Raw genomic sequence first — 55,300 nt, forward strand, 5'->3', positions numbered from 1 at the left:
GCCCTGCGCTTCTGGCTGGACCTGGGGCTGGACGGCTTCCGGGTGGATGCCGTGCCCTACCTGATCGAGCGCGAGGGCACCAACTGCGAGAACCTGCCCGAGACGCACGCCATCCTCCAGAATCTCCGCCGCGTCGTGGACGAGGAATATCCGGGCCGCCTGCTGCTTGCGGAGGCGAACCAGTGGCCGGAGGAGGTCGTGGAATACTTCGGCACCGAGGCGAACCCCGAGTTCCACATGTGCTTCAACTTCCCGGTGATGCCCCGGCTGTATATGAGCCTGAAGCGCGAGGACACCACCTCCATTCGCGAGATCATGGGCCGCCTGCCGCAGATTCCCCGATTCGGCCAGTGGGCGACCTTCCTGCGCAACCACGATGAACTCACGCTGGAGATGGTGACCGACGACGAGCGGGCCTTCATGTACGCGGCCTACGCGCCCGACCCGCGCATGAAGATCAACGTGGGCATCCGCCGCCGCCTCGCGCCGCTGCTCGACAACGACCGCCGCCGCATCGAGCTGCTGACCACCGTGCTGCTGGCCCTGCCCGGCAGCCCCATCCTGTACTACGGCGACGAGATCGGCATGGGCGACAACCTCTCGCTCTCCGACCGCAACGGCGTGCGGACCCCGATGCAGTGGAACGCGGGCATCAGCGGTGGATTCTCGACCGCCCTGCCCGAGCAGTGTTTCTTTCCGCCCAACCAGGACCCGGTGTACGGCTACCAGCGCGTGAACGTGAACGCCCAGGAACAGGACCCCGGCAGCCTGCTGCACTGGGTGTCCCGCCAGCTCGAGGTGCGCCGCCACCTCCCCGCCTTCGCGTACGGCGACCTCACCTTTATCGAGACAGGCAACCCCGCCGTCCTGGCCTTCACCCGCCACCACGACGGCGACACCCTGCTGATTGTCAGCAACTTTGCCGGGAACGCCCAGGCCGCGCAGCTCGACCTCTCTGCGCACGTGGGCCAGCGTCCTGTCACGCTCGCCGGGGGCAGCCACTTCCCGGTGGTGGAGGAGGGCGGCGTGTACCCGATGACGCTGGGCAAGTACGACTATTACTGGTTGAAGCTGGGGGGGGTGAGATAGCGGGGAGCGGCCAGCTTCCAGCGACCAGCGGCCAGCCCAAACAAAAAGGCCCCAGCGTTTGCCGGGGCTTTTCTTTCTGCTGGAAGCTGGCGGCTGGCTGCTTCCCTCAATCCCTGCTGCTCCCCGCGAACCCGAACAGCCGCAGGATAAACAGGAACATATTGATGAAATCGAGGTACAGGGCCAGCGCGCCGTTGATAGCGGCCCGCTCGGCCATCTCGCCGCTGACCCCGCTCAGGGCGAGGTTGCGCAGCATCTGCGTGTCGTAGGCGGTCAGGCCCGCGAACAGCAGCACGCCGACGATGCTGATGCCCAGGGTCAGGGCGCTGCTCACCACGAACAGGTTCACCAGCATGGCGACGAACAGGCCCAGCACGGCGAACAGGAAGAAGCGGCCCATCGCGCTGAGGTCTTTCTTGATGACGAAGCCCGCCACGCTCATGGCCGCGAAGGTGCCTGCCGTGGTCAGAAAGGCCGCGATGACGGCACTGGGGCTGTAGGCGAACAGCAGGGCGCTGAAGGTGAGGCCGGTCAGCGCGGCGTAGGCGATGAACAGCAGGCCCGCCACGGCGCTGCTGAGGCGCTGCGCGGCCAGGCTCAGCACGAACACCAGCGCGAGCTGCGCCAGCACCAGCGGCAGCCGGAACTGCATCACCTGATACGCCAGCGCCTCGTTCTGCGCCGTCAGGTACGCGACCCCGGCCGTCAGCGCCAGCCCCGCCGCCATCCACGAGTACGTCCGCGCCATGAAGGTCCGGACCAGATTTTCCGTTCTTGTGGCAGTCAGTTGCATACGGGACAGGATACGGGGGATGGGGGGGAAAGGTTCCCGGAGGAGCGGCCAGCTTCCTGCCGCCAGCTTCCAGCAGCAGGAAGCTTGAGCAAAAGCCGCAGTCTCTACTGGTTGCTGGCTGCTGGAAGCTGGCGGCTTCCCTACCTCCTCACCAGCAGTGCCAGCGGGAACCCCTCCAGTACCCGCGCCAGCGGGATTTTCTCGCCCCTGGCCTGGAAGCGCTGGCCGGTCAGCACGTTCTCGTAGGTGCCGGGGCGGGGGAGGGTCAGTTGGCGGTTGCCCCACACCTCGCCCAGTGCCCAGGGGGTGCGCTCGCGGGTGAGGGTGTACGTCAGGCGCGGGGCGACGGTCACGGCCACCTCGTCCCCGTGTTCGCGGGCAAAGGCCAGCAGGTACTTCCCGGCCTCGATGGGGCGGTAACGGCCCTGCCGGAACAGGTCGGGGTGGGCGGCGCGGGCCTGGAGGGCGGCCCACGTGACCAGCAGCTTCACGCCGCCGTCCTCGTAGCGCGCGAGGAGGTCCCCGGCGAGCCGCAGGCCGTCGCCCGCGTGGCGTTTCTCGATGCGGGCAAGCAGACGGGTGCGCCAGGCGTAGTCCACCGGGCGGCGGTTGTCGGGGTCCACCAGGCTCTGGTTCCAGCCCTCCGACCCCTGGTAGGTGTCGGGGACGCCGGGGGCGGTCAGGCGGACCAGGGCCGCCGAGAGGCCGTTCTGCGCGCCGTAGGGGCTGACACGGGTATGCAGTTCGCGCAGGCTTTCCGCGAACCGCTCCTCGGACAGCAGCCCGCGCACCAGGCCGTCCAGCGCCTCCTCGTACTCGCCGTCGGGGGAGGCCCAACCCGTGCGGAGTTTGGCCTCGCGTGCGGCCTTGAGAGCATAGGCGCTCAGGCGGTCCGCGAAGTCGTCCAGCCGCCCGTCCAGCGGGTAGGCTCCCAGCGCGGACTGGAGGAAGGTGTAGACGTCGAGCGCGGTGGGGGCGGGTCCCAGGTCCAGGGAACGTTCCAGCGGCCGAATCAGGGGCGACCAGGCGCTCAGGTACGCCGCCCAGGTCTGCGGCAGTTCCGACAGCACGCTGATGCGGGCGCGGGTGTCCTCGCCGCGTTTGGTGTCGTGGGTGCTGCCCGCGAGCATGGAGCCGGGCCAGTGTTCCGCCCGCTGCGCCGCGTCCCGGTGAAACGCCTGCCGGGGCGTGCCGAACAGCGCCGGGTCGCCGCCCACCTCGTTCAGTGAGAGCAGCCGCGCGTAGCGGTAAAAGGCTGTATCCTCCGCCCCCTTCGCCGTCACCGGGCCGGTGAGCTGCTGGAACTTGAGCGCGAAGCCCGCGTAGCGCTCGCGGGTGGCCTCGTCGGGCGCGTCGAGCTTGAGGACCGCCTCCAGAAAGTCGAAGAGGCTGGGGTCGAGGTCGCGCTGGCCCTGGCGGCTGTGGCCCCGCGCGTCGCGGACGGCCTGCTCAATCTTGGCGTTGTCGCCCGGCTCGCGCGAGCCGTCGGGGCGCACGTAGGTGCGGTACACCGGGAAGGCGGCGATGACCTCGCGGATGGCGTCCCGCAGCGCCACCAGCGTGAAGTCGCGCGAGCGCAGGTCAGCTTCCGCGATGCGTTCCAAATGCTCGGCCAGCACGTTCACCTCGCCGGGCAGCGAGACGCGCTGGATCAGCAGCTTGCCGCGGTAGAGGTGTTCGCCGTAGCTCTCGCGGTCCCCGGTGAAGCGGCGGTAGATGGCCGTCAGCTCCTCCTCGCTCTGGCGATCCACGAAGACGCCGTTCAGTTGCGCGAGGAAGTCGTAGCCGGTGGTGCCGTGAACCGCCCAGTCCTCGGGCAGCCGCTCGCCGGGTTCCAGAATCTTTTCCGCGACCACGTAGAGGGGCAGTGCCTCACCCTCCCGCCACTCGCGCCCCAGCGCCTCCGCCGCGCCGCGTTGCAGCGCCCGGAAGTACCCCGCGGGGTCGAAGAGGCCGTCGGTGTGGTCGAGCCGCACGCCCTGCACCACGCCGTCTTGGACGAGTTCGAGCAGCCTCGCGTGCGCCCAGGCGAACACGCGCGGGTCTTCCATCCGCAGCGCCGCGAGGTCGTTGATGTCGAAAAAGCGCCGGTAGTTGATTTCCTCGGCCGCCACCCGCCAGGAGGCCAGGCGGTAGTTCTGTTCCTGAATCAGCGCGTCGAGGCGGGCGGGGTCGGCATTCACGGCCTCCACCACGCGGCCCAGGGCCGTGCGAACTGCGGGGGACGCTTCCGCCAGCGCCCCCAGACGGCGGGTGATGACTTCGCCCTCCTGCGCCCGCGCCAGGCGGTCCTCGTCGGTCAGGTCGGCGCTCGCGCTGCGGGGGAGGTTGCCCGCCGCCCGCGCGACGGAGGCGAGTTCGGCCTGCTCGGGCGTCCCGGCGTCGAGTTGCCCCGCCACCTCCTCCAGCAGCGGCGCGAGGGTGCGCGGCGAGAGGGGCAGGCGGCGTTCCCAGTAGGTGAGGAAGAAGCGTCCGCCCTCCCGCCCCAGGTGCAGTTCGCCGCGCTCCAGCACGCGCCCGTACTGGTCGCCCAGCACCGGCAGCAGCACCTTGTTCTCCAGCGCCCGCTTGAGCGGCTGCCAGGAGATGTCGAAGAAGTGCGCGTAGCGGCTGGCCTGCCCGTGGGTCAGCACGTCTTCCCAGTACGGATTGTGCCCGCCCTGGATGCCCATGTGGTTGGGCACGAAGTCCACGATGAGGCCCAGGCCCAGTTCCCGCGCCCGCGCCGCCAGCCGCCGCAGCCCCCCCTCGCCGCCCAGTTCGGGGTCCACCCGCGCGTGGTCGGTCACGTCATAGCCGTGGGTGGACCCCGGCGCGCTCGTCCAGACCGGGGAGAGGTACAGGTCCGTGATGCCCAGCCGCTTCAGGTACGGCAGCACCCGGCGGGCCGCCGCGAAGTCGAAGTCACGGTGCAGTTGGAGGCGATAGGTGGCGGAGGGGAGGTGGGTTGTGGGTTGTGGGGCGTGGGGCGTGGGGGCGGTCATGTGTCAGTCCCCAGCAGCACGGCTTCCCCGCGTTCCAGGCGCGGTTCCTCCCGGCCTTCCGAGTGGCGCAGCACGCCCGCAGGGAGGGGGAAGGGGAGACTCAGGGTCTGGGCGTCCACCACTTCCCGGCCGACGTTCCACAGGAGCACCCGCTCGCCCGCGTCGGTGATGTGGCGCACCCACAGCACGTCCCCGACGCTTCCGGCACTGAGATTCCGGCGTTCGCGGTCCTTCAGCACGGGGTCGTCGCGGCGCAGGTGCAGGAGGTCGCGGTAGAGGGCCAGCGTGCGGGCGTGTTCGCCCCTCTCGCGCTCGGTCCAGTCCAGCTTCGCCATCTGGAAGGTGGCCTCCGCCTGCGGGTCCAGCACGTTCTCGCCGCTGAAGCCCTCGAAGTGGCCGAATTCCTTCTTGCGGCCCTCGCTCACCAGTTGCCCCAGTTCGCCGTGATGGTCGCTGAAGAAGGGGAAGGGCGCGGAGGTGGCCCACTCCTGGCCCTGGAACAGCAGCGGCGTGGTGGGCAGGCTCAGCAGCAGCATGGATGCGCCCCGGAACATGGCGGGCGTGACCCGTTCGAGGTGGTGAATCCGGTCGCCCACCGCGCGGTTGCCAATCTGGTCGTGGTTCTGGATGAAGTAAACGAAGGAGGGCGAGTTCAGCGCGTCGGCGGGCTTGCCGCGCGGGACATCCTCCAGCGGCCAGGTCTGCCCCTCGAACACCCAGCCCCGGTTGATGACGTTCGCCAACGCCGCCGCGCCGCCCTGGTACGGGCCGTAGTAGCCGTCGCGGTCGTCCGTCAGCGTGACGCGCACCTCGTGGTGGAAGTCGTCCACCCACATGCCGTCGAGGTGGTACTCGGTGACGATGTCCGGCAGGTTGCGGTAGTCCTCGGCCAGCAGGAGGTGGGTGCCGCCCAGCCGGTGAACCTCGTCCGCCAGTTCGCGCAGGATGTGGACGGGGGAATCGTCGGACATGCTCTGCGTGGCGTCCAGCCGCAGGCCGTCGAAGCGGTAGTCACGCAGCCACATGCGGGCATTCCCGGTGATCAGGCGGCGCATGTGCGGTTCGGCGTAATCCAGCCCCGCCCCCCACGGGCTGGAAAAGCGGTCGGTGAAGTAGCGCGGGCTGTAGGCGCTCAGGTAGCTGCCGTCCGGCCCGAAGTGGTTGTACACGGCGTCCAGAAACACGCCCAGGCCCAGGCCGTGCGCCGCGTCCACCAGGACCATCAGGTCTTCCGGGCGGCCGTAAGGCGCATAGGGGGCGTAGAGGGCCACGCCGTCGTAGCCCCAGCCGCGCTGGCCGGGAAAGGCCGCCAGCGGCATCAGCTCGATGGCGGTAACGCCCAGGGCCTTCAGTTCCGGCAGCCTCTCCATCGCTGCCCGGTACGTTCCTTCGGGTGTGAAGGTGCCCACATGCAGCTCGTAGAACGCGCACTCGCCCAGCGGGAGGCCGCGCCACTCCGTGTTCTGCCAGGTGTAGGCGTGCAGGTCCACCACCTCGGCCTCGCCATGTACGCCGTCCGGCAGGAAACGGGCGTAGGGGTCTGGGATGGGCACGCCGTCCAGCAGGAACAGGTAACGCGCGCCGGCCCCCACGGGCAGGATCAGTTCGAAGATGCCGTCCCCCTGCGCCGGCATGGGGTGGTCCGCGCCGTCCACGCGCACGCCCACCTCCCTTGCGGTGGTGGTCCAGACGCGGAAGCGTGTGCCTCCCCCGTCCGGCAGGAGGTGAGCGCCCAGCCGGGTGGCGGGGTTGTCGGCGTCGGGGGGATTCTGGGGAAGGTGGGAGGAAGTCGTCATAGCAAAACTCCTGGCCGCCCCCCGGGAATGGACGGCGGCGAACGGGTCAGGGTAGGGGGGTGAGGTCAGCCGGGGATGAGGGACCGTTCAAGGTCCAGCTCAGGCCTGGAGAAATCAGGCCGGGTGGTCCTCGCCTGCCTGGTTCTCCTTGGGGGTCGTCTGGCTGCAACGGTAGAGCTTGACGCTGCGGGCACGCAGGGACGTTTCCTGCCCGGCGTCCACCTGTTCCTGCGCCGCGTCGTCGGTGGTATCCAGCAGCAGTTCCCACTTCTGGCAGCCGCCCAGCTCGGGCAGGCGGAAGGGCAGGTCCACGTAGGAGCTGCTCAGCAGCAGCAGCAGGTGGTCGTCGCGCAGGGGCTGGCCCGCCGGGTCCACGTCGTCCAGGCCGTCCCCGGCGAGGAACATGCCCAGGCTCTGCGTCTCGGGGTTGTTCCAGTCCTCGTCGGTCATCTCGGCCCCGTCGAAGCGCAGCCACACGATGTCGCGCACGTCCTCGCCGCGGATGGTGCGGCCGCTGAAGAACTTGCGGCGGTGCAGCGCCGGGTGCGACTTGCGCAGGGCAATCAGCTTGCGGGTCAAGGCCAGCAGCGCCTCGTCCACGTTCTGCCAGTCGTACCAGCTGATTTCGTTGTCCTGACAGTAGGCGTTGTTGTTGCCCTTCTGCGTCCGCCCGATCTCGTCGCCGCCCAGCAGCATTGGCGTGCCCTGGCCCAGCAGCAGGGTCGCCAGGAAGTTGCGCTGCTGCTGCCGGCGCAGGCGGCCAACCTCGGGGTCGTCCGTCTCGCCCTCCACGCCGCAGTTCCAGGTGATGTTGTGGTTGTGGCCGTCCTGGTTGCCCTCGCCGTTGGCCTCGTTGTGCTTCTGCTCGTAGGTGACGGAATCGCGCAGGGTAAAGCCGTCGTGCGCGGTCACGAAGTTGATCGAGGCGTAGGGCTTGCGGCCGTCGTTCTGGTACAGGTCGCTGGAGCCGGTCAGGCGGTAGCCGATTTCGGAGGCCAGCCCGCCCTCGCCCTTCCAGAAGGCGCGCATGTCGTCGCGGTAGATGCCGTTCCACTCGGCCCAGTTCACCGGGAAGTTGCCGACCTGATAGCCGCCCTCGCCCACATCCCACGGTTCGGCAATCAGCTTGACGCGGCTGATGACCGGGTCCTGATGGATGATGGTGAAAAAGCCCGAGAGCTGGTCGACTTCGTGCAGCCCACGCGCGAGCGTGCTGGCGAGGTCGAAACGGAAGCCGTCCACGTGCATCTCCGTGACCCAGTAACGCAGCGAGTCCATGATGAGCTGGAGGGTCTGCGGGTGCCGGACATTCAGGCTGTTGCCGGTGCCGGTGTAGTCGAAGTAGAAGCGCGGGTTGTCGGCGACCAGGCGGTAGTAGGTGGGGTTGTCGATGCCCTTGAAGGACATGGTCGGCCCCATGTGGTTCCCTTCCGCGGTGTGGTTGTACACCACGTCCAGAATCACCTCGATGCCCGCGTCGTGGAGCGCCCGCACCATGTTCTTGAACTCGGGCACCGCGCCCGCCGGGTCGCCGCGCCGCGCCGCCGCCGAGTAGCGCACGTCCGGCGCAAAGAAAGCCAGCGTGGAGTAGCCCCAGTAGTTCGTCAGGCCCTTGTCCAGCAGGAAGGGGTCGTCCACATGCTGATGCACCGGCAGGAACTCTATGGCGGTGATGCCCAGCTCCCTCAGGTACGTCAGGATCGGCTCGGTCGCCACGCCCGCGTAGGTGCCGCGCAGCGCCTCGGGCACGTCGGGGTGGGTCATGGTGAGGCCCTTGACGTGTGCCTCGTAGATCACCGATTGGTGAAAGGGAATGTTCGGCTTGACATCGCCCACCCAGTTGAACCCCGGGTCGATCACCACGCCCAGGGGTGCGCCGCGCTGCTCCTCGGTCTGCATCACCGTGTCCTCGCCGCCCGGCACGTAGCCGAAGACGCCCGCGTCGAAGCGTTCGGTGCCGTCCAATGCCTTGGCGTAGGGGTCGAGCAGGACCACGTTCGGGTTGAAGCGCAGGCCTTGCGCGGGCGCGTACTCGCCGTGGACACGGTAGCCGTAGCGCTGCCCCGGCCCGATGTCCGGCAGGTAGCCGTGCCACACGAAGGCGGTACGCTCGCCCAGGGGATAGCGCGTCTCGGTGCCGTCCTCATCGAACAGGCAGAGGTCCACCCCCGCCGCGTTCTCGGAATACAGCGCGAAGTTGGTGCCCTGGCCGTCCCAGGTCGCCCCCAGGGGGTAGGGATGGCCGGGAAGCAGGCGGGGCTGGGCAGCCTCTGCGGTTTGGGGAAGGGGTTCGGTGGTCGTCATGCTGGCCTCCACGGGCGCGCGGCCCGACTCGTTTAGAAAGGTAGACATCAAAAAGCGGCGGCTCCCGGTCAACCCGTGAAGTCGCCGCTCATGGCTGGAAACGTTACCAGAACCTTCTCATCGGGCAGGCGAAATGGCTCACACACTCCCGATGTCTCAAGGATGACGCAAGGCCACCCGCCTCTTCAGAACGGCTGCCTCAGACCAGCAGCTTTAGAACCCCAGCCGCCCGCGCGGTCCCTGAAGCTGGGCCAGTTTCTCCGGCGTCCACAGTTCGTAGGTGTACATCGGGTACTGCCGCTTGAACCGCCCCACCCGGTCCCACACCTCGCGCGACTCGGAGGGCACCACCAGCAGCAGGCGAATCACGCTGTCCTCGGCGTCGTAGATGTAGAAATCGAAATAAAAGGACTGCTCGTTGCCCTTTTCGGTGAACAGCGGAAAGGAAAAGGCCCGGTAGCGCCACGCCTTGTTCTTCTGGGTCAGGATGTGGGCCGCCACCCGTTTGAGGCTGCTGTCGGGAAAGGTCAGCCGCTCGCCGTCGCGGTCGCGGAACACGGTGTCGGCGGGGGGAGCGTCCAGTTGCACCCGCTTGAGTTCGGGCAGCGGCTTTTTCTTAGCCAGTTTCGGGGGGGCCTGCCGCGCCGGGCCGGGTTTGAACGTCCGCTCGCCCGTCCCCCCGCGTTCTCCCTCGCCTGGGCCGCGGCGGGCGGGGTTGGTGGTGCGGCCCGGCCGGGCCGTGCTGCTGCGGGCCTCCTCCCGTTTCTGCGGAGCCGAGTCCGGCTGGCCCGAGCGTCCCTCCTCCCGGCGCGGCGTGCGCTCCCGCACGGGCCGGGTGCTGTCACGGGTGATGCCCCCGCGTCCCTGCGCGGTGTTGCGCTTGGGTGTGCGGCCTCTGGAGCCTTTTTTGGGTCCGGTCATGGGGGTAGTGTAGCGGCCAGCCGCCAGCGTTCAGCGGCCAGCACAACAGAAGCCCCAGCCTGAGCTGGGGCCTGCGTCTTTGCTGGTTGCTGGCGGCTGGCCGCTGCGAGCTTCCTACTTCGCCAGCCCCCGCACCACGCTTAGGTTCACGAAGCGGTCCAGATCCGGCACGTCGCGCGCGAAGCCCGCCTCCTTGTTGAGCTGGGCGTATTCGGCGAGGGTCTTCAGGTTGATGTCCCAGGTGACGCGGGTGCGGGCCAGCGCTTTGAACAGCTCATTGGTATTGGGCCGCTTGCCCGTGAACGTCTGAATCTGGTCAGCAATCGCCTTCTGCGCGCCCGCGTTGCTCTTTCCGATGAAGTTGATGGCGGCGAGGTGCCCGCGCAGCAGGTCTTTCACGGCCTCGGGGTTCTGCGCGGCGTATTTCGTGTTCACGACCAGCACGGTGGTGGTGTAGTTGCCGCCCGCCCAGATGGCTTTTTCATTGGCAATGAGTTTCGCGCCCTGCGTCTCCATCACCGCGCCCCAGGGTTCCTGCACCAGCGCGGCGTCCACCTGCTTGCCTGCAAAGGCGGCGGGCATGTTGGCCGGGTCGATGGGCACGATGGTGACGGTGCCGCCCTCGTCAGTGGCCTTCAGGCCGTTCTCGTGCAGCAGGTGGCGCAGGCTGATGTCCTGGGTGGAGCCGCGTGTGGGCACGGCGACCTTCTTGCCCGCGAGGCCCTTCACGTTGCGAATCCCGCTGTCTCCCCGCCCGACCAGCACCGCGCCCGCGTTGGCCGCGCCCGCATACACCTGAATGGGGACGCCGCGCATGAAGGCGTTCATGGCCGGGCCGGGGCCGACATAGGCCGCGTCAATCGCCCCCGCCGCAAAGGCCTCGTTGACCTGCGAGCCGTTGGCGAACTCCTTGACCACCAGCTTGACGTTCCCCAGTTCCTTCTGGAAGAGGCCGCGCTGGACGCCGACCAGCCCGGCGGCGTGCGTGACGTTGGGAAAGACGCCCAGGCGGAGTTCCTTGGCCTGCTGCGCCTGCGCGCCCCCCGCGAGGAGGGCCAGTGTGGTGAGCGAGAGAATGGTGCGCTTCATAAAACAAAGCCTAGCAGATAAGTTGACTTCTTTTGTAGACTAATACCGCCAGGCGTGGGGCTGCCTCCTTCTTGAGGCCCGGGTGTGCAAAGTCAGGAGGGCTGGCCGGGGCCGGGTCCTGTACCGTTGGACCATGCAGACCCGACTCCTGCTCCTGACGGCTGGCGCTGCTCTCCTGGGGAGTGCCGCTGCGGCAAACGTCAGCACCACGCCGACCTCCATCAGCTACCGCACCTTTCACTACACCTGCGACGGCGGCAAGAAAATCAGCGTCTCGTACGTGAACTTCGGCAAGAACGGTCCCCTGTTCGCTGTCTTGAACTGGAACGGGCAGCAGTACGGCCTCTCCCAGGCGGTCTCGGCCAGTGGTGCCCGTTACGCCAGCCTGTACGGCCCGACCGTGAGCGGCGGCGGCCTGGAGTGGTGGGAGCATCAGGGACAGGCCAATCTGAACACCTTTGTGGGGAGCGACACGCGGAACACCCGCGCGCTGCTGACGGGCTGCAAGACCCGGCGCTAAGCCCCCCCGCCCAGCAGCCGTTTGAGCAGCATCAGTTGGCCCACGTGGTAGGCATTGTGGTCAGCCACCAGCAGGAACTCGCGTAGCCAGGTTTGGTCCTCTCCGTTTGGGACGGTGGCGAGAAGGTCGGTCTGCGGGTCGTCCAGCAGCCCCAGCAATGCCGCCAGGTCATCACGGAACGCCTGTGCTTCAGCCTGCCACTCTTCCAGGGTGGCGGCTTTTTCTTTCCCCGGCCAGTAGTCGGCGGGCCAGTCCGGTTCCGAATACTCCGCGTCCCGCACGAAGTTCAGGATGTCGCGCTGGGTGAAGCGCAGGTGCGAGAGGACTTCCCAGGCGGAATAGGGGAGGGTCTCCACCCGTTCGTTGATGCGCTCCAGCGGAAAGCCTTCCAGCATATCGTCCAGTGTGACGTGCGCCTGGCGGGCGGTGAGGAGTACCCGGACATGGGCACGCAGCGCAGCGTCGGCAGTCTCGTTCATCCCGGTGGTCATGCCCGACTGTACCGCCCCGCATCGTTGCTTCCCTCGCCCTCCCGTTTGCGCGGCCCGCGTACAATCTTCCGGTGACGGTCGCCGCCCCCAACCTCTCCAGACTCCTGCCGACCGCCCCGGTCGGAAACGTGCTGCTGCTGCCGCAGGTGGCCCGCGCCGCGCTGTTTGCCGCCCACCCCGGCCCCGCCGTGCTACTCACCACGCCTGACCGCGTGGCGACCTACGCCTCGGCGGGGGCGCTGGGGGCACCCGTCAGCGTGAATCCCGGCCTGCGCGACTGGGACGCCCGCCACGAGCATGTCGTGCTGGACGTGAACACGGCCCTGGACCTCTTTCCCGCTCACCCGGAGGACCACGCCCTGACCCTGCGCGTCGGGGGGAGCTACCCGCGCGAGGAGCTTCTGAACCGCCTGGAACGCCTGGGCTATGAGCGCGACGAGGAACCAGGTTATTTTCTGCGCGGCGACACGCTGGAGCTGCGGCTGGAACCGGGCGCAGGCGTGCCGGACGGGGAAGACCCGCTGTGGCTTCGCGCCGAGTTCTTCGGGGACGAGCTGGACACGCTGCGCCACCTCGCGCCGGGCGAGATGACCGGCGAGCGCATTCAGACCTTCACGCTGGAACCCACCGCCGACTACCTGACGGAAGTCAAATGGGACGCCACCCGCCTGGACCTGCTGCCCGGCCGCGTCTTTCTGGATTCGCCCGAGTTCTACGCCTCGGCCCTCGGCCCGTTGGCGGACACCCTCTGGCCCCGGCTGCGCGAGCGGGAAGTGACCTCGTTTGGTCGCGCCCCGCTGGACCTGACCGACTTCGACCTGGGCCTCAAGACGCTGCCCTTCTACCGCGCCCGCCTCTCCGACCTGGAGCGCGACGTGGACGAGTGGCGCGGGGCGGGCTACCGCGTGATGATTCTGGTCCGCCATGACCGCACCGCCGCTTATCTGGCCGACAAGCTCCTGAACACCCATGAGATTCCCTGGCTGAGCGTGCCCCGCGTGGAGGAAGGTGGCCTGGGCTTCCTGCGCGCGAACGGCGAGGGCGGCTTTGCCATTCCCGAACACCGCACGGTCGTCCTTACCGAGGACCTGGTTTACGGCTTCCAGGGCGGCTCGGCCCTGCGCGGCAGGAAGCTGGCCGGCAAGCCCGTCACCGACGCGCTGGGCCTGCACGTGGGCGACTACCTGATTCATCCCGAACATGGCATCGGCCAGTTTCAGGGCCTGGAAACGCGCACGGTGCTGGGCGTTACCCGCGATTACCTCAACCTGGAATACCGGAACGGCGCGCGCCTCGCGGTGCCCATCGAGCAACTGCCGGTGCTGCGCCGCCACCCCGGTACCACCGACGACCCGCCGGTGCTGTCCTCCTTCGACAAGAAGGACTGGGCCAGGGCGAAGGAAAAGGCCCGCAAGAACGCCGAGGAAGTGGCCGCCAGGCTCCTCGTGCAGTACGCCGCGCGGCAGGTCACGCCCGGCAACGCCTTCCCGCCGCAGCCCGAATGGGACGCGCAGGTGGAGAAGAACTTCAAGTTCGACCTGACCGCCGACCAGAAGACGGCGCTGAAGGAAACGCTGAAGGACCTGGAAGCCCCCCACCCCGCCGACCGCCTGATTTCCGGTGACGTGGGCTTCGGCAAGACCGAGGTGGCCCTGCGTGCCGCCCACCGCGTCATCGGGCAGGGCAAGCAGGTGGCGATGCTGGTGCCCACGACCCTGCTGGCCGAGCAGCACACCTCCACCTTCGTCGAGCGCTTCAAGGACCTGCCCGTGCGGGTGGAGGGCCTCTCCCGCTTCACGGGGGACAAGCAGGGGCGGCAGATTCTGGCGGACCTCGCCCAGGGCAAGGTGGACATCATCATCGGCACGCACCGCCTCCTTTCCAGCGATGTGCAGTTCAAGGACCTGGGCCTCATCATCGTGGACGAGGAACACCGCTTCGGCGTGGGGCAGAAGGAGAAGCTGCGTGCCCTGCGCGGCCTCCCCGACGTGCCCAAGGACGGCAAGCTGGACATTCCCGAGGGCGTGAAGGCGGTGGACACGTTGGCGCTGTCGGCCACCCCCATCCCGCGCACCCTCTACATGAGTATGGTCGGCCTGCGTGACATGAGCAGCATCCAGACGCCGCCCAAGGGCCGCAAGCCTATTCAGACGGTGCTGGCCCCCTTCGACCCCGTGACCGTCCGCGACGCCATCCTCAACGAGATCGAGCGCGGCGGTAAGGTCTTCTACATCCACGACCGCATCGCCTCCATCGGTGCGCGCAGTCTCTACCTCCGCAACCTCGTGCCCGAGGCGCGCATCGGCGTGGCGCACGGGCGGATGAACGAGGAGGAGCTGGAGGAAATCATGCTGGGCTTCGAGCAGGGCGCGTTCGACGTGCTGCTCTCGACCACCATTGTCGAGACGGGGCTGGACATTCCCGAGGCGAACACCATCCTGATCGAGCGGGCCGACCGGCTGGGTCTGGCGCAGCTCTACCAGCTTCGCGGGCGGGTGGGGCGGCGGCAGCAGACCGCCTACGCCTACCTCTTCTACCCGCCGCGCATGACCGAGAACGCGCAGCGCCGCCTGTGGGCGATTGCCGACCTGCAAGACCTCGGCTCCGGGCACCTGCTGGCCGAAAAGGATATGGAGATTCGCGGTGTGGGCAACATCCTGGGCGAGGAGCAACACGGGCACGTGCAGGCCGTCTCCATCGACGTGTACACCGAGATGCTGGCGCAGGCCGTCGCCCGCCTGAAGGGGGAGACGGTGGAGACGCCCGCCACCGTCAGCATCGACCTCCCCATCAACGCCCGCCTCACGCCCGAGTACTTCGACGGCGACGAGGAAGCGCGCATCGCCACCTACGGGCGGCTGTCGGAGGCGCGCACGCTTCAGGCCATCAGCCGCGTGGAGCGTGACCTCCGCAAGAAGTACGGCCCGCCCACGCCCGAGGTCCAGAACTTCATCGACCTCGCCAAGCTGCGCCTGACCGCCGTCGCCAAGCGGGCGCTGAGCATCGGGGAGACGATGACGCACCTGCAAATTACCTTCGCGTACAAGGGCCTCGACTACGACGCGCCGGGCCTGAAACGCTTCCCGCACAAGACGGAGGTGACAACCTTCCCGCCGAGCGTGAAGCTGGAGAAGAAGGGGCTGAAGCCGGACGACTACGCACGGACGTTGATTGATTTGCTGGGGTATTTCGGGTGAGGGACCCCTCAGTCGGCTGCGCCGACAGCTCCCCTGAAAAGGGAGCCAGAAAGCAAAAAGCCTCCCTTGTAAGGGGAGGTGGCCCGAAGGGCCGGAGGGGTCTATCCGCCTAAGCTAAAGCTATGCGCGACGCATACACCCGCCACCTGGCCCCCCGTGCCCGCGAACTGAGGAACAACCAGACCCCCGCCGAGCGCAAACTCTGGTTCGAGTTTCTCCGCACGCATCCGGCCAGATTCCGGCGTCAGGTGCCGCTTCAGGGTTACATCCTTGATTTCTACGCGCCCTCGCTGAAGCTCTGCCTCGAACTGGATGGTCGCAGCCACGACGGGCAGGCCACGCAACAGTACGACGCCGAGCGCACGCGGCAGCTCACGGCAAGCGGAATTCGGGTGGTGCGCTTCAGCAATGCGGAGGTGCTGGGCCAGTTCGCCGGGGTGTGCGCGGCCATTGACGGGGTTTGCCGGGGTGAGGCTCCGTTCTGAGCAAAAGAAAAACCGCCCACCCCACGGGCAGGCGGCTTCTGACTTCCCTTCCTTACACGCTGATTTCCGCGAACCGCGCATTCTCCTGAATGAAGCGCTTGCGCGGGGCGACCTCGTTGCCCATCAGGTTCTCGAAGACCTCGTTGGCGACGATCAGGTCCTCGACCTGCACCTGCTTCAGCGCGCGCGTCTCGGGGTTCATGGTGGTGTCCCAGAGCTGGTCGGCGTTCATCTCGCCCAGGCCCTTGAAGCGCTGAATCTCGTACTTCTTGCCTTCCTTGTTGGCGCGGGCGACGTGCGTCTTGAGTTCCTCTTCCGTGTAGAGGTAGGTGCCCTTCTTCTCGCGGCCCACCATGATGCGGTACAGCGGCGGCTGCGCGATGTAGAGGTAGCCCTGCTCGACCACGGGGCGCATGTAGCGGTAGAAGAACGTCAGCAGCAGCGTGGCGATGTGCCCGCCGTCCATGTCCGCGTCCGTCATGATGATGATCTTGTGGTAGCGGAGGTTGGAGAGGTCGAAGTGCATCCGGTCGCCGGTGCCCTCCACGCCCGCGCCGATGGCCCCGATCAGGGCGCGAATCTCGGCGTTCTTCAGAATCTTGTTGAGTTCCGCCTTCTCGACGTTCAGGATCTTGCCGCGCAGGGGCAGGATGGCCTGGAAGCGGCGCTCACGGCCACCCTTGGCCGAGCCACCTGCAGAAATCCCTTCCACGATGAACAGTTCGGACTCGCTGGGGTCCTGGCTGGAGCAGTCGGCCAGCTTGCCGGGCAGGTCGTCGTTTTCCAGGGGGTTGGAGCGGCGCACGATGTCGCGGGCCTTGCGGGCGGCCTCGCGGGCGCGGGCGGCCTCGGCGGCCTTTTCCACGATGGTCTTGCCGACCTTCGGGTTTTCCTCCAGGAACTCCGCGAACTTCTCGCCCACGATGGCGTTGACGGCCGTCTGCGCCTCGCTGTTGAGCAGCTTGACTTTCGCCTGCGACTCGAACTGCGGCTCGCCCAGCTTGACCGACACCACGCAGTAGATGCCTTCCAGCAGGTCGTCGCCGCTGGGCACCGGGTTGCCGGACTTGATCAGGTTCTTGTCCTTGGCGTACTTGTTCAGGATGCGCGTGTAGGCGGTCTTGAAGCCGGTCAGCGGCGTGCCGCCGTCGCGCGTGCGGATCATGTTCGCGTAGGTCAGGATGTTGTCGCTGGAATAGGTGTTGGCGTGGATGAACGCGACCTCGACCTCCACCTCGCTGTGGCTCCCGCGCATCACGATGGGCTGGTCGTACAGCAGCTTGGAGTCGTCGGTGACCAGGGCGCGCGCGAAGTTGGCGATGCCGCCCTGCTCGAAGAAGGTTTCCTCGCGGACCTCGCCGCCGTGCAGCTCGGTGCGTTCGTCGCGCACCACGATCTTCAGGCCGGTCAGGTAGGCCAGCTCGCGCAGGCGGCCCCGGATGCGGTCGTAGTTGAAGAGGTTCTCGAACTCGGAAAAGACTTCCGGGTCGGGGTGGAAGGTAATCTTGGTGGACCACTTCACGCCCTGCGGCGTCTTGCCCAGCACTTCGAGCGGCGTGGACACGGCCCCCTTCTCGAAGCGGATGTGGTGCAGCTTGCCACCCTTGTTGACCGTCGCGTCGAAATAGGTGGAGAGGGCGTTCACTACGCTGCTGCCGACGCCGTGCAGGCCGCCCGATACCTTGTACGCGCCGCCGCCGAACTTGCCGCCCGCGTGCAGCTCGGTAAAGATGACCTCGATGGCGCTGCGGCCCTCGGACTTCATGATGTCCACGGGAATGCCGCGCCCGTTGTCGGTGACGGTGGCGCTGCCGTCGGCGTGCATGATCACGTGAACCTCGTCGGCAAAGCCGCCCAGGCCCTCGTCGATGGCGTTGTCAATGATCTCGGTCAGCAGCTGGTGGTAGCCGTCCACGCCGGTGCCGCCCTGCACGTACATGCCGGGGCGTTTGCGAACCGCTTCCAGCCCCTTAAGAATGGAGATGGAGCTGGCGTTGTACTCGTGGGTCTGCGTCATGGTCCTCCTGCGTGGCCCCGGTGGGGCAGTGATGATGTTCGAATTCGGAAGCTGGGCCGTGGAGGCCGTTTGGCCAAAAAATCGGCGCTGCGTGCGCCTCCGAAGGTCCTCCCAGTATACAGGATGAGTTGAAACGGGTCAAATGGATTACGTATTAGACGTAATATGAGGCGCTGACTTCTTCTGCCCGACCTGCCGCCAAAATGCCGTCTGGGACGTCCCCGCCACGGGGTGGCGGGCTGCTGCGCGCCGCGACTCGGGGAACGGCGCGGCCGGTCCTCTTCACGCTGCCGCGCTGTTCCGGGCAGAATGGGGGCTGCATGCGCCCTGCCGCCGCCCTGTTCCTTACCGCCCTGCTTGCCAGCGGTCCGCTTGTCCGGGCGCAGAGTGGGCCTGTCTCCAGCAGCGCCACCCCCAGCAGTGCCGCGCCGGGCGTGACCCTGCGGCGTGCCCCGGCGACCCCCCCGGCCCCGCCGCCACAGGCCGGGGCGGGCTGCGTGCTGCCCACGGGGCCGCTGCCCACCGGGACGCGCACGGTGTTCATTCTGGATACCAGCGGCAGCATGCGCGGCATCGGGGACGGCCAGGCCGACATCTTCGGGCGGGTCAAGGCGGCGATGAATGCCTATGTACGTACCGGGCGGCCGGGGCGGGTCGAACTCGTCACCTTCGACAGCGGCCCCCGTCTCAGGCGCAGCTATACCTTTCCGGCAGACGCGGCGCGCTGGAATGCCGATCTGGCCGCGCTGCGGGCCGACGGGCGCAACACGTACCTCTACCGCAGTGTGGCGGAGGCCCTGGCCCCGCTGAAGGCCACGCCGGGGGACGTGACCACGGTCTTTCTCCTCACCGACGGCATCGACAACGACCCCGACGCCGGCCACACGGCGCAGCGGGCGCTGGCCGCCTTCGGCTCGCGGGGGCCGCTGGATACGCTGCACTATGTCGCGCTGGGCACCCAGATTCCGCAGGAAGCCCGCGCCGCCCTCGCCGCCAGCCGCTATGCCCAGGGCCTCACGCTGCCGGTGGGGCAGGCCCCCAGGCTGGCCGACTACGGCACGCCCCTCGCCACCGTGACCGACCCGGCCCGTGTTCCGGCTCCCTTCCCGGACGGCACGCCCCTCACGCTGGCGGCGGGCGAGGGGGTGCGCCTCGCGGACGGGCAGGCGCAGGGGGGGCTGGCGCGGCTGACGGTCACGGGCCGACTGCCGGTGGGCACCCCCGCGCTGCTGTGCGCGCCTCCCACCACGCCGGGCGGGCTGCCCCGCCGCGTCCTGCTGCGCCTGGCGGTCGGCCCCGAACCGCGCCTGACCTGGCTGAACCCCGGGGCCGACCGGACGCTGCGCCCCGGCGAGGCGGTCACCCTGCGCTACCGCCTGGATGCCGACACCCCGCCCCGCGGCCTGCGCCTCCCCGCGGGCCTGACCGGTGAGCTGCTGCGGCTGCCGGGAGGCCGGGAGGTGGCGGTGCGGGTGCAGAATGCCGGGCTGCCTGACGGCACGGGCGTGAGGCCGGAGCTGCTGCTGGGCGAGGGGGGCGTGCTGCCGCTGGCCGCCATCACGGCGGGGAACGGGGCTGCCATGCCTGCCGGGACCGCTGCCCCGACCCCGCCTGCCCGGCCCGCGCCTGCCCAGCCTGCGCCGCTGCCGACTCCTCCCTCCGGTCCGGCCGCGCGGCTCCCGGCGTTGCTGGGGGCGGTGCTGGTCCTGGCGCTGCTGGCGCTGGGGGGGCTGGCCTGGGGGCGGCGCAGGCGTCCGGCTCGGCCCGCCATGCCCCCGGCCCCGCCACCGCCCAACGTGGAGGGCCTCCAGTACAGCGAGGCCCGTACGCTGGCGCTGGTCGGCGCGGGGGGAGAGGTGACGGCGGTGCCCGTGCCGCTGGGTGGCCCCTTCGACCTGGGGCAGGTGGCGCGCGTGCCGCATCTCAGCGGACTGCGGCTTCAGCAGGACCAGGGCGGCCTGCGCGTGCTGCGCGTGCCCGCCGACCTGGAAGTCAGCCAGGGTGCCCGCTTGTTGCGCGAGGACGAGGTGGTCCGGCCCGGCAGCCTGCTGGGGGTGGCGGTGGCGCGGCCTGCCCGTGCCCCCCTCGCGCCCCTGGGCACGCTGGTCGGCCTGGGCCTGCCGCTGCGCCTGCGCGTCGACGGCGTGACCCTGCATCTCCTCGGCCCCTACGGCGAACATGCCCTGCTGCTGCGCCCCGGCATCACCGACCTGGGCGAGGCGTTCGGTGCCCCGGCCCTGCACGGCCTGAAGCTCACGCCCAGCGGCCCACATCTGCTGCTCGCCGCGCTGCCCGCCGGGGTCCGCCTCCGCCGGGGCGACGACGGGGCCGAACTGCGCCCCGGCACCTACCTGCCGCCCGAGGCCCAGCTTGAGCTGCCGGCGCTGGAAGGCTAGGGGCGGCCAGCTTCCAGCAGCCAGCAGCCAGAGGGCTGACCTGCTGACCCGCTATCCTCCTTCCATGCGGCTGGCCGCCCTGACCTCCAGCAATTCCGACATTCTCGCGGCGCTGGGCGTGGCGGGGCAGGTGGTGGCGGTGGACAGCCACAGCGACGCGCCGGGGCTGGAGGGGGCGGTGCGGGTGGGGCCGGACCTGAACATCGACGTGGCGGCGGTGCAGGCGGCCCGGCCCGACCTGGTGCTGGCGAGCCTGAGCGTGCCCGGCATGGAGCGGGTGGTGGAGGGCGTGCGGGCGGCGGGGCTGCGGACGCTCGTGCTGGACCCCATCAGCATTCCGGGCACCCTGCGCGACATCCGCGAGATAGGCGCGGCCGTGGGCCTGCCAGAACGGGCGGAGGCGCTGGCCGGGAGCCTGGAGGCGGAACTGCATAGCCTCGCCCGCGCCTATCCCCGTCCGCCCCGCGTGCTGGTCGAGTGGTGGCCCCGGCCCATCATCGCCGCCACGCGCGACTCCTGGGTCACGGACCTGCTGGAGACGTTGGGCGCGGTCAATGCCCTGGGGGAGCGGCCCGGACGCAGCACGCCCCTCACGCTGGAGGAGGTGCGCGCGGCCCACCCCGACCTGATCGTCTGTTCGTGGTGCGGCGCGCGTAAGCTCCGGCCCGAGGTTATCGAGGCGCGCGGCCTGGGGGTGCCCGTCGTCTGCGTGCCCGAGAGCGGTCTGGGCCGCCCCGGTCCCCGGCTGATCGAGGGCGCGCGGCAGATAGCGGCGGCGCTGGCCGGGTTGCGCCTGTCCTAGGGCGGCGCTCCGTTGCATTGCCGCGCGTCCTGGGCGTCCATTCCACTGCGCCCCGCCCTAGCCTGCGGGGCTGGGGGCGGGCGGCTCCTCCTCCCACCCCAGGATGGCCCGCAGGCCCCGCAGGCATTCCGCGCGGTAGGCCGCCAGGTCCGGGGCGGGGTCAGCCAGGAAGCGCACGCTCAGGCCCTCGACCAGCGCCCGCAGCAGCCGTGCCCGCTCGCCCGCGCCCGCCTCGCCCGCCAGCCGCGCGAGTTCGAGGTCGAGGGCCAGCGTCTCGCGCTGGAAGTCGCGCTGCACCGCCATCAGCTCCGGGTCACGGGTGGCGGCGGCCAGGAAGTCCAGCGACACGGTGTAAAAGCGCCGGGTGTTCTCCACGCCGTAGAACTGGTTCTCGACATAGGCGGCGAGCTTGGCCCCCGGGGTGCCCGCCTGCCGCAGCGCCCGCCGCGTGGCGACCGTGATGGTCCGCGTGAAGCGCCGCATCACCGCCGCGAGCAGCCCCGCCCGGCTCCCGAAGTGATACGCCAGCGTCCCCTTGCTGACCCCCGCGTACCCGGCGATATCGGCCAGCGTCACGCCCGCGTAGCCCCGCTCGTAGATCGCCAGATACGCCGCCTTCTCCAGCGCCGCCCGCCGCACCCGGTCCTGTATCGGATTCACGCGCCGCGCCATGAGGCGCAGGGTAGCAGGCGGGATAGGGGGCAGAAGGCAGACACGTCCCCGGAGTCCGCCTGGGCAGGCATGGCGTGAACGCGCGGGCCGTCCCGCGCGGCGGAGACGAGAGAAGGCAGAAGGCAGAAGGCAGAAGGCAGAAGGCAGAAGGCAGAAGGCAGAAGGCAGAAGGCAGAAGGCAGAAGGCAGAAGGCAGAAGGCAGAAGGCAGAAGGCAGAAGGCAGAAGGCAGAAGGCAGAAGGGCCGTGAAGCCTTTCACTAATGCCTAACCCCTCACGCCTCCCCCCTCAATTCGCCAAATACCGGATAAAATCCCGCATCTCGTTCACGCAGGCACTCGCCTCGTGCTGGGCGCTGCTGCCGGTCACCGTGCGGAGCAGGCCCGCGTCGCTGAGGTAGAGCTGGCTGATGCGGTAGGCCACGCCGCCCTGCTCGTGGGTGTAGGAGGCCAGGACGGCCCAGGTTCCGGCGCGCTCCACCGGCTGGGTGACAATCTCGCTGAGTTTGTTCTGGCCCAGCTTGTCCTGGCCCGCCTTGTTCTGGCCCAGCGCCTTCTGGAGCCGCAGGGCAAAGGCGCGGGCGTCCTCCTGGGTGCTGAAGGTGGGATAGGCCTGCCCGTGCCGCTCCTCGCGCAGCAGGCAGGCCCCCGCCCGGTCGGTCCACACGTTGGCGTTGCCGTTCACGGGGGTCCAGCCCGCCAGCGGGACGACCAGCGCCCGTGCGGGTGCAGAGAATAGGGCCGCCAGCAGGACGGAAGCGGCCAGCGACAGGCGGGGCAGGCGGGAGGCGGCGCGCATGCGTCAGTGTACCCACCCCATGCTGTGACAGCCCTGCCCCACTTCTCACCGTGCCGTCAGAGGCGGGCTGTCAGGTCAGGGTGACCAGGCGGGCGAGCAGTCCGGCCTTGACCTCCGGCCACTCGTCCCGCAGCACGCTGAACATCACGCTGTCGCGGGCAAAGCCGTCGGGACGCACCTGGTACTGCCGCAGCGTGCCTTCCCTGACCGCGCCGAGCTTTTCCATCGCGCGCAGGCTGCGGGCGTTGCGCGCGTCCACCTTGAACTGGACGCGGTTCGCCCCCAGCACCTCGAAGGCGCGGGCCATCAGCAGCAGCTTGGCTTCCGGGTTGGCGGCGGTTCCCTGCGCGGCGGGCACCAGCATCGTGCCGATTTCCACCCAGCGGTCGCTGACCCGAACCTCGCTGTAGCTGATGCGGCCCCTGGCCCGGCCTCCCATCAGGACCGCCCAGTTCATCCGGTGGGGAAGCGCATTCAGGCGCGTGATGTACTCGGCCCAGCCCTCTGCCGTGCGCTCCTCCGGACCACCGCGTGCCAGCAGGGCATAGGTGTCCTCGTCTGCCCCGGCGTGCAGGTCCGCCGCGTGTTCTTTGGTCAGGGGGACCAGCCGGATATGCCGCCCGGTGAGCAGGACGGGCGTCAACCATTCGGCCAGCGGGGCGGGAGAGAGGGGGCGCGGTGTGTCTGTCACGCGCTCACCGTAGCCCAGAAAAGCAAGTGCCCTGCCGGACAACTCCAGGCAGGGCGCGGGTTGGCGTATTAGGGCGGGGCGCAAAAAGGGCGGCGTGGAGTGGACGCCTGAGATATGCGGCAACGAAACGGAGCGCCGCCCTAGCGGGGCGAGGGGACCGGGGCCGTACCGTCCGGCTCGTCGTCGCGGCGGGCTGAGGGAGGCGGCGCAGGCTCGCTCACGCGCCGCCTGCCGCTCAGGGCGCGGCCCAACGTCACCTCGTCGGCGTATTCCAGCGCGCCGCCCACCGGCAGGCCGTAGGCGATGCGGCTCACCACCGCGCCCAGCGGCTCCAGCAGGCGCTGGAGGTACAGCGCGGTCGCGTCGCCCTCCACCGTGGTGCCGGTCGCCAGAATGACCTCCATGCCCTCGGCCACTCGCGGCAGCAGGGGCCGGATGTGCAGCCGGTCGGGGCCGACGCCGTTCATCGGACTCAGGACGCCGTGCAGCACGTGGTACAGGCCACGGTATTCGCCGCTGCGCTCGATGGCGATCACGTCGCCGGGTTCCTCCACCACGCAGATGATGCCCTGGTCGCGCGAGGGGTCGCTGCACACGTCGCAGCGTTCGGCGTCGGTGATGTTGAAGCAGACCGGGCAGGTGTGCAGGTCACGCTTGGCCTCCAGCAGTGCCCCCGCCAGCCGCTCGATGTCCTCCCGCGGCTGCTCGAACAGGTGAAAGGCCAGCCGCTGCGCGCTTTTCGGCCCGATGCCCGGCAGCCGCGACAGCTCCCGGATCAGCGCCACCAGCGAAGGCGGATACTTCATGCCTCACCCCGCTGAGGGCTGAGGGCTGACTGCTGACGGCTCTCCATCAAAATCCCGGCAGCCCCAGCCCGCGCGTGGCGTCCTGCTGGAGGCCTTCGGCCTTCGCGTTCGCGTCCTGCAAGGCCACCAGCAGCAGGTCTTCGAGGGCCTCCACGTCGTCCGCGTCCACCGCTTCCGGCTTGATCTTCAGGCCCAGCACCTTGCCGTGCCCGTTCATCGTGACCGTCACCAGCCCGCTGGCCGTGCCCTCCACCGTCTGCGCGGCGAGGTTCTCCTGAATCTTGGCGGCGGCCACCTGCGCCTGCTGCATCTGCTTCATGAGCTTCTTCATGTCCATAACCTGAAGATTCTACCGGGGACGGGGACGGGAGAACGTGGACCCGGGACGTTGTGAGGACAGGCCGCCCGTACTCCCCGCTTGCCCAAAGCTGACCGCTGAAAGCTCCCCTACAATGCCGCCGTCCGCGTCCCCTTGGCCCGCCGGTACAGTTGCGCGGGCCTCCCGACGCCGCTGCGCCGCTCGCCGCTGGGCACCAGCACGCCCTGCGCCAGCAGCCGCTTGCGGAAGTTGCGCTTGTCCAGGGGCCGGTTCAGGATGGCCTCGTGGACGCCCTGGAGTTCGGGCAGCGTGAAGGTGTCGGGCAGGAACTCCAGCGCCAGATTGGCGTACTCCAGCCGCACCTGAAGCCGTTTGAGCGCCCGGTCGAGAATCGCCGCGTGGTCGAAGGCCAGCGGTGGCGGCTGATGCGCCGGAAACCACGCCGCGCCCAGGGTATGCCCCCCGCCCGTCACGTGGATCGTGCCGTGCCCCAGCACCGCCAGATGCGCGACCGAGACAATCCGCCCACGCGGGTCGCGGTTCAGTTCCCCGAAGGTATAGAACTGTTCGAGGTGGCGGGGTTCGAGGGCCACCGTCGTTTCGGTGCGCAGTTCGCGCAGCGCCGCCTCGTGCAGCGCCTCCCCGATCTGCACGAAGCCGCCCGGCAGCGCCCAGTCGCGGGCGTGGGGCAGTTCGCCGCGCTGCACCAGCAGCACACGCAGCTCGCCCGCGTGGATGGCAAAGGCGGCCACATCCACGGCCAGACCGACCTGGGTGGCCTGCGGCGGCAGGGAGAGTGTCCCCATGACACAAACTCTAGGCGGGGCATCCGGTCAGGTCAAGGGTGGCCCGAGTGTCTGGTCCGGGTGCGAAGAGAGCGCGGTCACACGGCCTTCCTCGTCCTTTGGGGCCAGAGGGACCACGACGAAGGCAGGCGGCCTGACGTTTCGTGAGGGCGCACGTCTGCGGCTCATGCGGCCCGCGTGGTAAAATAAATCATCAGGCCCACAGAGGCCTGAGCCGCCCATCCACCAGCGTGTGAACATGTCTGGCAGGGGGGCGTGCGGAGGTGATAAACATAGCGAAAGAACATAAGGTCAACGAGCAGATTCGCGTTCGTCAGATTCGCCTGATCGGCGCTGAGGGCGAGCAGATCGGGATCATCGACACGCGCGACGCCATGGGCATGGCGCGTGAAAAGGGACTGGATCTCGTGATGGTGAGTCCCCAGGCTGTCCCGCCCGTCTGCCGCCTGCTCGACTATGGCCGGTTCCGCTACGAGCAGCAGCAGAACGAGAAGGAAAACCGCAAGCGCGCCCGCGCCCAGGAAGTCAAGGCGATCAAGTTCCGCGTCAAGATCGACGACCACGACTTCAACACCAAGACCGGGCACGTGCGGCGCTTCCTCGAAGAAGGCCACAAGGTCAAGGTCACCATCATGTTCCGTGGCCGCGAGCGCACCCACCCCGAACTGGGCGAGCGCATCCTGCACCGCGTGGCCGACACCCTGGCCGACGTGGGCACACCCGAGGGGATGCCCAGCATGATGGGCATGGACATGAACATGATCATGGCCCCCAAGGCCCCCGCGGCCCCCAGGCGCGAGGCCGTCCCCCAGGCTGAGGCTCCCCAGGCCGAAGCAGCAGCAAACGCCTGACCCTTGCCCCTTCCAGCGGCCTGCCCCTATGGCGGGCCGCTTTTCTGTGTCCCCGGCGGGGAAACTGGGGAACCTCACCATGTCCCATGCTTTGTTTTGTAAAGTTAGGCTATGATCAAGATGTACACGACCAACTGGTGCCCCGACTGTCACGCGGCCAAGCGTGCCCTCAGCAGCAAGGGTCTGGCCTTTGAGGAAATCAACATCGAGCAGGACGAGCAGGCCGCCGAATACGTGATGAGCGTCAACGGCGGGCGGCGCAGCGTGCCCACCCTCGTCAGCGGCGACGTGGCCCGCAGCCTCAGCGGGTTCCGGCCCCAGAAGCTCGACGCCTTCCTAGCCGAAGCCGGGCTGTAAAGCAATCTGTAGGGGAGCGGCCTCCGGGCGGGGCCGCCCTCTTTTTATGGCTTGTGCATGGTGTCGGTGTGAACCTCACGCACCGCGCCGTCTTCCCCCACCGTGAAGGCGCGGACGGTCAACGTCTCCCGCGTCACGTCCAGCCACAGGAAGCCGGGCTGGTCGAGCACCTCGAAGGTGGCCGGGCGGGAGCCGCTGCGCCCCGGCTCTACCTTGCCCGCCGCGCCGCTGACCCATTGCCAGGTGCCGGGGCATTCCGGCTGGGGCGCGAAGCCCTGGAGGGCGTGGTCGTGCCCGCTGAGGATGCCGTCGGCCTTCCCGCAGGCGACCCCGTACAGCGCCCGCACCGCGTCGCCGCGCTGGCCCGCCAGCGGCAGGCGGTCGTAGTGCCCGGCGTCCCCGTGTTTCCCGTTGCTGAAGAGGGGATGATGCCCCAGCACCAGCCGCCAGCGCGCCTGACTGCTCGCCAGCGCTCCCGCCAGCCAGGCCCGCTGCGCCGCGTCCCAGGAGCCGCCGGGCCGCTCACCCACCCGCCGGGATGGCAGGTAGGCCGCCAGGGGCGAGGTGTCCACCGCGAAGAACTCCAGCGGGTCGCCCACCGGGGCGCGGTAGGTGCGGGCGGGCATCACCCACTGCGGATTCAGGCGGGCATAGGCCACCTGCGCCTCCGCGCCGCGGGCGTCGGCCCCGTCGCCCCCCCAGACCCACGACTCGTCATGGTTGCCCGCCACCATCAGGAAGGGGAAGCCCAGCGGCCCATACACGTCCGCGAAGCGCTCACGGAACAGGGGCGAGGCGGCGTCCTTCGGTCCCGCCGGATAGAAGCTGTCGCCCAGGCCCACGCCCAGGTCGCAGCCGTCCCGCCCGCAGACCTCCCGCATGGCCGCCGCGACCCGCCGCTGCACCTGCGTCCCGGTGCCTTGGTCGCCCATCACGACCACGCGGACGTGGTCCGGGGTGGCAGGGGTGAGTATGGCGACGACCCCTCCACGTAGCGGGGAGGCCGGACCGGTGACCGCGGGCGCACAGGCGGCCAGCAGCGCCGTCAGACTCGGGAGCAGGAGAGAACGCATCGGGGGCATGTTACCCCCGCTGCCGGATACTGCTTTGCGTCACATTTGCCTCACGTGTCCGTTACGCTGTTCTCACGCGCCCGGCGAGTTCGGCGGCCCGGGCGGGGGAGGCCGCATGAACGAATATCTGAACGTCGTCCGCAACCACTACGCTGACTTCCGGGGCCGGGCACGCCGCCGGGAGTAATGGATGTTCGCGCTGATCAACGGCATCATCAGCCTGATCTTGCAGTTGCCCTACCAGATGCAGACCTTCTCCGCGACTGCGAATGGTCTGGCCCCGGAGCCGACCGGGCTGGGCCTGGTCAGCATCGTCCTGACCGCTCTTTATGGCCTGGCGCTCTTCCTGCCCTCGCTGGCCGTCACCATCCGCCGTCTGCACGACACGGGCCGTTCCGGCTGGTGGGTCCTCATCTCGCTGATTCCTCTGATTGGCGGCCTGGTCCTGTTCATCTTCCTGGTCCTCGACAGCCAGCCCGGCCCGAACAAGTGGGGGCCGAATCCCAAGGGGATGCAGAGCGGCGCGGCGAGCTGGTAGGCCGGGCGCGGTGCCCGCAGGTCCGGTGCCCGCCGGGCCTTTTTGCATTTCTCGGCCATCCGGCGCATTGGCCCCTGCCTCCAGATTCGGAACACTGTGCCTATGCCCCCCCTCACCGTGCGCCCCGCCACCCCCGCCGATTTTCCCGTCCTGCGCCCGATGCTGCTGGACATGGGCTTCGTGGAGGACGCGGAGGCGCTGGCCGCCCGCTTTCCCTCCTTCTGCGAGCGGGAGGACTTCGCCCTGCTGGTCGCCCAGGACGCGGGAGGGCGTCTGCTGGGGTATGCCGCCGTTCACGATTACGGCCCGCACCTGCGCTCAGGAAACTCAGGCCGCACCGCCAAGCTGGACGACCTCTACACCGTGCCCGGCGCAAGAAGGCAGGGCGTGGCCCGCACCCTGATGCACGCGGTGGAGGCTTGGGCGCGTGCCCGCCCGCTGCGCTACGTCTTCTGGTACGCGAACGACCACAGCGCCGCGCCGGCGTACGAGCGCATGGGCTACCGGTCGGCGGACGCCGGTCAGGAGGGCTACCGCTTCTTTGAGATCGACTTCGGTCAGGTGCATACGCGGACGCCCCACCCACTGCGCGGCTCGTAAGCTGCCTGGCGGGTTGCTCCCCATCCACCCGGCCCGCTATCCTGACGGCATGAGCCTTCTGCCCCATCACTCCGGTCTGGTGATGCAGGGCGGGATGCCAGGGCGAATGCCTCTTCGTCCCGGTCTGGATACGCGAACTCCACGCGCCTGAGAACCCACGCGGCTCTCAGGCGTTCTGCTGGATTTGCGGCCAGACCGGGCCTTCTCTTGTCTCCAAGGAGTCCATATGCACGTCACGTTACCCGACGGAAAACAACTCGACCTGCCCCAGGGCGCGACGGCCCTCGACGCCGCCCGCGCCATCGGTCCCCGCCTCGCGCAGGACGCCCTGGCCGCCACCGCCAACGGCGACCTGGTGGACCTGCTGACGCCGCTGCCCGAGGGGGCCAACATCACCCTGATCACCAAAAAGAACCCCGCGGACGCTGCCGCCGTCTTCCGGCACTCGCTGGGCCACGTGATGAGCCAGGCGGTGGGCGAGTTCTACCGGGCCAGGGGCCACGGTCCCGAGGCCGTCAAGCGCGGGGTCGGCCCCGCCATCGAGAACGGCTGGTATCAGGATTTCGACCTGCCCGAACCGCTGCGCGAGGAAGACCTGCCCGAGATTGAGCGCCTGATGCGCGATATCCTCTCGCGCAACCTCGACTTCTCCCGCCGTGAGGTCAGCAAGCAGGAGGCCCTGGCGCAGTTTCCCCACGACCCCTACAAGCAGGAACTGATCCGCGAGCTGCCGGAGGACGAGGCGATCACCCTCTACCAGCAGGGCGACTACGTGGACCTGTGCCGGGGGCCGCACTTCCCGAACACGGGCAAGCTGCCGGGGGCCTTCAAGCTGATGAGCACCAGTGGCGCGTACTGGCGCGGCAACGAGAAGAACCCGATCCTTCAGCGCATCTACGGCGTGGCGTTTGCCACCCAGAAGGAACTCGACGAGTACCTGCAAAAGCTGGAGGAGGCCAAGCGCCGCGACCACCGCAAGCTGGGGCGCGAGCTGGAACTGTTCCTGATCGACCCGCTGGTGGGCAAGGGCCTGCCCATGTGGCTGCCCAACGGCACGATCCTGCGTGACGAGCTGACCCGCTTCCTGCGCGAGCAGCAGTTCCAGCGGGACTACCAGGGTGTGGTGACGCCCAATATCGGCAACCTCGACCTCTTCCGCACCTCCGGGCACTACCCCTACTACGCCGAGAGTCAGTTCGAGCCGCTCACGGTCGACGAAGAGCAGTACATGCTCAAGCCGATGAACTGCCCCTTCCACGTGCGGATTTATGCCAGCAAGCCGCGCAGCTACCGCGACTTGCCGGTGCGCCTGGCCGAGTTCGGCACGGTGTACCGCTACGAGATGAGCGGCGAGCTGAACGGCCTGACCCGCGTGCGGGGCTTCACCCAGGACGACGCCCACATCTTCGCGCGGCCCGACCAGCTCAAGAAGGAATTCCTGGACGTGCTGGACCTGACGGTGCTGGTCCTGAAGACCTTCGGCATGAACGACGTGCGTTTCCGCGTGGGCGTGCGCGACCCCGAATCCGACAAGTACGTGGGCGACCCCGCGCAGTGGGACGTGGCCGAGCGCCAGATCATCGAGGCGGTGGAGGAGGTCGGCCTGCCCTACACCATCGAACCCGGTGACGCGGCCTTTTACGGCCCCAAGCTGGATTTCGTGGTGAAGGACGTGCTGGGCCGCGAGTGGCAGCTCGGCACCATCCAGGTAGATTACAACCTGCCCGAGCGCTTCGACATCGCCTACACCGGCGAGGACGGCCAGGAACACCGTCCGGTGATGATCCACCGCGCCCCCTTCGGCAGCCTGGAACGCTTCGTGGGCATCCTGATCGAGCACTACGGCGGCGACTTCCCCTTCTGGCTGGCCCCCCGCCAGATCATGATCATCCCGATTGCCGACCGCCACAACGCCTACGCCGAGACGCTGGCGAACGAGTTGGGGGCGGCGGGCCTGCGCGCCGAGGTGGACGACTCCAACAACCGCATGAACGCCAAGGTCCGCAGCGCCGAGCTGCACAAGATTCCGGTGATGCTGATCGTGGGCGACCAGGAAGAAGCCCAGCGCGAGGTCAGCGTGCGCGAACGCACCCCTGAAGGCCACAAGGAGCGCAAGGGCGTGGCCTTCCCCGACCTCATGGCCGAGTTGCAGGAACGCTATCGGACGCGGGCGTAGGGGGCGGCCAGCTTCCAGCGGCCAGCGAAAGTTCGGTGTTTCAAGGGGGGTCCAGTCCGGGTGACTGGCCCTTCTTTCTTTGGTGCCCTCCGAGAGCGAACAACAGCGCGTCATACCAAATTGCGTTGATTCGCAAGAATCAACCGAGCGGACTTGCAAAGCTGAGGAGTGGCGTCCTCATGGGCGTCCGTTCACGACGAGTACGCAGCGGAGCGAGCAGCAAAAAATACCGGCTGGCGGCGATGGACCATGAGCGGATCAGCCTACGTTGTTCCCAGCAAGAAAGGCGAGGGGCCGCCCCTGAGCCTCCGGCCCCTGGAGAACGTCCGGTGCTTTCCCGGATGTTCTGGAATCAGAGCAAGTCGGTATCATCCCCTGTTGTTCTGCTGGCCGCTGGAAGCTGGTGGCTGGAAGCCCCTTAACGTTCCCCCGCCTCCGCCAGCACCTCCTTCAGCAGGTCGGGCCGGTTGGTGATGATTCCGTCCACGCCCATACCGATCAGGCGGCGCATCTCGGCGGGGTCGTCGATGGTCCAGACCTGCACCGCCACGCCCCGCGCGTGCATGGCGCGCACGAAGGCGGGTGTGACGATCTCAATGTTTCCCGAGCGCACCGGCACCTGGGCCACCCGGCCCGGCAGTGGGGCGAGGCGCGCGAGGCCCACCTTGCTCAGCAGCACCAGCGGGCGCAGCTCCTTTTCGGTCATGCTGGTGGTCACTTCGGGGCAGGCCGCGCGGAACTCGGCCAGGGCCGCGTCGCTGAAACTGGCGACGATGACGTGTCCCGTGACACCCGCCTCCCGCAGAGTCCGGCAAAACGGCGCGGCGATGCTGGGCGAGGCCTGTTTGATTTCGATGGTCAGCGGCATGTTCGGAAAGGCGGCCAGCACCTCGGAGAGCTGCGCGACCTGCACGCCCTGGCCCCGGAAGGGAAAGGTGGTGCCGCCGTCCGGGGTGAAGCGGTATCCGGCGTCTGCCGCCCGCACCTGCGCCAGCGTCATGTCGGCAATCCGGCCCCGCGTGTCGGTGAGGCGGTCGAGCGTCTCGTCGTGCGACAGTACCAGCACGCCGTCACGCGTGGCGTGCATGTCCATCTCCAGCATGTCCACGCCCAGTGCGGCGGCGTTGCGGTAGGCGAGCATCGTGTTGCTGGGCCGCAGCCCCTCGCCGCCCTGGTGCGCGATGTTGAGGGTCCGGCCCTGCAAGAAAGGATTGGTAGGTTGGGCCGCGGGCGCACAGGCCCCCAGCAGCGCCGTCCCCAGGGCAGCCAGCAGGAGTCGGTTCATGACGCCCTCAACTCTACGCCCGCCGCCTACCGCCCTGCTCTGTTCCGCGCGCCCCGCTTTACAGCCCGGAAGGTGCGTGCTAACATTCCTTCCGCTGGTAGAGGACCTGCCTTCCAGCCGCCCCACGGCGAGTGCAGCGGCGCTGTAGCCAAGTGGTAAGGCAGAGGTCTGCAAAACCTCCACCACCGGTTCGAGTCCGGTCAGCGCCTCCAAGTTTTTTCGTTGCCCCACGCACCACCCGGTATAGAACCGTAGCTCAGGGGTAGAGCACTACCTTGACACGGTAGGGGTCAGGGGTTCAAATCCCCTCGGTTCTACCAATAAACGCCCTCCCAGAGGGCGTTCTTCTTTTTGGACATGTGCAGCAACAGGGGCCGCGCAGCATGTTGATGCGACACGTCGCAGAGCAGGCCCGCGGTCTTTCTCCCCGCTCACTGAGCCAGCCCTACAGCGCCAGCAGGAGCAGCAGCGCGGGTTCGACCACGCTCCGCCACGCAACCTGCCGTCTTCTCGCCATTTACCGAGGAGACTCGCACACCTCACGCCCGCTCTGGCTCCGAGCAGGTTCCTCAGCACAGGCGGCTAGCCCCGGTAAGGTCGCCCTTTCCGCAGTACGGTGAGCGTCCCCCTGGACACGCCAAGCTTGCGGGCCGTGCCGACCCGGTTCACCAGAATGTCCGCTGTGCGGCGGTATCGCCGATGCATGGTGTCGTTCACCACGTAGACACGACTTTTCCCGTTGATGGTGATTCGCACGTGGGCACCACAACCCACCTGACGGAGCAGGTCGCGGCTGAGTGCGATCTGTCCCTTCCGGGTCGGGCCGCAAGCGGACATCCTGGGATTCCGGTCGGTCTGACTTCGCACGGCGTTGTAATGGCTGACCCGGTTCAGAGTGTAGGTCGCCGCTTCGCTCTCCACAGCAAGAGCGGCCAGGGCTGTAATGATGAGACGTCGCATGGCCCGGCAAGGTAGCGCCCTGTCAGGCCAGGTTCCGTAACCTCCGTATTTGACAATGATCTTTCTGTGCCGCCCACGCCGCCTCCCCGGCCGGAGAGGACCTCATGACCGGGGCGTGAACACCAGCCCCTCACCTACAAAGGCAATCCCGTCCTGCTCCCGCGCATCCGGCATGAATGCGAGAACGCCCTGCGGCCTGAACTCCATCCGCTGCACGCCCCTGCGGAGCAGCGCCATCAGCAGGTCGCCGTAGAAGGCGACCTCGTCCCGCTCCTCCTCCTGCGGGCCATCAGCGGACAGGGCCGCGGCCTGCCGCAGTCGCGGGCGGTCGTCGTCATGTGCCCAGGTCAGGTGCAGGGCGAAGGGTTGGGCCGTCCCAACTTCACTTTCCCTCTACTGGTCGAGGTTTTTGGACGCCGGGTCGTATCGTCCGAGGCCAAAGTCAGTCTCAGCCATAGAGGGGTGGGCGGGGGCATTTTGGTCCCGCCACCCGCCTCTGAAGATGCCCAGGCCAGCGCTCCGTTCTGCCGCCGCATTCTTGGTCGGCCGCTCCACCGCGCGCCACCTCTGCGCTTGAGGACGCGGTTGAGGAATCCGTTATCTGTGAGGGCGTCCGGTGGCCCGGAGCGTATGCTGACCCCCATCAGCAGGGCTGCACCAGAGGGTCCTGACTCACCAGGAGGTTTTTGATGACCCGTGAAGATCAGAATGACCAGAACCAGCGGCAGCAAGAGCAGGAAGAACTGAACGCGCAGAAGGAGGGCGGAGACAACAACCCGACCTTCAGCACGGATCTGACGGAGGCGGAGGCCGACCGCCTGGATATGCAGCCGGGGCGCGGCGCGCGGCAGGTGGAGGGAGCCAGGCCCTCCGAGGAATACGTCGACGACCATGTCGAGGGTGTGGGCGAACAGGGACCGGACCTGCTGGACCCGACCAAGGGCTGACCTCGTCCCCAACTGCCCGGAGGCCCCGTCTTGATGCGGGGCCTCTCGCCTGTGGGGAGGGCGCGGCCCTAGCCCTGGGGAACCGACAGGGTGTGCCCGACTCCCAGGCCGTGTCGGTAGACCAGTTGCCCGCCCAGGAAGCCGCCGACGAGTGCCAGGCCCAGAGCCGTGCCAGAGAGGGTCTTGCCCAGCCTGCGCCGACCCCGTTTGCGGGCCAGCAGGGAGGCCGCGTTCAGCAGCAGGGCCGTCTCGTTGAGGGTGCCGTGCAGCAGCCCGGTGCGGCGGGCCTGACCCCGTGTGTTGGACCAGTCGGTCCAGCCCGCCGCCACGGCCCCCACTCCGCCGAGGGTGCCCAGCAGCAGGGCCAGGTCGGCCGCGTGTTCACGCTCGGCCGACGGTGACGCGGGTACGAAGTCCAGCACCCCGGCAATCAACCAGCCTCCCAGCGGCAGGTGAATCAGGATGGGATGCAGGGGGTGGCCCAGCGACTCGCCGTGCAGCAGGCGGAGGACCCCGGCCGGCAGATGGCGCTCAGCCTCCTTCAGGGCCGGTTGCAGCCGCTGCGCGAGCTGTTCCAGGGCTTCGTGATTGCTCAGGGCGTCTTCGATCCGGTTATTGATCTGTGAGTCCATACCCGCTCCTTGTCCCCTCTGCTGTTCACCCTAGGCAGTGGGCCGGGGACCTCAGTGAGCGGGACTTGCCCTGGCCTTAAGACAAGAGGCGGCGCAGCTCACGGGCAAATAAGCGTTACCACGGAATGTGTGATGAACCGGAACAGACGTTGGGTAGCCGCTCCGGCCTCTTTACTGACCACTCTGGCATGAAGCTCTTCACACCTGAGGAAGACCTGAAGGTGTACGATCTGACCCGTGGTCAGCGAATCTCCCCGTCCCGCCCGCGCCCGCAGCCCCGAGGAGAAGGGCCAGCGGCGCGACGACATCCTGCGCGCGGCTGAGCGTCTCTGGACGACCACGCCCTATGCCGAGCTGAGCATGAACCAGGTGGCCCGCGAGGTGAAGCTGGCCAAGGGGACGCTGTACCTGTATTTCGAGACCAAGGAGGAGCTGTTCCTGGCGCTGCTGGCCGAGCATCTCCAGCGCTGGCTGGAGCAGCTCACGGCGCTGCTCGACGAGCGCCAGCCCCAGACGCCCGACGAGATGGCGCGGGTGCTGCTCCAGTCGGCCCGCGACCAGGAGCCGCTGCGCCGCCTGCTGATCCTGCTGGGCACCGTGCTGGAACGCAATGTACGCCCGGAACTCGCCCGGAAGTTCAAGCAGGAGTTCCAGCGCCTGACCCAGGATGTGGAGGCGCGGCTGCCCTTTGAGCCAGACGTGACCCGCCGCCTGCTGATGCACCTGTACGCCCTATCACTGGGTTGGCAGCAACTGACCGAGAACGCGACCTCCTCGCCCGAGATGCGCGAGCAGGCCGACCTGCCCTCCTTCGAGGAGGAACTCGCCTTCGGCCTGCGCGCGGTGATTGACCGCCTGGTGGCCGGGGGGTAGACCGAAACAGAATCAGGCCCCCGGAGTCGAGCCGGGGGCCTTGACTTGAAAGGGTGAGTGTCCGCCCGATGCAGCAAGGTCGCTGAACCTTGCTGCGTGCCGTCCCTATTCCTTCACGCCGCCCGCGACGGCCCCGCCCACGAAGTACCGCTGGAAACCGTAGAACAGCGCCACGATTGGCAGCGCGCCCAGCATGGCGGCAGCGGCGAACACGCCCCACTTGGTGCTGAACTGCCCCTGGGTGAAGCTCAGCAGCATCACGCCGACCGTCCACTTCTCCACGCCGGTCAGCAGCACGTTCGCCAGGATGAACTCGGCGTAGGTGCCGATGAACTGGTTCAGGAAAATAAAGGCCAGCATCCCGCCCGAGAGCGGCAGCACCACTCGCAGGAAGGTCTGCCAGCGGGTCGCGCCGTCCACCATCGCCGCTTCCTCCAGCGACTCGGGCAGCGACTCCACGTACCCCTTGAAAATCCAGGTGTTGAAGGCGATCGCGCCGCCGCTGTAAGCCAGGATCAGGCCGGTAAAGGTATTGGTCAGGCCCAGCAGCACCATCAGCGCGTACACGGCGACCAGCGCCAGAAAGACCGGGAACATCTGGATGAAGATGAAAAACAGCAGCGTCTGGAAGCGGCCCGGAAAGCGCAGCCGCGCCATCGCGTAGCCGGCGGTCGTGGAGAGCAGAATGGCCAGCACGCCCGTCAGGCCCGACACCAGCAGCGTGTTGCGGACCGACAGCAGGAAGCGGCTCTCGTTGTCCTGCCCGGTGAACTGCGCGGGGGTCACGAACACCACCAGCACGGCCAGCGCGACCGCCAGCACGCGTAGCGCCCAGGTGCGGCCACGCGAGAGGCCCTCCGACTCGCGCCCCAGGCGGCCTACCAGCGCCAGCAGCAGCAGCACGGCCAGCGCCGCCCCGCCCACCACCGCCAGGGCAAGTTGCCAGGCGGGAATCTGCACGCCGTTAAAGAGCCGCGTGAAGTTCTCCAGGCTGAGCTTGCCCACATCGGGCAGCAGCCCCGAGCGGTAGAGGATGTTGGGGTCCCCGAAGTTGGGGAAGGCAAAGAGGCTGTTGCGCGGGTCGAAGGCCGCCAGCAGCACGTAAAAGAGCGGGTAGATGGCGATCAGCACGACCAGAATCAGAAACAGGTGCGTGAGCTGATCCCCCAGCACGGCGAGGTAGCTGATCCTGCGCCCGGTGCGCCAGCGGCCCCACTGCTGCCCGATCAGGCTGGTCAGCGCCAGCACCCCGCAGGCGGCCAGCAGCCCCAGCAGGAACCTCTTCCAGCCGCCCTCCACGAAGTAGATGGTGAAGCTCTTGGGTCGGCCCGCCATGTTCTTCGCCAGGAAGTAGCCCAGCACGCCCAGCACCACCAGCAGGGAGGCCAGCACCAGCCACGGCAGGGCGCGGCGGAGGGGACCGGGTTCGCGATGGACGTAGACCTCGCTGGGCCGTTCGGGGGCCGGTTGCGCCGCGCCCGTCATCGGCGGGCCTCCTCGAACACGCCCGCCGCCCTGAAGTTCACCAGGCTGATCGCCAGCGTCAGGAAGAAGATGATCAGCGCGATGGCGCTGGCGAGGGCGTAGTTCTGCCCGCCCGCCGCGCCGAAGGCATTGTTGTACCCCCACGAGAGCAGGATGTCGGTGCCGCCCGCCGTGCTCTCGTGCCCCGCGACCGGAGGCCCGCCGGGTCCGCCCGGCCCGCCCGCCGTGAGCAGGTAGATGATGGTGAAGTTGTTGAAGTTGAAGGCGAAGCTCGACAGCAGGATGGGGGTAAAGGACTGGCGCAGCAGCGGCAGCGTGATGTTCTGAATCTGCTGCCAGCGGCTCGCCCCGTCGATGCTGGCCGCCTCGTACAGGTCGTCGTTGATGGTACCCAGCGCGCTGATGGTGGCCGTCATCATGTACGGGAAGCCCAGCCAGAGGTTGACCAGCAGCACGCTGATCTTGGCCCACAGCGGGTCGATCAGCCAGGGCACGGCGGCCAGGCCCAGCAGCCCCAGCGTCTTGTTCACGATGCCGAACTGCTGGTTGAGCAGCGCCGCCCACATCTGCACGCTGATCACGGCGGGAATCGCCCAGGGCAGAAAGAGCAGCGTGCGGTAGATGTTGCGGCCCTTGAGACGCTTGTTATAGAGCAGGATGCCCAGGATCAGACCCGCGACGGCATTCAGGACCACCGTGGAAAAGGCGAAGACCACCGTCCAGACGAAGACCGGCCACAGGGCGCTGCTCGCCTTGGCGAAGATCTCGCGGAAGTTCGCCAGCCCCACGGAGTCGTAGCGGTTGAGGCGGGTGGCGGTCGCCACGTCGAAGCCCGGCGCGACCGGCGCGGCGAGCGTGACCGTGCGGCCTGCGGCGCTGGCGATACGTGCCCGCAGGGGCGTGACGGCGTCCTCCTCCAGCAGCACCAGGGTGTCGCCCGCGCAGGTGGCCGCCTTGCACTTCAGGTACGTCTGGACATTCCCACCTTCAGGAATCTCGGCCAGCGTGACGGTGCGGCGGTCGGGCGACAGGGCCGCTTCCGTGCGCACGGCGGAGTCGGGGTTGCCGCTGTTCTGCCCGCTGTAGTTGGTGAAGGCGTAGTTCACGGTCATGATGATGGGCAGCAACGTGAAGGCCGCCAGGAACACCAGCGCGGGAAGCAGGTAAAACCAGTTGGTGATCCAGGGAAAGAGGCGGGCAGTAAGCGGCATCGCCAGCAGCAGCGCGCCCAGCGCGTACACCAGGATCAGGGCGGGCGGGGCCTCGGGAAACACGCTGGCCGTCAGGCCCGACAGCAGCCAGCCGATCAGGGCCGCGCCGCCCACCAGCAGCAGCAGCACGAGGACTGCCAGCAGCACGCCGCTCGCGCCCTCCGGGGGAGCAGCGGCGCGCGGGGACTTGGAACGCAGGGTCGCGGTCATGGGGACAGAAACCTCCAGAACTCAGGAAAGCGGCGAGCCGCAGCACGAAAGAGCAGCGGCAGGAAAGGGCGCTCCTGTCCGCTGCTCTAGGGGGCTATACCAGCCGGAAAGAGGATGCACCGCCCGGAGAGGGAAGCGCATCCTCACGCCTCACTTGATGTTGGCGTTGATTTCCTGAACGGCCTTGTCGAGGATCTGCGTGTAGTTGGGGCTGGGCTTCTGCACGCTCTGGGCGATGGCGTTGGTCCACGGCCCCCACACGGCGCTCATCTCGGGCACGTTGGGCATCGGGGTGCCCATGCTGATGGTCCGGCCGAAGCCCGCGACCACCGGGTCACTCTTGAGCTTGGTGCGGGCCGAGAGGCTCACCGGGATACGCCCGCCGGCCTTGTTGAAGCTCACCTGCGCGTCGCTGCTCACGAGCTGCCGGGCGAACTGCGCGGCGGCGGCCTTCTGCTTGCTGTAGGCGCTGAGCATCACGCCCTGCACGCCCACGAAGGGACTCCACTTGCCGCTCGCGCCGGGAGGGGTGGGGAAGGGCATGATGCCGTAGCTGATGCCCGCCTTCTTGATGTCGCCCATGTCCCAGGGGCCGGTCAGGAACATCGCCAGGCGGTTGTCCAGGAAGGCGCTCTTGGCGGCGTCGCTGCTTACGCCCTCGGGCACCAGGTTGTACTTGTAGCGCAGGTCGTTCAGGAAGGCCGAAGCCTTGTCGGCCCCGGCGTTGGCGAGGCCCACGTCCTTCACGTTGAGGGTGCCGTTATTGTTCTTGAAGACGTAGCCGCCGTAGGCGCTGATGACGCCGTAGTTGCGGTAGGCCTCGCTGAGGTCTTCCAAGTAGCCGAACTTGCCGCCCCCGGTGTTGGCCTGCGCCACCTTCAGGAACTCGTTCCAGCTCGCCGGGGCGTTGGGCACCAGCTTCTTGTTGTAGACCACGGCCACCGACTCCGCGAACATGGGCAGGCCGAACAGCTTGCCCTTGTAGGTCATGGCATTGACCGCCGTCTTGTCGAGGTCGCTGCGGCTGGTGACGTACTTGTCCATCGGCTCGATGACGCCCGCCGCGGCAAACTGCCCGATGCGGTCGTGGGGCTGCGTGACCAGCAGGTCCGGTCCCTGGCCCTTGGGCGCGCTCTGGATGAACTTGTCGGGAATCTGCTCGAAGGGCACGTTGACCAGCTGCACTCGGTTCCCGGTCTTCTTCTCGAAGGCCTGGGCCTGGTCCTTGAGCCACGTCAGCTCGTTTGCAGAGGTGGCACCGAAATGCGTCCACACGGTGAGGGTGGCGGCGCTGGCGTTGCCCAGCAGGGCGAGAGACAGAACAGTCAGTGCTCTTTTCATCCTTGCTCCTTCAGGTGCGGTTGAACCGCTTCCAGTGAATGCGTGTCGCTCTGGCAACCTGCTCAGCCTGCCGCCGGGTGTCCTGCTCGAAAGGAATGACACCGGCAGCGTACATCTTCGCAGCGACCTGGAAAAAGTATAGACGGGTGACAGCCACATGACAATGGATGGGCATGGGCGTTTTTTAACGTCTCAGTCACAAAAAAGCCGCCTTCCTGGACCGACTCCAAACTAGGGGGAGGTTGGAGGTATCTCCTGCCCCCACGCCTGACCGACCGGTCAGGAGAAGTGCTAAACTGGGGGCATGACTGCCACTCCTCCTCCTCTCCCCGGGCAGGCGTCTGTCGGCCGGGCAAAGTTAATCCTGTTCCTGACCATCTTCATCGCCATGCTGGGCCTCAGCGTGCTGTTTCCCATCATCGCTCCGCTGGGTCGGCAGCTCGGCCTGACCGAGACACAGATCGGGTGGTTCTCGACCGCCTACAGTCTGGCGCAGTTCGTGTTCGCCCCCATTTGGGGCAGCCGCAGCGAGCGCGTGGGCCGCAAGCCGGTGCTGCTGCTGGGGCTGGTGGGCTTCTCGCTGAGCTTCGGGCTGTTTGGCCTGCTCGCGTCGCTGGGCGCACAGGGCGTCCTGGCGGGCACAACGCTGTTCGTACTGCTGGTCGCCTCCCGGCTGCTGGGGGGCATCCTCTCCAGCGCCACCCTGCCCACCGCCCAGGCGATGATGGCCGACCTGAGCAGCACTCGTGACCGCGCCGCCGCGATGGGGCTGATCGGCGCGGCCTTTGGCCTGGGCGTGGTGTTCGGTCCGGGGCTGGGTGGGCTGCTCTCGGGCTTCGGGCTGACCGTGCCCATCTTCTTCAGCGCGGGGCTGGGCCTGCTGACCGCCCTGGCCGCCGCCTTTGCCCTCCCCGAGACGCGCCGGGCGGATGCCGCGGCCTCGGCCCCCGGCGACCGCCGCGCGCTGCTGCGCCACCCCGGCATCCTGCTGTTCCTGGCCGTGAGCGCGCTGTACACCCTCGCCAGTGTCGGGATGGAACAGACCATCGCCTTCTATGTGCAGGACACGCTGCGCCTCACGGCGGCCCAGACGGCGAAGACGGTCGGCGGGATGCTCGCCATCTTCGGCCTGCTCGCGGCGGCGGTGCAGGGCGGCGCGATGCGGCCCCTTAGCAAGAAGATCGCTCCCGGCCCGCTGATTGCCGCCGGTCTGCTGGTGATGGGTGCGGGCATGTTCCTGCTGCCGCTTACGTCGACCTACTGGACCATCACCGCCGCCCTCGCCGTTATCGGCATCGGCAGCGCCATCCTCGGCCCCAGCCTCAGCGCCGCGCTGTCTCTCAGCGTGGGAAGCAACGGGCAGGGCGCGGTCGCGGGGCTGAACAGCAGCGCCCTCGCCCTGGGGCGCATGACCGGCCCCCTGATCGGGACCGGCCTGTACCAGAGCGCCGGGCACGCCGCCCCCTATCTGCTCAGCGGCGGTGTCCTGGCGGCCCTGCTGGTCTGGACGCTGATTGCCCGGCCCCAGGTGCGCGGGGCGGAGGGAGCGCAGGTTTGAGGGATGAGTGACGGGTGATGGGTGATGAGCAGGGGCCTTCGGCGTGCGCCGGGGCCTCTGCTTTTTGGAAAAGGCAGGCGGGTGCCTGCTACCCCTCTTCCCGCTGTTGCAAGGGGCGAGGAGGAAACAGCTTCCAGCACGCCCTTTTCTTGCTCATCCCTCATCCCCCACCCCTCATCCCTCTATCCTGCCCCTCATGACTGCCCCCCGCCCCATCTTCAACCCGGCCCGCGCGCTGGCCGTGCGTGTGCTGACGCGCGTGCTGGCGGGCGAGACGTTCGCGGCCCCGGCGCTGGACGCGGCGCTCGCGGAGGCGCGGCTGCCTGCGCGGGACGCGGGCCTAGCGACGCACCTCGTCTACGGCACCCTACGGTATGTGCCGATGCTGGATGCCGCCTTGACCCCGCTGCTCCAGGGCGAGACGCATCCCAAGACGCGGGCGCTGCTGCTGGCCGGAACCTTCGAGAAACTGGTACTGGGCACACCCCCGCACGCGGTCGTCAGCGAGTACGTGAACGTTGCGCGGATGGCCCGTCTGGCCCCGCCCGGTCTGGTGAACGCGGTGCTGCGGCGCGTCGAGCGGCCCGCCGAGACGGAAGAAACCCGCTATGCGCTGCCCGAGTGGCTCATTGCAACCTTCCGCGCGGCCTACGGCGAACGCGCGGACGCCGTGCTGGCCGACCAGCTTCAGCCCCAGCCCCTCTGGCTGAGCCTGTCGGAAGCGGGGGCCAGGACCCTGGAGGCCGAGGGCAGCGTGGTGGAACCCGGCCCGAATGACGTGGACCGCGTGACCCTCGCCCGCCCCCTGCGCGAGACGGCCGCGTACCGCCAGGGGCAGGCCCAGCCCATCAACCCGGCCAGTCTGGGTGTGGTCGACGCGCTCGGGGACGTGGAGAACCGGCACGTCCTCGACCTCGCCGGGGGCGCGGGGGTCAAGGCCGCGATGCTGGCCGCGCGGGGCGCGCAGGTGACGAGTGTGGATGTGGCCGCCCGCAAGCACGCCGCCGCCCGCGCCAACCTGAAGCGTCTGGGCCTGCATGCCGACTTCCTGACGCACGACCTGACCACGCCGCTGAAGGTGCCGCCCGCGCCGCTGGTGCTGCTGGACGCGCCCTGCACCGGCACCGGCACCCTGCGCGCCCACCCGGAAATCAAGCTGCGCCTCACGCCCGGCGCGGTGGCCGAGATGGCCGACCTCCAGGCCCGGATGCTCCCGAACGCCGCTGCACTCGTCGAACCCGGCGGCCTGCTGGTCTACAGCGTGTGCAGCGTGACCCCGCAGGAAGGGGAGGAGGTGGTGCGGACCTTCCTGGCGGCGCATCCCGAGTTCACGCCGGACCCCCTGCCCGACCTGGGCCTGCCCGTCGCGCCCGCCGGGGAGGGGGTGCTGACGGTGCCGGAGGACGGCCTGGACGGCTTTTTCATTGCGCGACTCAGGAGGACGGGGGGCGCGGTGTAGGCGTCACCGGAGCGGCCCGGCGGACGCAAGTGGCGGCCGTGTGAAACGACAAGAGCAGGGGAAGGTTCTCGCTTCCCCTGCTGATGGCTGAAAGCTGACCGCTCCTACAGCCCCAGCGCGGCGTCCAGCGCCACCTCAATCATGCCGTTAAAGGTTTTCTGCCGCTCCTCGGCGGTGGTTTCCTCGCGCGTCACGAGGTGGTCGGAGACTGTCAGGATGGTCAGCGCCCTCACGCCGTACTTGGCGGCCAGGGTGTACAGCCCGGCGGCTTCCATCTCGACGGCCAGCACGCCGTACTGCGCCCAGATTTTGTACTGGTCGAAATCGTCGTGATAGAAGGTGTCGCTCGACATGATGTTGCCGACGTGGGTGGTGAAGCCGCGCTCCTGGGCGATCTGGTAGGCACGCAGCAGCAGGCCGAAGTCGGCAATCGGGGCGAAGTTCTTCTGGCCGAAACGGACATTGTTGATGTTGCTGTCGGTGCAGGCCCCCTGTGCCAGCACCAGGTCGCGCACATGCACGTCCGGCTGGTAGCTGCCGCAGGTGCCCACGCGAATCAGGTTCCGGCAGCCGTAGTCCTGAATCAGCTCGTTCACGTAGATCATCGAGCTGGCGATGCCCATGCCGGTGCCCTGCACGCTGACGCGCTGGCCCTTGTAGGTGCCGGTAAAGCCCAGCATGCCGCGCACGGAGTTGTGCTGCACCGGGTTCTCAAAGAACGTTTCCGCGATGTGCTGCGCGCGCAGGGGGTCGCCGGGCAGCAGGACGGTTTCGGCAATCTGGCCGGTTTGGGCGTTCAGGTGGACACTCATGGGGGACAGGCTAGCAGGTGGGTGCGAAGGCTGCCCCAGCGTGGCTGGCGTCTCTCTGATGAAGGCCGGCTCAAGAGACTGCCCCGAAGTTCGCTCACGGTTCTCAGCCAGCGTGGGAGTCGGAAGCCCGCGCTTCCGGGGAGGTTCAGCATGAACGAGCAGGCTATCCGCGAGGCTGTTGTCCACCGTTACCCGGATACCGAGGTGGTCGAGGCTATGGGCGACTTCTTTTTCTTCGCCTGTGGGCAACTGGATCCGGACCGCCGGATGCCCTTCGCCACCCTCGTCACCAGTGACCCCTACGAGCGGGTCGCCCGGCTGGATCGCCCCGGCGTCTTCCGACTCAATGTCGGCGTGACCCCGGAAACCTACCGCGCGCTGTTCGGGGAACTCCCGCGCGGCGACGGGTCAGCGGTGGTAGAGACGGGGCACGACTTCGCGGCGCTCGACCAGCTCATGCCGCATCCCACCTACGCGCCGATGGGCTGGATAGGCGTCCTCAACCCCGGTGCAGAGACTCTGCAAACCCTCTGGCCGCTGCTGGACGAGGCCCACGCGCGGGCGGCCCGCCGGGTCAGGGCGCGCGCGAATCGCCGGGATTCCGGGGCGTAAGGGCCGCCGCTACCTGTCCACCCAGTCCCCCGCCGCCCACGCCGCGTGCGGCATTCCCGAGGCGAGGATGCCCCGCCGCACCTCCTCCACGTCGTAGGGCACGGTGCGGAAAGTGGACTGCCAGCCGCCCGTTCCACGGTCCAGCAGCAGATATTCGGCGCGGGCCAGGTTCACGTACCGCTCGCCGCGCCGCTCGAAGGGCAGGCCCACACTACCGGGATTCAGGAGCGTCCAGCCGTCCAGCGTCCGCAGCAGAGGCTTGTGGGTGTGGCCGCCGATCCAGACGGGATGCGTTCCATAGCTGGCGCGCAACTCTTCCAGCCGCGTGTCCGGCGTCTGCGCCGTCAGCGCCTCGTTGTCGCGCTCGGGGCTGCCGTGAAAACACAGCAGGTCGGGGCGTTCGGCCACAGGCACGTAGTCGCGCAACACTTCCCGGTCGCTGTCCGTCAGTTGCGCGGCGCTCCAGTTCCCGATTTCCCGCTCGTCCGGGAAGCCGCGCGGCGTGAAGGGGCGGACAGGCTCCAGCATCTCCCGGTCGGCATTCCCCCGCACGACCGGGCACCCCAGCGCCGCCACCTCTGCCACGCATTCGCGCGGCCACGCGCCGTCCATCGCCACGTCGCCCAGGCAGACGAACGCCTGCGCCCGCATGTCCGTGAGGGCGGCCCGCAGGGCGGGGAGGTTGCCGTGAATGTCTCCAAAAACGGCGAGGCGCATAGGGGAAGGGTAACGCTCAGAGCGCCAGCGGCCTCAGCACCATTTGCAGGCCGCCGAAGAGGAGAGTCCGCTCCTCTCCATCTGGCAGGAAGGGTCGCAGCTCCAGGTCGAGCCAGGCCGCCACCTCCTCCGGCGTCTCGCGGCCTCCCTCTGTGGCGACGATGGTGTTGGAATGGGTGAGCAGATAGGCCACCAGCGCGGGCCGGGTGAAGGTCAGCGGGTGCGTGAAGCGTTCCTCGCAAAAGGAGAAGCCCGCCTGCCGCGCCTCCGCCACACCAAAGCCGTAGCCATATGCGGAACGGTGCCGGGGTGGGGCCGGGTAGCGTAGCCCATACGCCTGCACGAACGCGGCGAAATCCTCCCGCCCCGGCATCTGCCCCAGGAAAAAGAGGTCATACAGGAACAGCACCCCTGTCGGCCCCAGGGTGCGCCGCGCCTCGGTCAGAAAGGCTTTCTGGTCGAACCAGTGAAAGCCCTGGGCGACGGTCAGTACGTCAAGGGTGTGGTCGGGCAGGGGCAGTGCCTCGGCTCTCGCCTGCGCATAGAGCACGCGCGCGTGCGGAGCGGCGTGGGCCAGCATCGCTTCAGAGGTGTCATACGGGATTGCTCTGATTCCCGGACATCTGGGAAAGCGCCAGATGTCCGTCCATCGCCGCAACCCCGTAGTTTTTGCTGCTCGCTCCGCTCGGTTGATTCCTTAGGAATCAACGCAATTTAGTATCAAAGGACAGCACGAGTTCTACCACCTCTGCCAGAGCGACACTCGACAGGCCTGTACCGCACGCACGTCCGCCCCCAGCCTTCGCCCGGTCAGCAGGGGGACGAGCCGCTCCATGAACAGCGGATGGAAGAAGGGCCGTCCGGCAGCGTAGCGGGCCGCCGCGTCCTGCCCCTTAGGGCGGCGCTCCGTTACGTTGCCGCGTGTCCTGGGCGGCAACTCCACTGCGCGCCGCCCTCATCACGGTTTCTCACTCCGTTCGGCCCAGAAAGGTTCGGCAACCTTTCTGGGCACCGCCCTAAAGGGATTGACGACCTGGGACATGCGCACAGTGTAGAAGGAATGTCGTCGTCTTCTGGAAATGGTGAGGTACAGGAGTCAGGTTGCTCGCCTACACGCTCACCAGCCCCAGCTGAATCCCCCGTGCCACCGCCGCTGCGCGGCTCTGCACGCCCAGTTTGGAATAGACGGCCTGCACGTGGAACTTCACGGTGCTTTCGGTCACGCCCAGTTCGCGGGCGGCCCGCTTGTTGCTCAGGCCCTCGGCCAGCAGGGCCAGCACGTCCCGCTCGCGGGGGGTCAGGGTCACGTCGCCGGTCAGGGGCAGGTCCTCCTCCTCGTCTTCTTCTGCGCTCAGGGACGGAGGGGGCAGCAGCGTGGGCGGCAGCACCGCGAGGCCCGCCGCCGCGCCCAGAACCCCGGCCAGCAGTTCGGCGGGCGTGGCGTCGGAGGGCAGGGCGGCCCAGCCCCCCGGCGCGACCTCCGGCAGCACCCCCGCCCAGGCGACCGACCCGACCGCGACCACCGCGCCCGCCTGGGCGAGTTCGGCGCTGCGGCCCAGCCAGGCGTCGTCCACGACCAGCACGGTCCCGCCCTCCTCCACCACGCTCACGCCCACACTCGCCAGCAGGGCACGCACCCCCGCCGCCACCAGGGGCGACCCCAGGGCCAGTTGCACGGTCGGGAGTGTGGAAGCGGGCACCATAGCCGATGCTACCGGGGAGGCGGGGGCGGGGGACGGCATGGTTCAGCGTTCTCCCACGGTCACGGTGAGGTCCGTTTCCTGGCCGCCGCGCAGCACACGCAGGCGGAGCGGCTCTCCGGCCCGCTCGCGCACGCGCTCCAGCAGTTCGCGCGGGTCGCGCATGACCTCGCCGTCCAGGGCCAGCAGCACGTCCCCGACCAGCAACCCGGCCTGCGCGGCGGGGCTGCCTTCCTCCACCTGCACGACGGTCAGGCCGACCCTGCCGCCCCGGCCACGCGGTCCCCAGGGTCCGCCCCGACCCCCGCGACCCCACGGCCCGCGCTGGTCCGGTCCCCAGCCCTGCGGCCCCCGACGGTCGGGACCGTGGCGGTGCGGGCCACCCCTCCCGCGCCGGGCTTCATGCGCCTCTTCGCCCTGCTCTGCCTGGGCGGGGTCCGGGAAGTGGACGGGCTGTGTCGCCAGGCCCAGGTAGCCGCGCGGCATCCGGCCACTCGCGGCGAGGGCTTCGGCAGTCCGCAGGGCGTGGGCGACCGGCACGGCCAGCAGGGTGCCCCGCTGCACACCCGCGTTCAGCACACCGACCAGCCCGCCGCGCGCGTCCACCAGCGCGCCGCCCGACACGCCCCGGAAAGGCGCGGCCCCGGCGTGCAGCCAGCCGCGCAGCAGGCCGCGTTCGGGCGCACCTGCCCGCTGCATCAGGCCCAGGCTGACCTGAAGGCCGTGCGGCGGGCGGCCCACCGCGAGCAGCAGTTCGCCCAGGCGTGCCCCCGCGCTGGGCGTGAAGGGCGTCACGTTCAGCCCCTCCACCCGCACCAGGGCGAGGTCCGTTACCGGGTCACGGCCCAGCACGGTTCCTGGCCGTTCCTGGCCGTCCGCCGTCCACACGCTCACCTCGTCGCCGTGCAGGACGTGCGCGACCGTCAGCACCTGCTCGTTTGCAATGACCGTGCCGCTGACCGGGCCGCCGCCCATCACCGTCACCACACTGTTTCCCGCCGTTTGCGCGGCGTCCGCTATCCCTGCCGAAATCTCATCAAAGTTCGTCATGCCCCTATGGTGCGGCGCAGGCCCGGAAAACACGCCGGGCGAATGGCGGGGCGCGGAGCCTGGCCGAATGGGGGGGCCGAAGGGGGAGGGGCGCTATTCAGTCAGGCCGGGTGAGCACATACCACACCGTCTCCACCAGTTCTCCCCGGTAGCTGTCCGGCCCGCCCACCCCGGTTTCCCGAAAGCCCAGCCGCCGCATCAGCGCGTGCGAGCGCAGGTTGGGGGCGTGAACCTCGGCGGTGATGGTGTCCAGGCCGAGCGTATGGAAGCCGTGCGCGAGCATCCGCTGCCCCGCCGCCGTCCCCAGTCCCCGGCCCCACCACGCCCGCTCGCCTATAGCGATACCGAACTCGCCGGAAATCGGCGTCAGGTTCGCCAGGTCTACATACCCGGTCAGCCGCCCCTCCACCTCCACCCCCAGCCGCAGGAAGTCCGGCCCGGCCCCCACGATGATTCGCGCCCAGTGTTCCCGAACCTTGCGGGGCGCGAGGCCGACCGTCCACCCCGTCGCCAGGCAGAATTCGCGGTCGGCGGCCCAGCGGACGGCTGCTTCCTCGTCGCCGGGCTGGAGGGGGCGCAGGGTTACTCCGGCCACAGGTCCCCCAGAATCTCCGCCGCCTTGCCTTCCCGCCCCCGGTGCGCGCCCTCGCCGGCCCAGAGGCTCAGGAACTCGGCCCGGCCCGCGCTGGCGGCGGCCGTTCGCAGCGGGCGGGTCAGGCCATTCTGGAGAGGATAGGGGAGAGGCCGCCCCACCTCTGCCGTCACCCGGTTGGCGAGGCCGCGTGCCAGACGCCCCGAAAAGGCCCGTGTGAGCGTCGTGGCTCCCGGTTGCGCCGCCGCCAGGGCCGACCGGTACGGCGCGGAGGTGCCCGCCTCGGTCGCCCGCAGAAAGGCCGTGCCGCACTGCACGAGGCTCGCCCCGGCATCCAGCGCTGCCCGCACGTCCGCCGCGTTCATCAGGCCGCCCGCCGCAATGACGGGAAGGGCCACAGCCTCCGCCACCGCCCGCGTCAGCGCCAGTGTGTCCGCCAGTTCGTCCTGGCCCCAGCCGCCCCGGTGCCCCCCTGCCGCACCGCCCTGGGCCACCACCGCGTCCACACCGTCTGCTGCCAGGGCGCGGGCTTCCTCTACCCCGGTCGCCGTGCCGATGACCAGCGTTCCCGCCGCTTGCAGAGCCGCCATCTCTGGCCGCCCCAGTCGCCCGAACGCGAAGGAAAAGACGGCGGGCTTGACCTCCAACACCGCCTCAAACTGTGCCTCAAAGTCCTCCCGCACGCGCTCCGGCAGGGCGGGCGGGGGCAACTCCAGCTCCGCGTGCAGCGGCACGAGGTCGGCCACCGCTGCCGCCACCTCTTCCTCCGTGACGGCGGGCCGGGGTTCGGGCACGAACAGGTTCAGCGCGAAGGGGCGGTCCGTCAGCCTCCGCACCGCTCCCGCCGCCTCCCGAAGCTGCGCCGGGGTCAGGTAAGCCGCACCCAGGCTCCCCAGGCCACCCGCCTGCGATACCGCCGCTGCCAGTTCGGGCGTACTCGGGCCGCCTGCCATCGGGGCCTGGACGATGGGCACGCGCAGGCCCAGGCGCTGCATCAGGGGATTCATGGGGACAGCATAAGGAGGCTGTCAGCGGTCAGCCTTCAGCTTTTCTGGCTGACTGCTGAAGGCTAAAAGCTGACGGCTGATAGCTGACCGCTCCTCGTACGCCCTACCCTGACCCCATGCCCTCCCCCTTCCCCCGTGCCTGGACTGCCTTCCGCCGTGCGGCGTATGCGGGGGGACCCCCTCCCCGGCGGCAGTTCCTCCCGCGCGAGTTCGTGGAACGGCTGCTGGCCGGGGCTGAGGCGCGGCTGCCCCTGCTCGACGCCCCCCGGCTGGACTGGTCATACGCCGAACGGGTCCATGACGCGGCCTACCTCGCCCGCTGGCGACGTGGGGAGGTGACACGCGCCGAGGAACGCGCCCTGGGGTTTCCCTGGAACGAGGCCGTTGTGGAGCGCGGCCTGCTCTCCAGCGGCGCGACCCTGGCCGCCACGCGGGACGCCCTTGCCGGCGGCCTGGGCCTGAACCTCGGTGGGGGCACGCATCATGCCTACCGCGACCACGCGGAGGGCTTCTCCTTCCTGAACGACGTGGTGATTTCCGCGCGCTGGCTGCTGGACCACGGCCACGCCGGGCGCATCCTGATTCTCGACCTCGACGTGCATCAGGGCAACGGCACGGCGGCGCTGCTGGCAGACGAGGCCCGCGCTTTCACCGTCAGCGTCCACGGCGCGAACAACTACCCCTTTCAGAAGGAGCAGAGCGGGCTGGACGTGGCCCTTCCTGACGGGACCGGGGACGGGGCGTACCTCGCCGCGCTTGAGGAGGTCGTCGCGCCCGCCGTTCGCGCCTTCCGCCCTGACTTCGCCTTCTACCTCGCGGGGGCGGACGTGCTGGAGGGCGACCAATTGGGCCGCCTGGCCCTGACGCCCGCCGGGGTCCGCGAGCGGGACAGCCGGGTGTTCCGCTGGGCCGCGCAGACCGGCACGCCGCTCGTCACCGTGATGGCCGGAGGCTACAACCGCGAGCCGCAAAAGCTGATTCAGACGCGGCTGGGCACGCTTGACGCCGCGCTGGCCACCTTCGCCGCCTCCTGATACCAAATTGGGTTGATTCCCTGGAATCAGAGCAATCCCGTATGCCCTGACCCCTCATACGGTTTCCGTCCCGTCCGTTCCCAGCAGCCCTCAACGTTCCTCCTCACCCTGCTCGGGCTGAATGGTTTTTGTCACTGCTCGACCGGAATTCGTATCAGTGGACCACGAAGTCGATTTCGACCACCGCCGTCACGTCCTTTTCCAGGCTGGTCGTGTCGTAGCTGCCGGTGTCCTCCACGCTGGTCTCGAAGCGGGGCGTGATCTGGAAGACGCCGACGCGGGCGTTCTTGACCGCGCCGACCGTGTTTCCGGCACTCCGGGCGACGGCCTGGGCACGGCGCTGGGCGTCCTGGCTGGCCTCCTGAAGGAGCTGCACCCGTACGTCCGCCAGCCGGGTATACAGGTATTCCACGTCGCCCGTCTCGACGCTCACGCCGCCCTGGCTGACCTGCACGAAGGCGGCGGTGGCGGCCCCGATGGCCCGCTGGAGCTTGGGGATGTCGGTGGCTTGCAGGCGGTAGGTCTGGCTGACCGCGTAGCGGGTGTGCTGCACTTCCCGGTTCTCGCCGTTCACGTCCTCGATCACGGTGTAGGGTTGCGGCCCGGCGTTCACGGGTTCGCGCCGCAGTTCCGCCCCGCTGAAGTTCTGCCCGCGCAGAAACGCCTCGATGGTGGGCTGCGCGGCCTGAAAGGCGCGGTAGGCGGCCTGGAGGCTCGCGTCGTCACTGCTGCGCAGGGTAAAGGTCCACACGGCCAGGTCCGAGGTGATGTTCCGCCGGGCACTGCCGGTCACGTTGATCACGTCGCTGGCGTTCTTCACGTCGGCCAGCCCCCGCACCACCACGAAGCCCGTGGCGAGAAAGGCCAGGGATGCGATGGTGGTCGCCATCACGGCGGCGGGAAAACGTGACGGAGCAGACATGAATCACAGTACCACCCGCCCGATACGGCCTCCACCCTGGCGGTGCGGGGCCGCCCACGCGGTATCATGTCCGGATGACGCACCTCCTCCCGCCCCCGTAGCGCGAGTCGCAGGTGCCGCGTTGTTCCCTGTCTTTCAAGCCGGGCACCCTCTGTCTGCCCGCAGGACCCTTGCATAGGAGTACGGCCATGACCATCCCCACCGCCCACCTCGACCAGGAAATCGCCCGCCGCCGGACCTTCGCCATCATCTCGCACCCCGACGCGGGCAAGACGACCATCACCGAAAAGCTGCTGCTGTACGGAGGCGCGATTCAGGAGGCCGGGTCCGTCACCGCCAAGGAAGGCCGCTCGCACACCAAGTCCGACTGGATGAGCATCGAGCAACAGCGCGGGATTTCCATTTCCAGCTCGGCGCTGACCTTCGAGTACGCCGGGCGGCACGTCAACCTGCTCGATACCCCCGGCCACCAGGACTTCTCGGAAGACACCTACCGCACCCTGACCGCCGCCGACTCCGCCCTGATGGTGCTGGACGCGGCGCGCGGTGTGCAGACGCAGACGGAGAAGCTGTTCGCCGTATGCCGCAACCGGGGCATTCCCATCCTGACCTTCGTGAACAAGATGGACCGCCCAGCGCAGGACCCCTTCGACCTGCTCTCTCAGGTCGAGAACACGCTGAAAATCACCGCCGTGCCGCTGACCTGGCCCATCGGCGACGGCCCGGACTTCAAGGGCGTGTACGACCTCCAGACCGGGCAGGTGCTGGCCTTCGAGCGCACGTCGGGCGGCAAGCACCGCGCGCCCATGCAGACGGCGGGCCTGGACGACCCCCGGCTGGTGGACCTCGTCGGCTCCGACCTCGCCGCCAAGCTGCGGGAGGACGTGGAACTGATCCAGGGCGCGATGCCCGAGTTCGACCCCGCCGCCTTCCTGGCAGGCGAGCTGACCCCGGTCTTTTTCGGTTCCGCCATGAACAATTTCGGCGTCGAGCACTTCCTCGCCAACTTCGTGGACCTCGCGCCGCCGCCCGGTCCCGTCGAGACGAACCTGGGCGAGCGCGACCCGGACGCGCCCTTCGCGGGCTTCGTGTTCAAGCTCCAGGCCAATATGAGCAAGCAGCACCGCGACCGCACCGCCTTCATGCGCGTGATGTCGGGGCACTTCGAGCGCGGCATGGACGTGACCCACACCCGCACCGGGCGCAAGCTGCGGCTCTCGCAGGCCCACACCCTCTTCGCGCAGGACCGCGAGAAGGTGGAGGAGGCCTACCCCGGCGACATCGTGGGGCTGGTGAACCCCGGCGTCTTTCAGATTGGCGACGTGGTGAGCGTGGACCCCAAGGTGACGCTGCCCTCCTTCCCGCGCTTCACGCCCGAGACGTTTGCCACCCTCGCCCTCAAGGACGTGGGCAAGCGCAAGGCGTTCATGAAGGGCCTCACGCAGCTCGCGGAGGAAGGCGTGGTGCAGGTCTTCTACCCCACCGACGGCGCGCGTGACCCCTACCTGGGCGCGGTCGGCCCCCTCCAGTTCGAGGTCTTTCAGGCCCGCCTCGCGGAGGAATACGGCGTGGACGTGGAACTGCACGTGACTTCCTACCAGCTCGTGCGCTGGCTGGCCGGGGACGCGGGCAGCGTGGCCCGTTTCGCCCGCCACGTGGAGGACGACCAGGGCCGCCCGGTGATGCTGTTCCGCTCCAAGTACGACCTGGACTACACCGCCGAGCAGCACCCCGAAATCGAGTTCCTGCCGCTGCCGAGGGACCTGACGCGGGTGTAAGCATGGACCTCAAGCGCGTTCCCCCGGCCTTTTTCTCCATGCCCGCCGTCAGTGCGGCGCTGAGCCTGAGCGTGAAGGCCGTGACCGACCTGGACCTCACCCGGACCCAGTTCGGCTACCTGGGCCACGCTCAGGTCAAGGACGCGGGGCGTCTCTACCGGCAGACCTTCCTGCTGAACGAGGCCGGGATCTTTACGGGGGGCGATTGCGGCTGCGGCAAGAGAGGCTGCCCCCACCTCGTCCGCGTGCTGCTGAGTCCGGCGCTGGAACGGGCGCTGGCGGAGGCGTCGGGGGAGAGGGACGGGCCTCCTGGGCCGCTCCCCGCCCCCGTCCAGCCTGCCCCCGAACCCGCAGCCGAAGAGGACACCCCCGACCCTGGCCCCCTCCCGCCCCTCGCCAGCCCGCTGCGAACCTGGCTCAGCTACGCGGCGGACCTGGGCGGCGGGCCGGACTCCGCCGAGGCGCTGCTGAGGTATGAGCTGGACGTGCAGGTCCGCGCCCGCTCGGCCCGCGAGGTGGTCACGGTGCAGGTGCGCCGGACCTCGCTGCTGAACGGTCGCCCCTATCCCACCTCGGTCTATCCGCTGCCCCACGCGCTGCGCTGGTCGCATGGGGCCGCCGATGCCAGGAGCCTGCCCCGCTTCGCCCGCCCCGACCGCGACGTGCTGCAACTGCTCGCGCTGGGGGCCGAGAGCGGCGTGCAGGGCGGCGAGGAGACGTGGTTCCTGGGCAACCACCCCCTCACCGACACGCTGCTGGCGCACCTGCGGGACACCGGGCGGTTGTACTGGGCGGGCGAGGGGGAACCCCTGCGCCCCGGCCCCGAGCGGCAGGTCGGTTACGACTGGGAGATGGACGCGGGCGGGGTGCAGCGGCCCACCGTCGCCCTGCCGGGGGGTGTGCGCGTGCTGCCCGTCTCGCCCCGCTGGTACGTGGACGAGGCCTCGGGGCTGCTGGGCCGCCTCACCTCCGCGCTGCCGCCCGCGCTGGAGGACGCCTTCCTGAGCGTGCCCCCCGTGCCCCCCGCCCAGGCCGCCAGCTTCGCCCGTGCCCTGCGCGAGAGCTTTCCCGGCCTGGACGTGCCCACCCCCCGCCCCGTCCGCACGGTCCGCACGCCGCTGAAGTACCAGCCCGTCCTGACCCTGCGCGAGGAGGCGGTGGAGGTCAGCCGCCGCCAGGGCTGGCGCAGGGTCACCGGCACGGAACGCCTGGGCGTGGCCCACCTGGCCCACCACTACGACGGGGGGCCGCTGGACCTGGAGCGGCAGAACTACGAGGGCGGCGTGCTGCACCTGGCTTCCCGCGACCCCGCCGCCGAGAAGAAGGCGGGCGGACAGGTCACCCGCACCGGCCTCAAGCGCCTCCAGAACCTGCAACCCCGCGGCGACCAGATCCGCCACCCCCGCGCCAATGCCCTCTACGCCTTCGCTGACGAGGCCGGCTGGCAACGCTTCCTGACCGCCGAGGTGCCCAGGCTGGAGGCCAAAGGCTTCCGGGTGGAGGTGGACCCCAGCTTCCCCTACCACTTCGCGGAGGTGGAGGACTGGTACGGCGAGGCGGAGGAGGAGGGCGGCTGGTTCACGCTCGAACTGGGCGTCGTCGTGGACGGCCAGCGCCATAGCCTGATTCCCATTCTCGTCTCGCTGATTGCCGAGCGTCCCGAACTTTTCACGCCCGAAGCCCTGGCCGCCCTGAAGGACGACGACCTCATCACCGCCCGCTTGCCCGACGGCCGCCGCCTCCCGCTGCCCGCTGGTCGCGTGCGGGCCATTCTCAGCGTGCTGGTCGAGCTGCACCTGCGCGACCTCCCCGCAGGCCCGCTGCGCCTGCCGGTTCTGGACGCGGCCCGCCTGGCGATGCTGGACGAGGCGCTGCACGCGCGCTGGCTGGGGGCCGACCGCCTGCTGGACCTGGGCCGCCGCCTGCGCGCCTTTCAGGGCGTGGCCGAAGTCACGCCGCCCGCCGGTCTGAACGCCGAGTTGCGCCCCTACCAGCAGCAGGGCCTCGCATGGCTGCAATTCCTGCGCGAGTACGACCTGGGGGGGATTCTGGCGGACGATATGGGGCTTGGCAAGACCCTCGAAACGTTGGCCCACCTCCAGACCGAGAAGGAGGCCGGACGCGCCGATCGCCCCAGCCTCGTCGTCGCGCCGACGAGCGTGCTGGGCAACTGGCGCGCGGAGGCCGCCCGCTTCACGCCGGGCCTCAGGGTCCTGACGCTGCATGGGCCGGGGCGCAAGGCCGACTTCGCCCGCATTCCCGACCACGACCTGGTGCTGTCCACCTACCCGCTGCTGCCGCGCGACATCGACCAGCTCCGCGAACACGAGTTTCACCTCCTGGTGCTGGACGAGGCGCAGAACATCAAGAACGCGAAGAGTGCGGCGGCGAAGGCGGCCGGGGCGCTGAAAGCCCGTCACCGCCTCGCCCTCACCGGGACGCCCCTCGAAAACCACCTGGGCGAGCTGTGGTCGCAGTTCAACTTCCTGACGCCGGGGCTGCTGCACGACGAGAAGACCTTCCGCGAGCTGTACCGCACGCCCAT

The 55,300-nt window shown here is 68.8% G+C and carries 48 protein-coding genes and 2 tRNA genes (2 of these 50 running past the window's edge); 21 read left to right on the top strand and 29 right to left on the bottom strand.

All coding sequences use genetic code 11. The features are described from left to right. A protein-coding gene (gene treS, locus ABEA67_RS10520) for a maltose alpha-D-glucosyltransferase (RefSeq protein ID WP_345464885.1) crosses the window boundary here: on the top strand, positions 1-1,089 show its 3' portion. It extends 585 nt beyond the left edge of the window; only the last 1,089 of its 1,674 coding nucleotides appear in the window; the start codon falls outside the window, past its left edge; the stop codon is at positions 1,087-1,089. A 106-nt stretch (positions 1,090-1,195) separates the two neighbouring features. Here the strand turns inward: treS and ABEA67_RS10525 are convergent, their stop codons facing one another. The 6 genes from ABEA67_RS10525 to ABEA67_RS10550 form a co-directional block, all read right to left on the bottom strand. After that, the gene (locus ABEA67_RS10525; protein WP_345464887.1) at positions 1,196-1,882 is read right to left on the bottom strand and encodes a Bax inhibitor-1/YccA family protein; all 687 of its coding nucleotides are present in this window, start codon (positions 1,880-1,882) and stop codon (positions 1,196-1,198) included. A 140-nt stretch (positions 1,883-2,022) separates the two neighbouring features. Next, on the bottom strand, positions 2,023-4,866 hold the full coding sequence (treY, locus tag ABEA67_RS10530; protein WP_345464889.1) for a malto-oligosyltrehalose synthase: 2,844 nt from the start codon (positions 4,864-4,866) through the stop codon (positions 2,023-2,025). Next, positions 4,863-6,662 carry a malto-oligosyltrehalose trehalohydrolase gene (gene treZ / locus ABEA67_RS10535; protein ID WP_345464891.1) on the bottom strand — a complete coding sequence of 600 codons (1,800 nt, stop codon included), beginning with the start codon at positions 6,660-6,662 and terminating at the stop codon, positions 4,863-4,865. The genes treY and treZ overlap by 4 nt, the downstream gene beginning before the upstream one ends. Positions 6,663-6,776: 114 nt before the next feature. Next, positions 6,777-8,966, bottom strand: coding sequence for a glycogen debranching protein GlgX (gene glgX / locus ABEA67_RS10540; RefSeq protein WP_345464893.1), 2,190 nt, complete (start codon positions 8,964-8,966; stop codon positions 6,777-6,779). Positions 8,967-9,179: 213 nt separating this feature from the next. Beyond that, entirely contained in the window at positions 9,180-9,887 is a 708-nt protein-coding gene (locus tag ABEA67_RS10545) for a hypothetical protein (protein WP_345464895.1), read from the bottom strand. A 114-nt stretch (positions 9,888-10,001) separates the two neighbouring features. Then, positions 10,002-10,976, bottom strand: a complete 975-nt coding sequence (locus ABEA67_RS10550) for an ABC transporter substrate-binding protein (protein ID WP_345464897.1) — start codon at positions 10,974-10,976, stop codon at positions 10,002-10,004. Positions 10,977-11,109: 133 nt separating this feature from the next. On the opposite strand from ABEA67_RS10550, the gene ABEA67_RS10555 reads away from it, so the two are divergent. Continuing rightward, on the top strand, positions 11,110-11,496 hold the full coding sequence (locus tag ABEA67_RS10555; protein ID WP_345464899.1) for an MliC family protein: 387 nt from the start codon (positions 11,110-11,112) through the stop codon (positions 11,494-11,496). Here the strand turns inward: ABEA67_RS10555 and ABEA67_RS10560 are convergent. Continuing rightward, the gene (locus ABEA67_RS10560; protein WP_345464901.1) at positions 11,493-11,987 is read right to left on the bottom strand and encodes a DinB family protein; all 495 of its coding nucleotides are present in this window, start codon (positions 11,985-11,987) and stop codon (positions 11,493-11,495) included. The genes ABEA67_RS10555 and ABEA67_RS10560 overlap by 4 nt on opposite strands. Positions 11,988-12,058: 71 nt before the next feature. Here ABEA67_RS10560 and ABEA67_RS10565 point away from each other — a divergent pair, with 71 nt between their 5' ends. Then, positions 12,059-15,184 (top strand): DEAD/DEAH box helicase, encoded by a 3,126-nt coding sequence (locus ABEA67_RS10565; protein WP_345464903.1) that lies wholly within the window; start codon positions 12,059-12,061, stop codon positions 15,182-15,184. A 122-nt stretch (positions 15,185-15,306) separates the two neighbouring features. Beyond that, positions 15,307-15,669, top strand: coding sequence for an endonuclease domain-containing protein (locus ABEA67_RS10570; RefSeq protein WP_345464905.1), 363 nt, complete (start codon positions 15,307-15,309; stop codon positions 15,667-15,669). 52 nt (positions 15,670-15,721) lie between these two features. Here ABEA67_RS10570 and ABEA67_RS10575 read toward each other — a convergent pair whose 3' ends face one another. Further along, positions 15,722-17,686, bottom strand: coding sequence for a DNA topoisomerase subunit B (locus ABEA67_RS10575; protein ID WP_345464907.1), 1,965 nt, complete (start codon positions 17,684-17,686; stop codon positions 15,722-15,724). Positions 17,687-18,006: 320 nt separating this feature from the next. Between ABEA67_RS10575 and ABEA67_RS10580 the strand changes: the two genes are divergently transcribed. Further along, positions 18,007-20,082 (top strand): VWA domain-containing protein, encoded by a 2,076-nt coding sequence (locus tag ABEA67_RS10580; protein WP_345464909.1) that lies wholly within the window; start codon positions 18,007-18,009, stop codon positions 20,080-20,082. Positions 20,083-20,146: 64 nt separating this feature from the next. Continuing rightward, positions 20,147-20,884: a helical backbone metal receptor gene (locus tag ABEA67_RS10585; RefSeq protein ID WP_345464911.1), complete on the top strand. Its 738-nt coding sequence runs from the start codon at positions 20,147-20,149 to the stop codon at positions 20,882-20,884. A 57-nt stretch (positions 20,885-20,941) separates the two neighbouring features. Here the strand turns inward: ABEA67_RS10585 and ABEA67_RS10590 are convergent, their stop codons facing one another. The 6 genes from ABEA67_RS10590 to ABEA67_RS10615 form a co-directional block, all read right to left on the bottom strand. After that, positions 20,942-21,556 (bottom strand): TetR family transcriptional regulator C-terminal domain-containing protein, encoded by a 615-nt coding sequence (locus ABEA67_RS10590; protein WP_345464913.1) that lies wholly within the window; start codon positions 21,554-21,556, stop codon positions 20,942-20,944. 287 nt (positions 21,557-21,843) lie between these two features. Further along, entirely contained in the window at positions 21,844-22,353 is a 510-nt protein-coding gene (locus ABEA67_RS10595; protein ID WP_345464915.1) for a hypothetical protein, read from the bottom strand. A 70-nt stretch (positions 22,354-22,423) separates the two neighbouring features. After that, complete coding sequence (locus ABEA67_RS10600; RefSeq protein WP_345464917.1) at positions 22,424-23,044, bottom strand: GNAT family N-acetyltransferase; 621 nt, start codon at positions 23,042-23,044, stop codon at positions 22,424-22,426. Between the two features lie 140 nt (positions 23,045-23,184). Then, positions 23,185-23,850, bottom strand: a complete 666-nt coding sequence (gene recR / locus ABEA67_RS10605) for a recombination mediator RecR (RefSeq protein WP_345464919.1) — start codon at positions 23,848-23,850, stop codon at positions 23,185-23,187. Between the two features lie 46 nt (positions 23,851-23,896). Next, positions 23,897-24,187, bottom strand: a complete 291-nt coding sequence (locus ABEA67_RS10610; RefSeq protein ID WP_345464922.1) for a YbaB/EbfC family nucleoid-associated protein — start codon at positions 24,185-24,187, stop codon at positions 23,897-23,899. 110 nt (positions 24,188-24,297) lie between these two features. After that, entirely contained in the window at positions 24,298-24,975 is a 678-nt protein-coding gene (locus ABEA67_RS10615; protein WP_345464924.1) for an NUDIX hydrolase, read from the bottom strand. Between the two features lie 263 nt (positions 24,976-25,238). Between ABEA67_RS10615 and infC the strand changes: the two genes are divergently transcribed. Together infC and ABEA67_RS10625 are read left to right on the top strand one after the other, a co-directional pair. Continuing rightward, positions 25,239-25,826: a translation initiation factor IF-3 gene (gene infC, locus ABEA67_RS10620; protein WP_345464926.1), complete on the top strand. Its 588-nt coding sequence runs from the start codon at positions 25,239-25,241 to the stop codon at positions 25,824-25,826. Between the two features lie 111 nt (positions 25,827-25,937). Then, positions 25,938-26,183, top strand: a complete 246-nt coding sequence (locus ABEA67_RS10625) for a glutaredoxin family protein (protein ID WP_345464928.1) — start codon at positions 25,938-25,940, stop codon at positions 26,181-26,183. 44 nt (positions 26,184-26,227) lie between these two features. On the opposite strand, the gene ABEA67_RS10630 is transcribed toward ABEA67_RS10625, so the two are convergent. Then, the gene (locus ABEA67_RS10630) at positions 26,228-27,256 is read right to left on the bottom strand and encodes a metallophosphoesterase (RefSeq protein WP_345464930.1); all 1,029 of its coding nucleotides are present in this window, start codon (positions 27,254-27,256) and stop codon (positions 26,228-26,230) included. Positions 27,257-27,446: 190 nt separating this feature from the next. Here ABEA67_RS10630 and ABEA67_RS10635 point away from each other — a divergent pair, with 190 nt between their 5' ends. From ABEA67_RS10635 to thrS, 3 genes are all read left to right on the top strand, one after another. Further along, complete coding sequence (locus ABEA67_RS10635; protein ID WP_345464932.1) at positions 27,447-27,794, top strand: DUF805 domain-containing protein; 348 nt, start codon at positions 27,447-27,449, stop codon at positions 27,792-27,794. Between the two features lie 102 nt (positions 27,795-27,896). Then, positions 27,897-28,394: a GNAT family N-acetyltransferase gene (locus ABEA67_RS10640; RefSeq protein ID WP_345464934.1), complete on the top strand. Its 498-nt coding sequence runs from the start codon at positions 27,897-27,899 to the stop codon at positions 28,392-28,394. Between the two features lie 226 nt (positions 28,395-28,620). Beyond that, positions 28,621-30,570, top strand: a complete 1,950-nt coding sequence (gene thrS / locus ABEA67_RS10645) for a threonine--tRNA ligase (protein WP_345464936.1) — start codon at positions 28,621-28,623, stop codon at positions 30,568-30,570. A gap of 418 nt (positions 30,571-30,988) precedes the next feature. On the opposite strand, the gene ABEA67_RS10650 is transcribed toward thrS, so the two are convergent. Then, complete coding sequence (locus tag ABEA67_RS10650) at positions 30,989-31,855, bottom strand: glycerophosphodiester phosphodiesterase family protein (protein ID WP_345464938.1); 867 nt, start codon at positions 31,853-31,855, stop codon at positions 30,989-30,991. A gap of 138 nt (positions 31,856-31,993) precedes the next feature. On the opposite strand from ABEA67_RS10650, the gene ABEA67_RS10655 reads away from it, so the two are divergent. Beyond that, positions 31,994-32,067, top strand: a tRNA-Cys gene (locus ABEA67_RS10655). Positions 32,068-32,100: 33 nt separating this feature from the next. Then, a tRNA-Val gene (locus ABEA67_RS10660) sits at positions 32,101-32,175 on the top strand. A 262-nt stretch (positions 32,176-32,437) separates the two neighbouring features. Here ABEA67_RS10660 and ABEA67_RS10665 read toward each other — a convergent pair. Continuing rightward, positions 32,438-32,815, bottom strand: coding sequence for an RlpA-like double-psi beta-barrel domain-containing protein (locus tag ABEA67_RS10665; RefSeq protein ID WP_345464940.1), 378 nt, complete (start codon positions 32,813-32,815; stop codon positions 32,438-32,440). 689 nt (positions 32,816-33,504) lie between these two features. On the opposite strand from ABEA67_RS10665, the gene ABEA67_RS10670 reads away from it, so the two are divergent. Beyond that, complete coding sequence (locus ABEA67_RS10670; RefSeq protein ID WP_345464942.1) at positions 33,505-33,762, top strand: hypothetical protein; 258 nt, start codon at positions 33,505-33,507, stop codon at positions 33,760-33,762. 68 nt (positions 33,763-33,830) lie between these two features. On the opposite strand, the gene ABEA67_RS10675 is transcribed toward ABEA67_RS10670, so the two are convergent. Next, on the bottom strand, positions 33,831-34,394 hold the full coding sequence (locus ABEA67_RS10675; protein WP_345464943.1) for a DUF2231 domain-containing protein: 564 nt from the start codon (positions 34,392-34,394) through the stop codon (positions 33,831-33,833). A 237-nt stretch (positions 34,395-34,631) separates the two neighbouring features. Here ABEA67_RS10675 and ABEA67_RS10680 point away from each other — a divergent pair, with 237 nt between their 5' ends. Continuing rightward, positions 34,632-35,267, top strand: a complete 636-nt coding sequence (locus tag ABEA67_RS10680) for a TetR/AcrR family transcriptional regulator (protein WP_345464944.1) — start codon at positions 34,632-34,634, stop codon at positions 35,265-35,267. Positions 35,268-35,372: 105 nt separating this feature from the next. Here the strand turns inward: ABEA67_RS10680 and ABEA67_RS10685 are convergent, their stop codons facing one another. The 3 genes from ABEA67_RS10685 to ABEA67_RS10695 all read right to left on the bottom strand — a co-directional run bounded on the left by ABEA67_RS10685 (position 35,373) and on the right by ABEA67_RS10695 (position 39,514). Next, positions 35,373-36,752: a sugar ABC transporter permease gene (locus ABEA67_RS10685; protein ID WP_345464946.1), complete on the bottom strand. Its 1,380-nt coding sequence runs from the start codon at positions 36,750-36,752 to the stop codon at positions 35,373-35,375. Then, the gene (locus tag ABEA67_RS10690; protein ID WP_345464948.1) at positions 36,749-38,173 is read right to left on the bottom strand and encodes an ABC transporter permease subunit; all 1,425 of its coding nucleotides are present in this window, start codon (positions 38,171-38,173) and stop codon (positions 36,749-36,751) included. Before ABEA67_RS10690 ends, ABEA67_RS10685 begins: the two co-directional genes overlap by 4 nt. A gap of 150 nt (positions 38,174-38,323) precedes the next feature. Then, entirely contained in the window at positions 38,324-39,514 is a 1,191-nt protein-coding gene (locus tag ABEA67_RS10695) for a sugar ABC transporter substrate-binding protein (RefSeq protein WP_345464950.1), read from the bottom strand. Positions 39,515-39,818: 304 nt separating this feature from the next. Between ABEA67_RS10695 and ABEA67_RS10700 the strand changes: the two genes are divergently transcribed. Both ABEA67_RS10700 and ABEA67_RS10705 read left to right on the top strand, forming a co-directional pair. After that, positions 39,819-41,072 carry an MFS transporter gene (locus ABEA67_RS10700; protein ID WP_345464952.1) on the top strand — a complete coding sequence of 418 codons (1,254 nt, stop codon included), beginning with the start codon at positions 39,819-39,821 and terminating at the stop codon, positions 41,070-41,072. Between the two features lie 196 nt (positions 41,073-41,268). After that, the gene (locus tag ABEA67_RS10705) at positions 41,269-42,531 is read left to right on the top strand and encodes an RsmB/NOP family class I SAM-dependent RNA methyltransferase (RefSeq protein WP_345464954.1); all 1,263 of its coding nucleotides are present in this window, start codon (positions 41,269-41,271) and stop codon (positions 42,529-42,531) included. A 104-nt stretch (positions 42,532-42,635) separates the two neighbouring features. Here ABEA67_RS10705 and deoD read toward each other — a convergent pair whose 3' ends face one another. Beyond that, positions 42,636-43,343: a purine-nucleoside phosphorylase gene (deoD, locus tag ABEA67_RS10710; RefSeq protein WP_345464955.1), complete on the bottom strand. Its 708-nt coding sequence runs from the start codon at positions 43,341-43,343 to the stop codon at positions 42,636-42,638. Between the two features lie 150 nt (positions 43,344-43,493). Between deoD and ABEA67_RS10715 the strand changes: the two genes are divergently transcribed. Then, positions 43,494-43,955 (top strand): DUF6194 family protein, encoded by a 462-nt coding sequence (locus ABEA67_RS10715; protein ID WP_345464957.1) that lies wholly within the window; start codon positions 43,494-43,496, stop codon positions 43,953-43,955. A 9-nt stretch (positions 43,956-43,964) separates the two neighbouring features. Here ABEA67_RS10715 and ABEA67_RS10720 read toward each other — a convergent pair whose 3' ends face one another. The 6 genes from ABEA67_RS10720 to ABEA67_RS10745 all read right to left on the bottom strand — a co-directional run bounded on the left by ABEA67_RS10720 (position 43,965) and on the right by ABEA67_RS10745 (position 49,021). Beyond that, a complete protein-coding gene (locus tag ABEA67_RS10720; RefSeq protein ID WP_345464959.1) occupies positions 43,965-44,672 on the bottom strand; it encodes a metallophosphoesterase family protein in 708 nt (235 codons plus the stop codon). 16 nt (positions 44,673-44,688) lie between these two features. Further along, positions 44,689-45,252: a class I SAM-dependent methyltransferase gene (locus tag ABEA67_RS10725; protein ID WP_345464961.1), complete on the bottom strand. Its 564-nt coding sequence runs from the start codon at positions 45,250-45,252 to the stop codon at positions 44,689-44,691. Between the two features lie 529 nt (positions 45,253-45,781). Next, on the bottom strand, positions 45,782-46,375 hold the full coding sequence (locus ABEA67_RS10730; protein WP_345464963.1) for a helix-turn-helix transcriptional regulator: 594 nt from the start codon (positions 46,373-46,375) through the stop codon (positions 45,782-45,784). Positions 46,376-46,417: 42 nt separating this feature from the next. Further along, complete coding sequence (locus ABEA67_RS10735; RefSeq protein WP_345464964.1) at positions 46,418-47,422, bottom strand: S1C family serine protease; 1,005 nt, start codon at positions 47,420-47,422, stop codon at positions 46,418-46,420. 97 nt (positions 47,423-47,519) lie between these two features. Further along, the gene (locus tag ABEA67_RS10740; protein WP_345464965.1) at positions 47,520-48,017 is read right to left on the bottom strand and encodes a GNAT family N-acetyltransferase; all 498 of its coding nucleotides are present in this window, start codon (positions 48,015-48,017) and stop codon (positions 47,520-47,522) included. Beyond that, positions 48,005-49,021 (bottom strand): NAD(P)H-dependent flavin oxidoreductase, encoded by a 1,017-nt coding sequence (locus ABEA67_RS10745; RefSeq protein ID WP_345464966.1) that lies wholly within the window; start codon positions 49,019-49,021, stop codon positions 48,005-48,007. Before ABEA67_RS10745 ends, ABEA67_RS10740 begins: the two co-directional genes overlap by 13 nt. A gap of 116 nt (positions 49,022-49,137) precedes the next feature. Here ABEA67_RS10745 and ABEA67_RS10750 point away from each other — a divergent pair, with 116 nt between their 5' ends. Next, on the top strand, positions 49,138-50,055 hold the full coding sequence (locus ABEA67_RS10750; RefSeq protein WP_345464968.1) for a histone deacetylase family protein: 918 nt from the start codon (positions 49,138-49,140) through the stop codon (positions 50,053-50,055). 154 nt (positions 50,056-50,209) lie between these two features. Here the strand turns inward: ABEA67_RS10750 and ABEA67_RS10755 are convergent, their stop codons facing one another. After that, positions 50,210-50,977 (bottom strand): SIMPL domain-containing protein, encoded by a 768-nt coding sequence (locus ABEA67_RS10755; RefSeq protein ID WP_345464970.1) that lies wholly within the window; start codon positions 50,975-50,977, stop codon positions 50,210-50,212. A 188-nt stretch (positions 50,978-51,165) separates the two neighbouring features. On the opposite strand from ABEA67_RS10755, the gene ABEA67_RS10760 reads away from it, so the two are divergent. Both ABEA67_RS10760 and ABEA67_RS10765 read left to right on the top strand, forming a co-directional pair. After that, positions 51,166-52,755, top strand: a complete 1,590-nt coding sequence (locus ABEA67_RS10760; RefSeq protein WP_345464972.1) for a peptide chain release factor 3 — start codon at positions 51,166-51,168, stop codon at positions 52,753-52,755. Between the two features lie 2 nt (positions 52,756-52,757). Beyond that, positions 52,758-55,300, top strand: the 5' portion of a protein-coding gene (locus ABEA67_RS10765) for a DEAD/DEAH box helicase (RefSeq protein ID WP_345464974.1). Its footprint extends 856 nt past the window's final position; the window shows 2,543 of its 3,399 coding nt (coding positions 1-2,543); it begins with the start codon at positions 52,758-52,760; its stop codon lies off the right edge, out of view.

It is taken from the genome of Deinococcus carri (genome assembly GCF_039545055.1).
Classification (GTDB): Bacteria; Deinococcota; Deinococci; order Deinococcales; family Deinococcaceae; genus Deinococcus; species Deinococcus carri.

Excerpts from the sequence above, each read along its gene's own strand:
- ABEA67_RS10525 (WP_345464887.1), bottom strand. The coding sequence starts at position 1,882 with ATGCAACTGACTGCCACAAGAACGGAAAATCTGGTCCGGACCTTCATG.
- treY (WP_345464889.1), bottom strand. The coding sequence starts at position 4,866 with ATGACCGCCCCCACGCCCCACGCCCCACAACCCACAACCCACCTCCCC.
- treZ (WP_345464891.1), bottom strand. The coding sequence starts at position 6,662 with ATGACGACTTCCTCCCACCTTCCCCAGAATCCCCCCGACGCCGACAAC.
- glgX (WP_345464893.1), bottom strand. The coding sequence starts at position 8,966 with ATGACGACCACCGAACCCCTTCCCCAAACCGCAGAGGCTGCCCAGCCC.
- ABEA67_RS10545 (WP_345464895.1), bottom strand. The coding sequence starts at position 9,887 with ATGACCGGACCCAAAAAAGGCTCCAGAGGCCGCACACCCAAGCGCAAC.
- ABEA67_RS10550 (WP_345464897.1), bottom strand. The coding sequence starts at position 10,976 with ATGAAGCGCACCATTCTCTCGCTCACCACACTGGCCCTCCTCGCGGGG.
- ABEA67_RS10555 (WP_345464899.1), top strand. The coding sequence starts at position 11,110 with ATGCAGACCCGACTCCTGCTCCTGACGGCTGGCGCTGCTCTCCTGGGG.
- ABEA67_RS10560 (WP_345464901.1), bottom strand. The coding sequence starts at position 11,987 with ATGACCACCGGGATGAACGAGACTGCCGACGCTGCGCTGCGTGCCCAT.
- ABEA67_RS10570 (WP_345464905.1), top strand. The coding sequence starts at position 15,307 with ATGCGCGACGCATACACCCGCCACCTGGCCCCCCGTGCCCGCGAACTG.
- ABEA67_RS10575 (WP_345464907.1), bottom strand. The coding sequence starts at position 17,686 with ATGACGCAGACCCACGAGTACAACGCCAGCTCCATCTCCATTCTTAAG.
- ABEA67_RS10580 (WP_345464909.1), top strand. The coding sequence starts at position 18,007 with ATGCGCCCTGCCGCCGCCCTGTTCCTTACCGCCCTGCTTGCCAGCGGT.
- ABEA67_RS10585 (WP_345464911.1), top strand. The coding sequence starts at position 20,147 with ATGCGGCTGGCCGCCCTGACCTCCAGCAATTCCGACATTCTCGCGGCG.
- ABEA67_RS10590 (WP_345464913.1), bottom strand. The coding sequence starts at position 21,556 with ATGGCGCGGCGCGTGAATCCGATACAGGACCGGGTGCGGCGGGCGGCG.
- ABEA67_RS10595 (WP_345464915.1), bottom strand. The coding sequence starts at position 22,353 with ATGCGCGCCGCCTCCCGCCTGCCCCGCCTGTCGCTGGCCGCTTCCGTC.
- recR (WP_345464919.1), bottom strand. The coding sequence starts at position 23,850 with ATGAAGTATCCGCCTTCGCTGGTGGCGCTGATCCGGGAGCTGTCGCGG.
- ABEA67_RS10610 (WP_345464922.1), bottom strand. The coding sequence starts at position 24,187 with ATGGACATGAAGAAGCTCATGAAGCAGATGCAGCAGGCGCAGGTGGCC.
- ABEA67_RS10615 (WP_345464924.1), bottom strand. The coding sequence starts at position 24,975 with ATGGGGACACTCTCCCTGCCGCCGCAGGCCACCCAGGTCGGTCTGGCC.
- ABEA67_RS10625 (WP_345464928.1), top strand. The coding sequence starts at position 25,938 with ATGATCAAGATGTACACGACCAACTGGTGCCCCGACTGTCACGCGGCC.
- ABEA67_RS10630 (WP_345464930.1), bottom strand. The coding sequence starts at position 27,256 with ATGCGTTCTCTCCTGCTCCCGAGTCTGACGGCGCTGCTGGCCGCCTGT.
- ABEA67_RS10635 (WP_345464932.1), top strand. The coding sequence starts at position 27,447 with ATGTTCGCGCTGATCAACGGCATCATCAGCCTGATCTTGCAGTTGCCC.
- ABEA67_RS10640 (WP_345464934.1), top strand. The coding sequence starts at position 27,897 with ATGCCCCCCCTCACCGTGCGCCCCGCCACCCCCGCCGATTTTCCCGTC.
- thrS (WP_345464936.1), top strand. The coding sequence starts at position 28,621 with ATGCACGTCACGTTACCCGACGGAAAACAACTCGACCTGCCCCAGGGC.
- ABEA67_RS10650 (WP_345464938.1), bottom strand. The coding sequence starts at position 31,855 with ATGAACCGACTCCTGCTGGCTGCCCTGGGGACGGCGCTGCTGGGGGCC.
- ABEA67_RS10665 (WP_345464940.1), bottom strand. The coding sequence starts at position 32,815 with ATGCGACGTCTCATCATTACAGCCCTGGCCGCTCTTGCTGTGGAGAGC.
- ABEA67_RS10670 (WP_345464942.1), top strand. The coding sequence starts at position 33,505 with ATGACCCGTGAAGATCAGAATGACCAGAACCAGCGGCAGCAAGAGCAG.
- ABEA67_RS10675 (WP_345464943.1), bottom strand. The coding sequence starts at position 34,394 with ATGGACTCACAGATCAATAACCGGATCGAAGACGCCCTGAGCAATCAC.
- ABEA67_RS10685 (WP_345464946.1), bottom strand. The coding sequence starts at position 36,752 with ATGACGGGCGCGGCGCAACCGGCCCCCGAACGGCCCAGCGAGGTCTAC.
- ABEA67_RS10690 (WP_345464948.1), bottom strand. The coding sequence starts at position 38,173 with ATGACCGCGACCCTGCGTTCCAAGTCCCCGCGCGCCGCTGCTCCCCCG.
- ABEA67_RS10695 (WP_345464950.1), bottom strand. The coding sequence starts at position 39,514 with ATGAAAAGAGCACTGACTGTTCTGTCTCTCGCCCTGCTGGGCAACGCC.
- ABEA67_RS10700 (WP_345464952.1), top strand. The coding sequence starts at position 39,819 with ATGACTGCCACTCCTCCTCCTCTCCCCGGGCAGGCGTCTGTCGGCCGG.
- ABEA67_RS10705 (WP_345464954.1), top strand. The coding sequence starts at position 41,269 with ATGACTGCCCCCCGCCCCATCTTCAACCCGGCCCGCGCGCTGGCCGTG.
- deoD (WP_345464955.1), bottom strand. The coding sequence starts at position 43,343 with ATGAGTGTCCACCTGAACGCCCAAACCGGCCAGATTGCCGAAACCGTC.
- ABEA67_RS10715 (WP_345464957.1), top strand. The coding sequence starts at position 43,494 with ATGAACGAGCAGGCTATCCGCGAGGCTGTTGTCCACCGTTACCCGGAT.
- ABEA67_RS10720 (WP_345464959.1), bottom strand. The coding sequence starts at position 44,672 with ATGCGCCTCGCCGTTTTTGGAGACATTCACGGCAACCTCCCCGCCCTG.
- ABEA67_RS10725 (WP_345464961.1), bottom strand. The coding sequence starts at position 45,252 with ATGCTGGCCCACGCCGCTCCGCACGCGCGCGTGCTCTATGCGCAGGCG.
- ABEA67_RS10730 (WP_345464963.1), bottom strand. The coding sequence starts at position 46,375 with ATGGTGCCCGCTTCCACACTCCCGACCGTGCAACTGGCCCTGGGGTCG.
- ABEA67_RS10735 (WP_345464964.1), bottom strand. The coding sequence starts at position 47,422 with ATGACGAACTTTGATGAGATTTCGGCAGGGATAGCGGACGCCGCGCAA.
- ABEA67_RS10745 (WP_345464966.1), bottom strand. The coding sequence starts at position 49,021 with ATGAATCCCCTGATGCAGCGCCTGGGCCTGCGCGTGCCCATCGTCCAG.
- ABEA67_RS10750 (WP_345464968.1), top strand. The coding sequence starts at position 49,138 with ATGCCCTCCCCCTTCCCCCGTGCCTGGACTGCCTTCCGCCGTGCGGCG.
- ABEA67_RS10755 (WP_345464970.1), bottom strand. The coding sequence starts at position 50,977 with ATGTCTGCTCCGTCACGTTTTCCCGCCGCCGTGATGGCGACCACCATC.
- ABEA67_RS10760 (WP_345464972.1), top strand. The coding sequence starts at position 51,166 with ATGACCATCCCCACCGCCCACCTCGACCAGGAAATCGCCCGCCGCCGG.